The organism is Microbacterium sp. 22296, from assembly GCF_052045385.1.
Classification (GTDB): domain Bacteria; phylum Actinomycetota; class Actinomycetes; order Actinomycetales; family Microbacteriaceae; genus Microbacterium.
Genome location: NZ_JBQEOS010000007.1, coordinates 59,061 through 116,173 on the forward strand (window position 1 = coordinate 59,061; position 57,113 = coordinate 116,173).

Sequence of the window (57,113 nt, forward strand, 5' to 3'; positions counted from 1 at the left end):
CGCGCGACAGGACCGCGACTCAGCCGGCCAGACCCAACTCGTTGCCCGGGATCGACGCCAGGAGACGCCGCGTATACGGGTCGCGAGGGTTGGTGAAGACCTCTTCGCTGGATGCCGCCTCGACGAGGCGTCCGTCCTTCATGACGCACACGTAGTCGCTGATCAGGCGCACCACCGCGAGGTCGTGCGAGATGAAGAGGTAGCTCAGCCCGTACTCGCGCTGGAGGTCGCCCAGCAGGTCGAGGATCTGCGCCTGCACCAGCACGTCGAGCGCCGACACCGGCTCGTCGCACACGATGAGCTCGGGCGAGAGCGCCAGGGCTCGGGCGATCGCGACGCGCTGCCGTTGCCCGCCCGACAGCTCGGACGGGTAGCGGCGGAGCATGGATACCGGAAGGGCCACGTCATCCATCAACTGACGCACGCGCTTCGAGCGCTCGGCCTTGGATCCGCGCTTGTAGAACGACAGCGGTTCTTCGACGATGCGTTCGACGGTGAACATGGGGTTCAGGCTCGAGTACGGGTCCTGGAAGATCGGCTGGACCTTCTGCCGGAACTGTCGCAGCGCCTCGCCCGACAGGGCCGAGACGTCCTGACCGTCGAAGCGGATCGTGCCGCTGGTGGGCTCGACGACCTTCAGCAGCATGCGCGCCGTCGTCGTCTTGCCCGAACCGGACTCGCCCACGATCGCCACCGTCCGGCCCCGCGGGATCGACAGCGAGACGTCGTCGACGGCGCGGAAGTCGTCGCCGCGCCCGCGCACCGGGTAGACCTTGGTCAGGCCCTCGATCTGGACGATGTCGTCGCGGACCGTCGTCTCGGCGCGCTCGCTGCGGAAGTCCTCTGGACGCAGTCTCACGGCCGCCACCGACGGCGCCGCCGCGACGAGCGACTTGGTGTAGCTGTGCTGCGGGTCCTCGAGGATCTGTTTCGCCGGGCCCTGCTCGACCACGCGTCCCCGGTGCATCACGACCACCTTCGAGGCGCGTTCGGCGGCGAGGCCGAGGTCGTGCGTGATGAGCAGCACGGCGGCGCCCAGCTCGTCGGTCTGCTTGTCGATCTGGTCGAGGATCGTCTGCTGCACGGTGACGTCGAGGGCGCTGGTCGGCTCGTCGGCGATGAGCAGCCGCGGCCGGCACGCCAGTCCGATCGCGATGAGCGCACGCTGACGCATTCCGCCGGAGAACTCGTGGGGGTACTGCATCGCGCGCTTCTCGGCATCCGGGAGTCCAGCGGCCTCGAGCGCCTCGACGACCTTGCCCTTCACGCTCGAGCGATCGGCGAGTCCGTGTGCGAGCAGCGTCTCGGCGACCTGCGTGCCGATCTTGGCCACCGGGTTCAGGTTCGACATCGGGTCCTGGGGCACCAGGCCGATCTGGCGTCCGCGCACCTGCCGCATGCGGGCCTCGCCGAAGGTGGTCAGGTCTTCGCCGTCGAGCAGGATCTGCCCGCGCGCGACGCGTCCACCGGATGCCAACAGGCCGATGATCGCCATTGCGGTGGTCGATTTGCCGGAGCCGGACTCGCCGACGATGGCGATGGTCTCGCCCGCGTGAATGTCGAGATTCACCCCGTCGACGGCGCGCACGGGCCCGTCCATGGTGGCGAAGTCGACCGCGAGGTCGCGGACCGAGAGGAGGGGACGGGGGGATGCCGGAGCGGGGGGACCGGCGACATCGGAGGTCATCCCTCCATCCTCACCCGCCGCGGCGTTCCTGCCCAGCCCCTCGTGCACATCGTCACGTGGCCGTAACGCGCTCGGCCGCCCTGCCCCGTGCGCTCCCGCCACCGCACCCGGAGCGCACGTCCGCCGAGCGCTACCGTGGGCAGCATGCGCGTGGACCTCAACGCCGACCTCGGTGAGACCGTCGACGGGATGCCGACCGCCGACGACGAGGCCATGTTCGCCGTCATCTCCAGCGCCAACGTCGCCTGCGGGGGCCACGCCGGCGATGCGGTCTCGATGCGCGAGGCGGTCGACCGCGCCGAACGTTTCGGCGTCGCCGTGGGAGCCCACCCCTCGTACGACGACCGTGAGCATTTCGGACGCGTCCGCCGCGATCCCGCTCCCGCACAGCTGCGTGCGAGCGTGGCCTCGCAGCTGGACGCGCTCGCCGCCGCTGGGGCCGACATCCGATACGTCAAACCGCACGGTGCGCTCTATCACGCGGTGATCGACGACACCGGTCACGCCCGCGCCGTGGTCGCCGCCGTGGCCGACCTCTCGTCACGCCTCGGACGCGCCCTCCCCGTTCTCGGTCTTCCCGGCGCGATCGCCGAGGAGGCGGCATCCGCGGGGCTGCCGTTCGTGCATGAGGCGTTCCTCGATCGCGGTTACACGCCGCAGTGCGCGCTTGTACCGCGCGGCGAACCCGGCGCCCTCGTCGACGACCCCGTCGTGGTCGCCGCGCGCGCGCTGCGCTTCGTCCGCGACCGGGATGTCGAGGCCGTCGACGGCACGCGCATCGCGGTGGACGCGGCATCCCTGTGCCTCCACGGAGACAGTGCGTCCGCGGTCGCGATGGCCCGGGCCGTGCGCGCGGCGCTCGACACCGCCGGCGTCGAGGTGCGCCCGCCGTGGTGACGACGCCGCCCGAGTTTGCGGAACCCCGCGTGCGACTGCTCCCGATGGGGGAGCGGGCCGTGCTCGCCGGGGTCGCCGATCTCGCCGCCGTCCTGTCGCTGCACGCCGCGCTCGCCGCAGACGCCCCCGTCGGCGTCGACGACCTCGTCCCCGCCGCCCGGACGGTGCTCGTCGCCTTCGACCCGGCCCACGTGTCCCGCGCGGCCGTGCGTGCGTGGATCCTCGACGCCGCCCGACGGACTCCGGATGCCGTCGCCTCCGGCCCCCTCGTCGAGGTGCCGGTGCGTTACGACGGTGCCGACCTCGCCTCGACCGCCGCTCTGCTGGGCATCCCGGTCGCCGAGTTCGTGTCGCGCCACGCGGGGGTGGAGTGGACGGTCGCCTTCACGGGTTTCGCGCCGGGGTTCGCCTATCTGGTCAGCGCGGCGTGGCCCTTCGACGTGCCGCGCCTGGCCGAGCCGCGGACGCGTGTTCCGGCGGGGGCGGTGGGACTCGCGGGCGGCTTCAGCGGCGCGTATCCCCGCGAGACGCCCGGCGGGTGGCGGCTGATCGGCACGACCGATGCGGTGCTGTTCGATCCGGATGCCGCGGCGCCGGTGCTGCTGCCCCCGCGCGCCCGGGTGCGTTTCGTCCCCGAGCGTGCCCGCGTCGCGGCAGCAGCCGAGTCGGTCGACGGTGCTGAGCCCGTCGAGGGACTCGGCCCCGCGTCGCCGGGGCCCGGCGCCCTCTTCCCGGCGAGCGGAGGACATTCCGGCGGCGCAGGGCCGCGGGCCGAGGGGGCCTCCTCCCGTCCCGGAATTTCCTCCGCTCCGGTGACGGGCCCCAGCCCCGTGAACGGCGTGTCGGCGGCCGCGCGCCCCGCCGTCGCGGCTTCCACGGATCCACCCCGCCCCGTCCTCCGCGTCGTCTCACCCGGCGCCTTCACCACCGTGCAGGACCTCGGCCGCCCCGCTCGCGCGGCGCTCGGGGTCGCGCGGTCGGGGGCGCTCGACCGGGCGGCCCTGCGCGTCGCGAACCGCCTGGTCGGCAACGAGGAGGATGCCGCCGGGCTCGAGATCGCGATGGGCGGCTTCGTCGCCCGTGCGGAGGTCGACACCTGGGTCTGCGTGACCGGCGCCCTCGCCGACGTCGACATCGACGGTCGGCCCGCCTGCGCCTACGCCCCCCAGCTCATTCCGGCCGGAGCCGGGCTGCGCATCGGACCTGCGCGCGCGGGTCTGCGCGTCTACCTGGCCGTCCGCGGCGGGATCGTCGTACCGGCGGCGCTGGGGTCCCGCTCGCGTGACGTGCTGGCGGGTCTCGGACCCGCCCCCCTGGTCGTCGGGGATGCCCTCCACGTCGAAGTCCCGGCATCCGCGGTCCCCGTGGTCGACGCGTTCCCGTGGTCGATTCCGCCGTCGGACCTCGAGGTCCGCGTGGCCGTGGGTCCCCGTGCCGACTGGTTCGCCGCCGACGCGCCGTCGACGCTGCGAAGCGCGACCTGGACGGTGTCGTCGCACGCCGACCGTGTCGGCATCCGCTTCGACGGTCCCGCTCTGCGACGCACCCGCAGCGACGAGCTGCCGAGCGAGGGGATGCGCCCCGGGGCGATCCAGGTGCCCCCGCACGGGCGTCCCGTGGTGTTGCTGGCGGACGGCCCCGTGACCGGCGGATATCCCGTGATCGCCGTGGTGACGGATGCCGCCCTCGACGCGCTCGCCCAGGCGCGGCCCGGCGATCGCGTGCGGTTCCGGAGCGCCTGAACCGCCTCGACGCACGGAATGCCCGACGGGCGCACGCGGTTATACCGCAGGTCCGCAGACGCGTCAAGAATTGGACTGGACACGGCGAGTCCTCCCGCGTATGCTTGGACTTTGCGCTCCTCGATTCCCCCTGCCCTCATATGGTGGTCGGCTGAGCCTGCCCGTCCCCGCTTCACTGCGGCGTGCGACGTGCCGGTTTTCGGGGCAGGAACGCACTCCACCTGACGACAAGGAATCACGAGCCCCTCGCCCGGGCTTCTGGAGGTTATTCCCTTGGCTGCTGCGAGCAACGCATCCACCACCACCACCCCCAAGAGCGGACGCGGAGCATCCCGCCTCTCGTTCGCGAAGATCTCCGACAAGCTGACCGTTCCCGATCTGCTCGCGCTGCAGACCGAGTCGTTCGACTGGCTGGTCGGTAACGAAGCCTGGAAGGCGCGCGTCGCCGAGGCCCAGGAACAGGGTCGCACCGACGTCCCCGAGATCAGCGGTCTGGAAGAGATCTTCGAGGAGATCTCTCCGATCGAGGACCTCAGCGAGACGATGCAGCTCTCGTTCACGAACCCCTACCTCGAGCCCGAGAAGTACTCGATCGAAGAGTGCAAGGAGCGCGGCAAGACCTACGCCGCCCCGCTGTACGTCGAGGCCGAGTTCATGAACCACCAGACCGGTGAGATCAAGACGCAGACGGTCTTCATGGGCGACTTCCCGCTCCAGACCGACAAGGGCACGTTCATCATCAACGGCACCGAGCGTGTCGTGGTGTCCCAGCTCGTCCGCTCGCCCGGCGTCTACTTCGACAAGACGCCCGACAAGACCTCCGACAAGGACATCGTGTCGGCGCGCGTCATCCCCTCGCGCGGTGCGTGGCTCGAGTTCGAGATCGACAAGCGCGACCAGGTCGGCGTGCGCATCGACCGCAAGCGCAAGCAGTCGGTCACCGTGTTCCTCAAGGCCCTCGGCCTCACCAGCGAAGACATCCTCGCCGAGTTCGCCGGCTTCGACTCCATCGAAGAGACGCTGTCGAAGGACACGATCCTGACGAAGGAAGACGCGCTCCGCGACATCTACCGCAAGCTCCGTCCGGGCGAGCAGGTCGCCGCCGAGGCCGCGCGCGCGCTTCTGGACAACTTCTACTTCAACTCCAAGCGCTACGACCTGGCCAAGGTCGGTCGCTACAAGATCAACCAGAAGCTCGGCCTCGACAAGCCGCTGAGCGACTCGGTGCTCACCACCGACGACATCGTCGCCACGATCAAGTACCTGGTGCGCCTGCACCGCGGCGACGTCACGTTCGACGGTGTCCGCGGGGGCAGCAACGCCGAGATCCGTCTCGACACCGACGACATCGACAACTTCGGCAACCGTCGTATCCGCGCCGTCGGCGAGCTCATCCAGAACCAGGTCCGCACCGGTCTGTCGCGCATGGAGCGCGTCGTCCGCGAGCGCATGACCACGCAGGACATCGAGGCGATCACGCCGCAGACCCTGATCAACGTGCGCCCCGTCGTCGCCGCGATCAAGGAGTTCTTCGGAACGAGCCAGCTGTCGCAGTTCATGGACCAGAACAACCCCCTCGCGGGCCTGACCCACAAGCGCCGCCTGTCGGCGCTGGGCCCGGGTGGTCTCTCGCGTGAGCGTGCCGGCGTCGAGGTCCGTGACGTGCACCCCTCGCACTACGGCCGCATGTGCCCCATCGAGACCCCGGAAGGCCCGAACATCGGCCTGATCGGTTCGCTCGCCTCGTTCGCGCGCATCAACGCGTTCGGTTTCATCGAGACGCCGTACCGTCGTGTCGTCGACGGCCGGGTGACCGACCAGATCGATTACCTCACCGCCAGCGAAGAGAGCGACCACATCGTCGCGCAGGCCGGTGTGGCCCTCCAGGCCGACGGTCACTTCGTGGACGACCGCATTCTGGCCCGCCGCGGCCAGGGTGGCGAGGTCGACCTGTTCCCCGTCGACGAGATCGGCTACATGGACGTCTCCCCGCGCCAGATGGTGTCGGTGGCGACCTCGCTCATCCCGTTCCTCGAGCACGACGACGCCAACCGCGCCCTCATGGGTGCGAACATGCAGCGCCAGGCCGTGCCGCTCGTGCGCAGCGAGTCGCCCGTGGTCGGTACCGGTATGGAGGGCTTCGCCGCGATCGACGCTGGTGACGTCGTCACCGCCGAGAAGTCGGGTGTCGTCCTGGAGGTCTCGGCCGACGTCGTGACCATCCAGCTCGACGAGGGCGGAACGCAGGACTACTTCCTGCGCAAGTTCGACCGCTCCAACCAGGGCACGTCCTACAACCAGCGTGTGGTCGTCTCCGCCGGTGAGCGCATCGAGGCCGGCGAGGTCATCGCCGACGGTCCCGCGACCGAGAACGGCGAGCTCGCTCTCGGCAAGAACCTCCTCGTGGCGTTCATGACCTGGGAGGGTCACAACTTCGAGGACGCGATCATCCTCAGCCAGGACCTCGTGAAGGACGACACGCTGTCGTCGATCCACATCGAGGAGTACGAGGTCGACGCGCGCGACACCAAGCTCGGCAAGGAGGAGATCACCCGTGACCTCCCCAACGTCAGCCCCGACCTGCTGAAGGACCTCGACGACCGCGGCATCATCCGCATCGGTGCCGAGGTGCGTCCCGGCGACATCCTCGTCGGCAAGGTCACGCCCAAGGGCGAGACCGAGCTCAGCGCCGAGGAGCGCCTGCTCCGCGCGATCTTCAACGAGAAGAGCCGCGAAGTCCGTGACACCTCGCTGAAGGTGCCCCACGGCGAGCAGGGCACGATCATCGCGGTCAAGGAGTTCAACGCGGAGGACGGCGACGACGAGCTCGGCTCGGGCGTCAACCGCCGTGTCGTGGTCTACATCGCCCAGAAGCGCAAGATCACCGAGGGCGACAAGCTCGCCGGCCGCCACGGCAACAAGGGTGTCATCGCCAAGATCCTCCCGATCGAGGACATGCCCTTCCTGCCCGACGGTACGCCGGTCGACATCATCCTCAACCCGCTCGGCATCCCCGGTCGAATGAACTTCGGTCAGGTCCTGGAGCTCCACCTCGGCTGGATCGCTCAGCAGGGCTGGAAGGTCGAGGGCAACCCGGACTGGGCCGCCCAGCTGCCCGAGTCGGCTCGCGAGGCCGCCCCCGGCACGAAGGTCGCCACCCCGGTGTTCGACGGCGCGTTCGAGGCCGAGATCGCGGGTCTGCTCGACTCGACGATCCCGAACCGCGACGGCGACCGCATGGTCGACTCCTCCGGCAAGACGCTGCTGTTCGACGGTCGCTCCGGCGAGCCGTTCCCGGCGCCCATCTCGGTCGGCTACATGTACATCCTGAAGCTGCACCACCTGGTCGACGACAAGATCCACGCGCGTTCGACGGGCCCCTACTCGATGATCACCCAGCAGCCGCTCGGCGGTAAGGCCCAGTTCGGTGGCCAGCGCTTCGGTGAGATGGAGGTGTGGGCGCTCGAGGCCTACGGTGCCGCGTACGCGCTGCAGGAACTCCTCACGATCAAGTCCGACGACATCCTCGGCCGCGTCAAGGTGTACGAGGCGATCGTCAAGGGCGAGAACATCCAGGAGCCCGGCATCCCCGAGTCCTTCAAGGTGCTCATGAAGGAGATGCAGTCGCTCTGCCTGAACGTCGAGGTCCTCTCGGCCGACGGCACGGCTGTCAACCTGCGCGACACGGATGACGACGCCTTCCGCGCTGCGGAGGAGCTCGGCATCAACATCTCCAGCCGCTTCGAGTCCTCGTCGATCGACGAGATCTGAGCTTCCAGCTCAGCGACCCAGCTCAGATTTCAGAGAATTCCGACACAGGAGAACCAGTGCTCGAATCAACCACTTTCGATCAGATCCGTATCGGTCTGGCCACCGCCGACGACATCCGTCGTTGGTCCTTCGGTGAGGTCAAGAAGCCCGAGACGATCAACTACCGCACGCTGAAGCCCGAGAAGGACGGCCTCTTCGGCGAGCAGATCTTCGGACCCTCCCGCGACTGGGAGTGCGCCTGCGGCAAGTACAAGCGCGTGCGCTTCAAGGGCATCGTCTGCGAGCGCTGCGGCGTCGAGGTCACCAAGTCCTCGGTCCGCCGCGAGCGCATGGGCCACATCGAGCTCGCCGCGCCCGTCACGCACATCTGGTACTTCAAGGGCGTGCCTTCGCGCCTGGGCTACCTGCTGGACATGGCGCCGAAGGACCTCGAGAAGGTCATCTACTTCGCCGCCTACATGGTCATCTCGGTCGACGAGGATGCTCGTCACCGCGACCTGGCCACGCAGGAGAACAACATCCGTCTCGAGCTGAAGACGCTCGGCGACCGCCGCGATGCCCGCATCGCCGCCCGCCTGGCCAAGCTCGAGGAGGAACTCGCCGCCCTCGAGGCGGAGGGTGCCAAGGCCGACCAGAAGAAGAAGGTCAAGGACGCCGCCGAGAAGGACATGACGTCGGCTCGCAAGAACGCCGACGAGCAGATCGCCAAGCTCGAGCGCGTGTGGGAGGACTTCCGCACGCTCGAGGTGGGCGCCCTGAAGCCCGAGGACGACGTCTTCCACGAGCTGCAGGACCGCTTCGGTCAGTACTTCGAGGCCCACATGGGCGCGGAGTCGATCAAGCGTCGCCTCGAGGCGTTCGACCTGGCCGCCGAGAGCGAGAACCTGCACCTGCAGATCTCCGAGGGCAAGGGTCAGCGCAAGATCCGCGCGATCAAGCGCCTGAAGGTCGTCAACTCGTTCCTGCAGACCGGCATGTCGCCGGCCTCGATGGTGCTCGACGTCGTCCCGGTCATCCCGCCGGAGCTTCGTCCGATGGTCCAGCTCGACGGTGGCCGTTTCGCCACCAGCGACCTGAACGACCTCTACCGTCGCGTGATCAACCGCAACAACCGCCTCCGTCGCCTGATCGACCTCGGTGCCCCCGAGATCATCGTCAACAACGAGAAGCGCATGCTGCAGGAGGCCGTCGACGCGCTGTTCGACAACGGCCGCCGTGGTCGCCCCGTCACCGGTACCGGCAACCGCGCCCTGAAGTCCCTGAGCGACATGCTCAAGGGAAAGCAGGGTCGCTTCCGCCAGAACCTGCTCGGAAAGCGCGTGGACTACTCGGGCCGTTCCGTCATCATCGTCGGACCCCAGCTCAAGCTCCACCAGTGCGGTCTGCCCAAGCAGATGGCCCTCGAGCTGTTCAAGCCGTTCGTGATCAAGCGCCTGATCGACCTCGGTCACTCGCAGAACATCAAGGCCGCCAAGCGCGCCGTCGAGCGCTACCGTCCCGAGGTCTGGGACGTGCTGGAAGAGATCATCCGCGAGCGCCCCGTGCTGCTGAACCGTGCACCCACCCTGCACCGTCTCGGCATCCAGGCGTTCGAGCCCCAGCTCGTCGAGGGCAAGGCGATCCAGCTGCACCCGCTCGTGTGCGCGGCGTTCAACGCCGACTTCGACGGTGACCAGATGGCCGTGCACCTTCCGCTGTCGGTCGAGGCTCAGGCCGAGGCCCGCGTGCTGATGCTCGCCTCGAACAACATCCTGAAGCCGTCGGACGGCCGTCCGGTGACCCTGCCCTCGCAGGACATGATCATCGGTCTGCACCACCTGACCACCCTCAAGGAGGGTGCGAAGGGCGAAGGCCGTGCGTTCGGTTCGGTGGGCGAGGCGATCCTGGCCAAGGACGAGGGCACCCTCGACCTGCAGGCCAAGGCGCGCATCCGCATCCCCGGTCTCACGTTCCTCGAGGGCCAGGCGCCCGAGGGGTACGACAAGCACGGTCTCGTCGACGCGTCGCTCGGTCAGGCGATCTTCAACGACACGCTCCCCAAGGGCTACCCGTTCGTCCGCGAGCAGGCCGACAAGGGCAAGCTGTCGCAGATCGTCAACAAGCTGGCCGAGGAGTACCCGAAGGTGGAGGTCGCGGCATCCCTCGACCGCATCAAGGACGCCGGTTTCTACTGGGCCACCCGTTCGGGTGTCACGGTGGCGCTGAGCGACATCCTCACGCCGCCGAACAAGGCCGAGATCGTCGCGGGCTACGAGAAGCAGGCCGCGAAGGTCCAGGGACAGTACGAGAAGGGTCTCACCACCGACGCCGAGCGTCGTCAGGAGCTCATCAAGATCTGGACCGAGGCCACCGACGAGGTCCAGAAGGCGATGCGGGACAACTTCCCCGCCGACAACACCATCAACCGCATGGTCTCGTCGGGCGCCCGTGGTAACTGGCTGCAGATCCGCAACATCGCGGGTATGCGAGGCCTGGTGAACAACCCGAAGGGTGAGATCATCCCTCGCCCGATCATCTCGTCGTACCGTGAGGGTCTGTCGGTCGCCGAGTACTTCATCGCGACGCACGGTGCCCGTAAGGGTCTGGCCGACACGGCCCTCCGTACGGCCGACTCGGGGTACCTCACCCGTCGTCTCGTGGACGTCTCGCAGGATGTCATCATCCGCGAGGAGGACTGCGGAACGTCGAAGGGCCTGGAGCTCCCGATCGCCGCGGCCGACTCGACCGGTGCCCTGGTCAAGGACGCCAACGTCGAGAACTCGGTGTTCGCTCGCACGCTCGCCACGGCGGTCGTCGACGCGCAGGGCACCGTGCTGGCCGAGGCCGGCGACGACGTGGGCGACGTGCTCATCAACAAGCTGGTCGAGGGTGGCGTGGAGTCGATCAAGGTCCGCTCCGTGCTGACCTGCGACTCGGCCGTCGGTGTCTGCGCGAAGTGCTACGGCCGTTCGCTGGCCACCGGCAAGATCGTCGACATCGGCGAGGCCGTCGGCATCATCGCGGCCCAGTCGATCGGTGAGCCCGGTACCCAGCTGACGATGCGTACCTTCCACACCGGTGGTTCCGCTTCCGCAGACGACATCACGCAGGGTCTGCCCCGCGTGCAGGAGCTGTTCGAAGCGCGTACCCCCAAGGGTGCGTCGCCGATCGCCGAGGCCGATGGCCGCATCACGATCGACGAGACCGACAAGGCCAAGAAGGTCATCCTCACGCCCGACAACGGCGACGAGCCGGTGGTCTACCCCGTCCTGAAGCGTGCGACGCTCCTGGTCGAGGACGGTCAGCACGTCGTGGTCGGCCAGCCGATCCTCGTCGGAACGCTCGACCCCAAGGAGGTCATGCGCGTGCAGGGTGCCCGCGAGGTGCAGAAGTACCTCGTCAACGGCGTCCAGGGCGTGTACCGCTCGCAGGGTGTGCCGATCCACGACAAGCACATCGAGGTCATCGTCCGACAGATGCTCCGCAAGGTCACCGTCGTCGATCACGCCGACACCGACCTGCTGCCCGGTGAGCTGGTGGACTTCAAGCGCTACCAGGCGATCAACCGCGAGGCGGTCGGCGAGGGCAAGCGTCCCGCGTCGGGTCGTCCGGAGCTGATGGGTATCACGAAGGCGTCGCTCGCGACGGAGTCGTGGCTCTCGGCCGCGTCGTTCCAGGAGACCACCCGCGTCCTCACGCAGGCGGCCATGGAGGGCAAGAGCGACCCGCTCGTCGGCCTCAAGGAGAACGTCATCATCGGAAAGCTCATCCCCGCCGGAACCGGTCTTGCGAAGTACCGCAACGTCACGGTCGAGGCGACGGAGGAAGCGAAGAGCGAGCGGTACCCCAACCGCATCTTCGCCTCGGACGGCGCGTACAGCGACGCCGACCTGAGCTATGTCGATTTCGACAGCTTCTCCACGGACGACTTCACGCCCGGCACGTACAACTGATCGAAGGGATGCCACGCCCCGGCGAGGCATCCTGATCCCGAAGGCCCCCGGCTCACGCCGGGGGCCTTCGTCGTGTCCGGCGATCGGCGCCGTCCGTGCGTGCGGCGTGTCGGGAACCGGGTGCGGCGGGGGAGTGCGCCTACCGTTGACGAGGAGGAACGCATGGCCCGTATCGGTGGACGCAGTCTGTGGCTGGCATGGCCGGCCGGGCTCTTCTGCGCGGGGGCGGTCGTGGGGCTGGGCGTGCTCGCGGCTCCCGGGGTGCCGGGAACCGTCGCGTTCATCGGCGACACTCTTCGCGCCGCCACCGGAACGCCCAGCGCGGAGGCGGCCGAACCCGTCGCGCCCGCCACCGACTGTCGGCACCTGTACTCGCAGCCGATGTGGTCGTCGCTGGTGTGGTCGCCCGAGGCGCTGCTGTCGCAGCGACGCACGCCGGCGCTGTCGACCGTCGAAGCGGTCGCCGCAGCAGGGCCAACGACGGTCGTCACGTGCCACTGGAGGGGTGTCGACGGTCGCTTCCTCGAGACGACGGTGTCGACCGTCTCGGTGGAGGGTGCTGCGGCCGCGGCCGCGACGCTGGCCGCCCAAGGGTTCTCGTGCGCGACGGCGGCCGATGCGACCCGGACCGACGTGACGCACTGCGAGCGCACCTCGGGGGACGTGAACGAGGTGCACGACCTGCGGGGCGACCGGTGGGTGTCGTCGACCCTCAGCGGATGGGAGCCGGTCGGCTACGCCGAGACCGTGGCGTCCCACGCCTTCTTCGGCGGGTGACGCCGCGCCACATCACCCGAAGATCGAGGCGATGATGCTCGCGGTGTACCCGGTGGGTGCCAGGTTCGAGTACTGCGTGTCGATCAGCACGTCGTCGCGCCAGTAGAGGGTGCGCCCGTCGTTCACCGGATAGGCGGCGTTGATCCACGTCTTCTCGCAGCGGGTGCCGGCGTCGGGGGTATAGCAGCTGAAACCCTGCGTGGCGACCAGATCGTTGAGCATGTCGAGTGCGGGCCCGCGGTTCATGCGGGAGATCGTGGTGATAAGCCCCGTCGTGTCGGCAGCGGGGTCGCGCCAGATGCACGTGATCGAGCCGTCCGGCTGCACCCCCGAGGGGCCGAGCGATGGGTCGTTCAGCGGGATGGTGCCGAGCTGGGCGAGGACGTCGGCCGAGAGCATGGCCTTGCAGTCGGCCGGGAGCCGCACCTCGGTGGGTGCCCGCGAGAACGTCGGGATGTTCGACGGGGTGGGGGAGGACGAAACGGAGACCGAGGGAGCGGGAGCCGCCTCCTCGGCAGCGGGGGCGCAGGCGGTCAACGCGAGCAGGGCGGCACCCGCGAGCGCCGCGGGGACGGCCGGACGGAGCGGGCGACGGGGCATGGGAACACCCTAAGCCGAGGTTCCGACACGGTCGAGACGCATTCCCCCGGCACGCCTGCGCGGCGCGTCGCCCCCGGCGGGATAGCCTGACGCCGCAATCACCGCGTGAGGAGACCCCCATGAGCGACAACACGTCGGGCAGCGACCGCGTCGCTGCACGGACGGATTCGTACGGCGACCCCGTCATCGAACCCCAGGAGGACGCGCACGACGTCGTCGGACGGGCCCACGAGGGTCTCGCCGACGCCGAGGCCGCCCGTCGCGACGCCGTCGACCCGCAGACGGCCGACGCCGCCTGGCACGAGCGCGAACAGCACGAGCGCGAGGAAGCCGCCGCGGTCTCCGATCGCCGTGACCACACCGCTCCGGTCGTTCACGACGCCTCGCCCGTCGAACCGCAGACGACCCCGGCCGCCACTCCCGCGTCCTCGTCGGTCGATCTCGACGACGAAGACGCGCGCTGGGCCGCCTACGCCGCTTCGGCCGAGCCGGAGCATCAGACCGCGTCGCCCACCCGTGACGACGAGGACGCACGCACCACGGTCTCGCCGGTGGCCGCGACGGCCGCCGCAGCCGGAACGGGTGCCGCGGTCGCCGGTGCCGGCACCGCCGCATCGACTTCCGTGTCCGATGAGCCCACCCGTGCGTTCGGCACCCCGCAGCCCATCTTCGTGCAGGCGCCCGAGGCGCCTCGGCCGCGCGGCAACCGCGGCGCCGCCGGCGCCATCGGCCTGCTCGCGGCCCTCGCCTTCGCGGTGCTGTACCTCGCCGCCACTCTCGGCCTGCAGCTGCTCACCGACGGCCTGCAGATCGCAGAGATCGGCTCCGCGGCTCTGTCGGCGCTCACCACCTGGGGCCTGTGGGTGCCGACCGTCGCGTTCTTCTTCGGCTTCTGGTTCCTCGGTGCGCTGATCAACCGCGGTCGCTGGGGTCACTGGGTGGTGTGGGGTTTGGTCGTCGGGGTCGTCGCCTGGGTCGGGCACCTGCTCGGTGTGCTCATCGCCGCACCGTTCTGGATGATCACCGGGAGCGAATCGGTCGACCTGCTGCTGAACAACGTGCTCGCTCCGCTGGCGATCGTCGCTTTCGTGCTCGGCCGTGAGCTGACCATCTGGTTCGGAGCGTGGGTGGCCGCCCGCGGTCGACGCGTCACCGAGCTCAACGCCGAGGCGCAGCGCGAGTACGAGCGCACCCTCGAAGCCGGACCGCAGCTGTCGCAGCGCTGAGACGGATGCCATGACGAATGAGCCGCGACCNCGGTCGCGGTCGTTTTCGCCTCCGTCGTCTTCATCGCGCTCTCGATCGCTGCGCTCGGGGTGGTGAGTCTCGTCCTCGACGCCGACGTCATCCCGGTGCGAGGTCTCGGCGCGGTGCCGGGCGTGATCGGACAGGTGGTCGCCCTCGGCTCCTTCGCGGGCGTCCTCCTGTGGGGCCTGCGGGCCGTTCCGCCGAGCTTCCTCACCGCCGTTCCCTGCGCGATCGCGGCGTACGTCGGCGAGATCGTCGGGGTCGTGGTCGGTGCTCTCGTCAGCGGTGCCGATCCGGCACGCGGTGTCGCTGCGGCCGGCAGCGTGGCCGTCGGCTTCGCCGGTCCGGTCATCGCGGCGGTGGGCCTCCTGGCGGCGCTCTTCGGGGTCCTCCTGGTGCGCGCGCGTACGAGCGGACCGCGGTGGACGTGGGAGGACGACGACGACGCGGCCTGAGGCACGGCATCCGGGTGCCCGGGATGCTCCTGACGCGCGGGGCCGTGGCGTCCGCGAATTCCCGGGCGTGTCGGGCTAGCGTAGGAGCGTGGAGCGGTCGCTCGAGAGCCAGGTCGGTCAGGCGGTGGACGCCTGGCTGCGTTGGCTGCCCCGGTGGGAGCCGGCGAACCATCGCGGACGCGTCGCCCCGTGCCGCCGGTGCTTCGGTTCACCGGTGCTCTCGGCCGCCGGATTGGGATCGGACGTGCCGCACGGCGTGCAGCACGGGCTCTCCACCCGCGTGAAGGGCATCGTCGACCACGCCGTCGCCGACTACACCGCCCGCAACCTCCCCATGCTGCAGGCCGAACTCGACCAGCAGTCCGAGCGCAACCGGCGTCGTTCGTACCGCCCCTCAGAGGGCCTCGAGCCCGAGTTCGAGGGGGTGCCGCTCGATCCCGATCCCGAGCCCGGATCGCCGTTCCTGTTCACCCTGACCGGGCTGGCCGCCGAGGAGGATGCCGAACTCCCGGCCCTTCCCCCGCTTTCGGATGCCGCCAAGGCCGCGCTGCGTCAAGAGGTCGGGCTGGCCGACGATTACGCGAACATGATCGGTCGCGAGGTGTGCTCGATCCTGCTCCACCACCGCCTGCGCATCCAGACTGCGGTCGCGGAGTACGTCGAACCGCAGATCGCGGCTCTCCTCGACGATCTCACCCGTTCGCTGGACGCGCCCTTCGATCCCCGGGAGTCCGAGCCCCCCGCACCGTGAACCGCCTGTGTACAGACGGCGGGCGCGATCATGCTGTTTTGTTAGCATCGTCGGGTCGTTCGCCAGTGGTGTCGCGGACGCATCGTCCGGAGGGAGCTCGATGCCGCAGCGGCTCCCGTCGTCGCCGCCCATCCTGCCCGGGCTCGCGTACATCCGTCCCCTCGGTTCGGGTGGCTTCGCCGACGTCTTCCTCTACGGGCAGGACATGCCCCGCCGCGACGTCGCCGTGAAGGTCCTCCCCAGCGACGTGCGAGACGCCGACCTGCTGCGCATGTTCAACGCCGAGGCAGACGTGCTCGCTCACCTGTCGGCCCACCCGTCGATCGTCACCGTGTACCAGGCGGGGATCTCGGCCGACGGTCGGCCCTACATCGTCATGGAGTACTGTCCGGGCTCGCTCGCCCAGCGTTTCCGGGTGGAACGGATGCCGCTGGCGGAGGTGCTGTCCATCGGCGTGCGCATGGCGGGGGCGCTCGAATCAGCGCATCACGCGGGCCTCATCCATCGCGACGTCAAGCCCAGCAACATCCTCGTCACCACCTTCGGCGCCCCCGTGCTCGCCGACTTCGGCATCTCCTCGTCGCTGGTGCGGCAGGGGGCCGACGAGATGCTGGCCATGTCGGTGCCGTGGAGCGCGCCCGAGGTCGTCGCCGAGCAGACCGCGGGAACCGTGGCGAGCGAAGTGTGGAGCCTCGGGGCGACCGTGTACTCGTTGCTGGCCGGGCACAGCCCGTTCGAACGCCGCGAGAAGGGGCAGAACTCGCGAGAGCAGCTGCGCCGACGCATCGCGCGGGGGTCCTACACCGACGTCGCCCGTGCCGACGTCCCGGCAGCCCTGCAAGGCGTGCTCGCGCGGTCCATGTCGCGCAACCCCTCCGATCGATACGACAGCGCCCGCGCGTTCGGCGAGGCGTTGCAGACGGTGCAGGCCGAGATGGGCCTGCCCGCGACGCCCCTCGAGGTCCCCGCCGCGGAATGGGCCCCCGCCGCGCGCGCGGTCGACTTCGCCGACGGAATTCTGCGGGGACCGGCACGCTCGCACATCGAGCGCGAAGGCTCGCGCAAACACCGCGCCTCGTCGGGGGTCGCCGGCTACGCCCGCGACGAAGACACCGACATCGCCGCACCCGCGTCGAAGACGTTCCACCCGCTGCCCTGGGTGCTCGCGGCAGCCACGGCGGTGGCGGCCGCCGCCGTCGTCGTGGCTGCCCTCCACGCCGCGGGTGTGCTCCGATGAAGCGCAGTACCGTCGCCGGCCTGACCGCCGCCGTGGTGTCGGCCGCGCTGGTGGTGACGGCGAGCGTCGTCTGGCCCGGTCTCGACGCGCAGCAGACACCCGAGGTCGACACCTCCGTCTGGGCGCTGCAGACGGGAGAGGGTCAGCGTTACGCGCGCGTGAACACCGCCGTCGGCGAGCTCGACACCGTCCGCGCGGCCGGGAACCCGAGCCAAGTTGCCCAGTCCGGCGACGGCGCGTACCTCTTCACCGACAGCTACAGCAAGCTCACGCGCATCGACGAGGCGCTCCCGGTCGATCTGCAGGAGGAACAGCTGCATGCCGCCCCCGACACGCCGCCGGGAACCACCTCCGTCGTCACGGCGGGCGACTACGTGGTCTACCGCACCGATGCCGGGACGCTCTTCGCCGGGCGACTGAGCCGCGCCGGCCAGGCGGCCGTCGAGCTCGACCCTTTCGACGCCGAGGGTGACGACGACGCGACCGCCTACTCGGCCGATGCCGTCGCCCTCGATGAGCGGGGGATGCTGTTCGCCTACTCCTCGGCCGACTCGTCGGTGCTGCGCTACGACATCGAATCCGACGAGGTCAGGGGGCGCGACGACCTCGACGCCGACATCACGTCGCCCGTCATCTCGGCAGCCGGCGACACCTGGGTCCTCGTCGACACCGACGCCGGTCGCGCCTGGATCCGCGGCGGCGAACCCGTCGACATCGATACCGGCGAGCAGGTCGTCGTGGGCGATGCAGACCCCGCGGCCCGTGCCGTCTACGTGGCCGACGACCGATCGCTCTGGACGATTCCCACCGACGGCTCCGCTCCCCGTCGCGAGATGGGCGGCGGCGGCAACGTGCTGGGGCAGCCGGCACGGCCGGTCTGGCACCAGGGGGTCGCCTACGCGGCATGGCTGCTCCCGGGTGAGGCGCGCGGCACGCTGTGGAGATCGGACCAGGGCGAGACCGGTCTCGACTACGGCGGGGCGTCGATGCCCGACCAGCGCCGACCGGTCTTCGTCGCCACCGCGCACGCGGTCATCCTGAACGAGACGCGCACGGGCTGGGTGTGGACGGTGCCCGACGGCTCGCTCGTCGCGTCGAGCCAGAACTGGTCGCTGGACGACCGGACCGAGCAGACCGCGGTTCAGAGCGAGGAGCAGCTCAGCGTCGTACTCGATCCGAAGCCGCCGATCGCCGAACCGGATTCGTTCGGCGTGCGTCCGGGGCGGCTCGTCACGCTTCCGGTCCTGCTGAACGACCACGACCCCAACGAGGACGTGCTCAGCATCGTCGGAGAGAGCGTTACGGGCCTGGATCCCGGCTTCGGAACCCTTTCATTGACCGACTCCGCACAGCGGCTCGTCGTGCGGGTGTCGCCGACCGCCGCGGGCAGTGCGACCTTCACCTATGCGGTGACCGACGGCACCGCGGCAGACGGGTTGACGTCCACTCCCACCACGGTGACGCTCGCCGCGTCGCCGGCCGACGCGAACGCGGCGCCGGTGTGGTGCGGCGTCACGGCATGCCTGCAGCCCTGGCCCACCCCCGAGGTCGCCCGCGGGGGCACCGTCACCGTTCCGGCCCTCTCCGGGTGGGTGGATCCCGACGGCGACCCGCTCCTGCTGCTCTCGGTCGAGAACCCGGGCGGCATCGGCACCGTCGCTGCGACCCCCGGCGGCGACATCGTCTACCAGCACGCCGACGACGGTTCCGGCGGCGAGCAGAACGTCGAACTCGATGTCACCGTCGCCGACACCCGCGGGGCGACGACCACGAAACCCCTCGTCGTCCGCGTGGCGCCCGACCCGGCGCTCTCGGTTCAGTCCTTCGCCGTCGTCGACACCGTGGATTCGTCGATCTCGATCGACGTCGGCCCCCACGTCACCGGCACCGCGGGCGACATCTCGCTCGCCTCCGTCCGCGTCCTCGATGGCGCGGCGGCGACCGCCACGGTCATCGGCGGCAGCACCGCCTTCGAACTCACGGCGGCCCAACCGGGCGTCTACCGCGTCGATTTCACCGTCAACGGGGGAGGTCGCGACGCCAACGGGACGGCGCGTGTCACTCTGCTCCCCGCCGATGCCCCGGCGCAGTTGTCGACCGCTCCGGTGGTGGCCTTCGTCCGCCCGCAAGAAGACGCGACCCTCGACGTCTTCCGTGCCGTCTCGAACCCCACGGGCCGGGTGCTGCTTCTGAGCGAGGTCGATGCCGACGCCGAAGAGGGCGCGTCGCTCACCGTCGACACCGTGGGCCAGAACGACCTCCGCGTCTCAGGGAGCACGGCCGACGGCGCGGCTGGTCTCCTCGGCACGGTGGGGTACACCGTCAGCGACGGCACCGACGACGAGGGCTCGCGCATCACGGGCGAGGCGACGGTCTACCTGCTGCCGCCGGCTCCCGAGATCGCGCCCATCGCCGTCGATGACACCGTGACCGTCCGTGCGGGTGCGCAGATCGACATCCCCGTGCTCGACAACGACATCTCGCCCGCCGGCGGGCGTCCCACGCTCGATCCCTCGAGCGTCCGGGCCACCCCCGCCGTCGACGGTCTCGCTTTCGCGTCGGGCGGTCTGCTCCGCTACCTGGCTCCGACGACGCCGGGCGCCTACGAGGTGGCGTACCGCGTCTCGACGACCGGGACGCCGTCGCTGTGGGACGAGGCGACGGTGCGCATCACCGTCCTCGGCGACGCCGCGAATCGCGCGCCGCTTCCGGGCACGCTCGAGGGGCGCGTGCTCAGCGGCGGGACGACCACGATCGACTTCGACGCCTTCGCCGTCGACCCCGACGGCGACGCCGTGACGCTCGACCGCATCGTCACGCAGCCCGAGCGGGGGACGGCATCCGTATCGCCCGACGGGGCGTCGATCCTCTACTCCTCGCTCCCCGGGGACCGCGGTCAGGTGTCTCTTCGCTATCGCGTGTCCGATCCGACGGGCGCCACCGGAGAGGGCACCGTCCGCATCGGCGTGCTGGATGCCGAGGCGAACCCGAGTCCCATCACCTTCACCGACTACGTGCAGGTGCAGGCGGGCGCCGACCGCACGGTCCGTGTCAGCCCCCTGGCGAACGACATCGATCCCACGCAGGGCCGTCTCACCCTCAGCGGTGTGCGCCCGGATCTGCCTGAGACGCTCGTCGACGGCTCCGACAACCCGGAGTACGAGCGCCTCGACGGCTTCATCGGCGCCGTCGCCGACACCGCCGTCGTCATCCGAGCGGGTGAGCAGCCGGGCACCCTGTCCTTCCTGTACGACGTGGAGTCGGACTCCGGCAACACCGGCCGCGGCCTGATCGTGGTCAAGGTCGTGCGCGAGAACGTGCCCGACTATCCCGTCGTCACCGACACGGTCCTGACGGTGGAGAACCGTGACGACTTCGTCGCGGGCGTCGACGTGATCGCCGGCAGGGCGACGTGGTCGGGTGGCGAGGTCGGCGACCTCGAGGTGGCACTGTGGGGTGACCCGGTCGACGTGCGGGCGGACGGCCGGCGCATCTCCGGCGCACTCCCGGCGACGCGCCGAGTCGTTCCGTTCGCCGTCACCGGCCGCGTGGGCGACGCCGATGTCACCACGTACGCCTTCCTCCGGGTGCCCGGCGACGACGATCTGAGCCTCTCGCTCCGACCGAACGCGGCGCAGCGCGTCGACGAACTCGCATCCGTCTCGTTCGACATGGCATCCCTGGTCGCCCTCCCTCGCCGCGCGACGCTCGAGGTCGGTGCCGACGTCACCGCCACGGGCGTCCGCGCCGAGGGGCGATGCACGGTTGCGGGGTCCGTCGTCACGTACGACGCGGGCGGCGGTTCGCCGTGGACCGACGCCTGCCGTGTCCCGGTCCGGGTCGCGGGCAGCGCGGACTGGACGGTGCTGTCGGTGCCGATCGGCGTCGTCGCCCGCGATCCTCAGCCCGAACTGCGTCCGGGCGCGCTCACCGTGGGCCCGGGGGAGACGGCCACCTTCGACCTGCGCAACATGACGTCGTGGCAGCTCGGTCGCGAAGACGCGGGGGGCGCACGCTACGCGCTGGAGTCCTCCGGCTCGGCGTTCGCGGTGTCGCTCGAGGGATCCATCGTGACCGTGACGGGCGACGACCGTGCCCTGCCCGGGACCGAGAACGCCGCGCTCGTGTCGATCACGAGCCATGAGGCGGTGGCGCCTGCCCGGCTCGTGATGCGCGTCGGCGCCGCGCCGTCCACGCTGCCCCAGGGGGGCACCACCTCGTCGCAGTGCTCCCAGGCCGCCGGAACGAGTTGCACCATCGAGGTCATCGGCTCCCCGGGTGAGGTGAACCCGCTCCCGCGCACGCCGCTCGAGGTCGTGGCGGTCAGACCGACCGCCGGCTGCACGGGAGTGAGCTTCTCCGTCGCGTCGCCGACGAGCGTGGCAGCCTCGTGGAACGCCGACACGCCGGGTGCATCGTGCAGCGCCGGTGTGACCCTCCGCGATGCCCAGGGACGCACGACGGCATCCACCCGCGACGCTCGGGTCACCCTCGACCTGCTCGGCTACCCCCGTTCGCCGGCGAGCGTCCGGCAGACCGCCTTCGCCGATGGCTCGCTGACGCTGCGCGTCGATCCGGGCGAGGCGGGACGCGCGTACCCGGGCCTCACCGGCTTCACGGTGCGCACCGGCGGCCAGACCGTCGGTCGATGCGCGTCCGACGGATCGTGCCCGCCCATCTCCGCCCCGAACGGCGAGCAGCGGGAGTACGTCGTGACCGCGGTCAACGACGTCGGGGAGTCCCGGGGGGCGGTGACCACGACCGGTTGGGCCTATCGCCCTCCCGCCCAGCCGCGCGAGCTGGCGTTCACCCCCGTGAAGACCGGCGGTGAGGGCAATGTCGCCGACCTCGTGATCAGCGGTGTCGACGGGGCGGAGACGGGGGCGCTCGAGATCTCCAGCCCGGTGGGGGAGACCGTCCGCGTCGATGTCGGACGCACGCAGGACGAGGTGCAGGTTCGTCGCTTCGTCGTGGGGTCGAACACGGCCACCAGCATCACCGTCCGCCCGATCTCGCGATTCACCCTGCCGCCCGGTCTCGGCGGAGCCGCGAACGGGAGCGAGCTCGTCGGCACCGCTCACGGCGTCGGCGTCGCGCAGAACCTCATGCTCAACCTCACCTCTCGCTCGACGGGCAATCAGCAGTCGACCGTCGTCGCCGAGGGCTCGGCCCAGCCGAATGGCACCGACGTCGAGCTGAAGTACGACATCGCCGAGGGCCGGTCCCGGTGCCAGCCGACATCCGACTCGGCGCGCGAGGAGTTCCCGAACCGCAACGACGGCGAGACGTATGACTACACGTTCTGCGTCGAAACGTTCTTCCGCGGCGAATCGTACGGAGCGGTCGGCGTCAAGCAGAGTGTGAACGTCCAGCAGAACGCCGCAGCTCCGGAGGGCTACACCTTCCGCGTCGACCCCGACGCGAGAGTCGAGGGTACGACCGCACGGTGGTTCTTCGAGCGTCGGATCGAGGCGGGCACCCCGCCGCCGCGCAACAACAAGGTCGTCTACGACAACTGGGACGCCGGTTCCTCCGTGTTCGACCGCGATCCGAACATCCTCGTCTTCTTCCAGCACGAGGTCTGGGGCACGCGGTCGCAGCCCGGCCGGGTGAAGCCGGCTCAGGGCAGCGCTCCGTACCAGGTACAGGCGACCTGGAGCATCGTCAGCTGCGAGGGCGGTGGCACGCTGCGCGCGGAGGGCACCACGAGCAACGGCGCAGGAAGCGTGACCCCTGCCTACGGGAACGTCGTGTACCGGGACGCGAGCGGGACGACGCTGCCGACGAACCCGGACGATCCCACCCGCGTCCCGATCGGTGCGACGACCGTCGACCGCGTCGGCGTCACGGTGGCCTGGTCCGACCCGGCGTGGAATCTGAACCCGAAGACCGTCGAATTCGCCGGCTCCTGCCGACCCGGCACGCCGGCCCCCTGATCCCGAGCCGTCCCGGCATCCCTCCCCTCTCAGCCAAGGAAGACGACATGACGATCACCCAGGAGCAGGCCACCTGGTTCTCCCAGACCTTCTCGCAGATCGCCGACAACGTCGAGCGCGCCGTCCTCGGCAAGCGTCACGTCGTCGAGCTCGTGCTGACGGCCATGCTCAGCGATGGTCATGTGCTGCTCGAGGACGTCCCCGGCACGGGCAAGACGTCGCTCGCGCGCGCCGTGGCGCAGTCCGTGCAGGGCACGAACACGCGCATCCAGTTCACGCCGGATCTGCTGCCGGGTGACATCACCGGAATCACCGTCTACGACCAGAAGACCGGGTCGTTCGAGTTCCACACCGGTCCGATCTTCGCCAACATCGTGCTCGCCGACGAGATCAACCGCGCGAGCCCGAAGACCCAGTCGGCACTGCTGGAGGTCATGGAAGAGGGCAGCGTCACGATCGACGGCGTCTCGCGCCAGGTGGGCGTGCCGTTCCTCGTGCTGGCGACGCAGAACCCCGTCGAGCAGGCCGGGACCTACCGCCTCCCCGAGGCGCAGCTCGACCGGTTCCTCCTGCGTACCTCCCTCGGGTATCCCGACCACGCCGCGACCGTCCGCATCCTCGACGGGGCGGCGGTCGCCACCGCGGAGTTGCGCGCCATCATCACCCCGCAGGCGCTCGTCGGCATGGCCGACCTCGCGGCGTCCGTGTACGTCGACGCGCTCGTGCTCGACTACATCGCCCGTCTCGTGGATGCCACCCGCACGGCCGACGAGGTGCGGCTCGGCGTCAGCATCCGCGGCGCCCTCGCCCTGACGCGGGCGACGCGTGCGCGCGCTGCCGCGAAGGGCCGCACGTTCGTCACACCCGACGACGTCAAAGCCCTCGCCGTCGCGGTGCTCTCGCACCGCCTGATCCTGCATCCCGAGGCCGAATTCGACGGGGTGACGCAGGAGGCCGTCATCGGTCAGGTCCTGCTCGACACGCTCCCTCCCACCCAGCGCGAGAGCGCGTGACGATGTCACGCATCCCCGCGATCCGTCCGGCGCCGGGAGGTGACGCATGCCAGACACCGGTCTCACCGAATCGCGCCTGACGAGAACGTCCGCCGGCACGTTGCGGACCGGTTCGCGCACGTCGGTCACGTCGACGTCGGTCCGACGTCAGCGCCGCATCGTGCGCGCCGTTGTGCGGGCGACGGAGCTGTGGCGGGCCGTCACCACCGCCGTCGTGACGGCCGCGCGATGGGCCGGTCGCACGGTGCGCCCGGCCGGCGCCGTCGTTGTCGCCGCCGCCACGTTCGGTCTGATCCTCGGCGTCCTGTTCGGATGGGTCGAGTGGATGGTCGCGGGGGCCGCCGCGCTCCTGCTGCTGGCCATGAGCGTGCCGTTCCTCTTCGGTGCCCGCGCCTACGACGTCGACCTCGCACTGCAGCACGATCGCGTGGTCGCCGGTCACGGGGTGACGGGGCAGATCGTGGTGCGCAACGACGGCGCGCGCGCCGCCCTGCCCGGACGACTCGACATCCCGGTGGGGCGGGGGCTGGTCGAATTCGGTGTGCCCTTCCTGCGACCGGGTCACGCCGCGACCGAGCCGCTGCAAATACCGCCGCTGCCCCGGGGCGTGGTCCGCATCGGCCCGGTGACGACCGTGCGGAGCGACCCGGTCGGACTCCTCCGGCGCGAGCACGCCTTCGACGACGTGCACGACCTGTTCGTGCACCCGCGCACCGTCGTCCTCCCCTCGACCAGCGCCGGTCTGATCCGTGACCTCGAGGGGAGCGCGACGCGTCGCCTCGTCGATGCCGACATGTCGTTCCACGCCATCCGCGAGTACGTCCCCGGCGACGCGCGCCGCCAGGTGCACTGGAAATCCACCGCCAAGACCGGGCGCCTCATGGTGCGCCAGTACGAGGAGTCCCGTCGCTCCCGCATGGCCGTCGTGCTCGCCGCGGCGACGCCGGAGTACGCCGATGCCGACGAGTACGAGCTCGCCGTCTCCGCGGCTGCCTCCCTGGGGCTGCGCGCGGTTCGCGACGCCCGAGACGTCGATGTCGTCACCGGTTCCGAAATCCCCCGCGTGGTGAAGGGGCGCCTGCGCGCGATCCGTCGACTTCCGGTGGTGTCGCCGCGGGCGATGCTCGACGGCTTCAGCGGCCTCGACCGGCACGACAACACCCTGCCCGTGGAAGACGTCTGCCGCGTGGCATCCGAGGCGGGCGAACGCGTGTCGATCGCGTTCGTCGTCGTGGGTTCGGCTGTGCCCCTGGCACGCCTGCGGCACGCGGCCCTCGCGTTCCCCGTCGACACCGCCGTGGCGGCCGTGATCTGCGACGAACGCGCGCACCCGCGCATGCAGAGCGTGGCGGGTCTGTCGGTGCTGACCATTGGTACGCTCGACGACCTGTCGGGGCTGCTGGTGCGGGGAGCGGCCTCGTGAGCGTGCGCCGTGGTGCGCTCGCGGCGGCGCGCGGTCGTGAGCCGTCGGCGACGCCCCGGCTGGTCGCCGGTGCCATCTACACCGCGGTGTGCGTCGTCCTCGCCGCGATCGCCGCGTGGCCGGTGTACGCGACGGGGCCGTTCCTCCTGCTCGTCGTGGTCGCCGCCGTCGTCGCGGCCGGCGTCGTCGCCCTCGTCTCCCGGCGAGCCGGGGGAGGGTGGGCGCTCACGGCCGCGCTCGCCGTGGCCTTCGCCGTGCTCGCCCTTCCTCTGGCGGTACCGTCGCGGATGACCTCGGTCCCCGAGGTGGTGAGAGGCCTCGGCGAGGCCCTCGCCGGCGTCGTCGTCGCGTGGAAAGATCTCGTCACTGTCGACCTGCCGGTCGGGGCCTACCGCAACCTGCTGGTCCCGGCGCTCATCGTCTTCCTCGTGGGCACGGCGCTCACGCTCGCACTCTCGATCCGCTCCGACCGTCGAGCACTCGTCGCCGTGATCCCGGGCTCGGCCATGACCGGGTTCGGGCTGTTCTTCGGCCGCACCGCGACGAGCTCAGCGCTGTCGATCGGGCCGCTCGAGGTCGCGGCGCCGGTCGAGACGGCGGTCGGGCTCGGCGCGCTCCTCGCCGCGGTGCTGTGGCTGGCCTGGCGCGCCCATGACGAGCGTGTTCGTGCCCTCTCACGGGCGAGCGCCGGCTCCGCCGTGACCGTCGGGAGGGGGCCGTCGCTCGCCGAGCGGCGACGCGCAGCCCTCGGCGTCGTCATGCTCGCCGTCGCGGTGATCGTGACCGTGGCCGTCGTGCCCTCGGCGGCGCGTGATGCCGACCGTCGCGTCCTGCGCTCGGCGACCGGCCCCGAGCTGCAGATCGCCGAAGCGGTGAGCCCCCTCGCCGCCTACCGTGCCCTGTTCTCCGACGCCCGCTCCGACGACGTGCTGTTCCGGGTCACGAGCCCCGGAGACGCGGAAGCCGAGGGGCTCCCGGAGCGCATCCGCATCGCCACCCTCGACACGTACGACGGCGAGATCTTCCGTGCGTCCGGTGATGCGGGGGGAGGCTTCGTCCGGCTGCCGTCCTCCCGCGACGCCGGTGACGGCCGTGCGGTCGGCGCCGACGTCGAGATCGTGGACCTCGGGGGACTGTGGATGCCGACGGCAGGGCGTCTGTCGGGGGTGACGTTCGACGGCGATCGTCGCACGCTGCTCGCCGACCGGTTCTACTACAGCGCCGACGCGCAGGCCGGAGTGCAGATCGCCGACGGCGGCTTGCGCCCGGGCGACCGGTACCGCCTCGACGGCGTGGAGCCCGCGGCCGACGATCTCGCTTCGCTCTCGCCTCCCGGCGACACCGCCGGGACGGCGGGCGGCGACAACCTCCGCCGGTGGGTGGCGCAGAACGCCTCGGGATCGGGTGGGGCGGCGCTGCAGGGGCTCGTGCAGCTGCTCCGCGAGCGAGGCTATCTCAGCCACAGCCTCGCCCTCGAGGGATCCGCCCCGCCGAGCTGGACGGCGGACCTGCCCGGTTATCGACTTCAGCCGAGCGCATCCGGTCACTCGATCGCACGGATCGACCGCATGTTCGAGCGGCTGCTGAAGCGCGAAGACGATCCACGCGCCCTCGCCTCCGACAACTTCGTCGCCGCGATCGGCGACGACGAGCAGTTCTCGGTGGCGACGGCGCTCATCGCCCACGAACTGGGTTTCCCCGCCCGCGTCGTGGTGGGTGCCCGCGTGAGCTCCACCGACACCTCCCTCTCGACCTGCGATGCGGGGGAGTGCCGGGCGCGCGACGTGACGGCGTGGACCGAGGTGCAGGGCTCCGACGGTGGCTGGACGCCGATCGACGTGACACCGCAGTGGGAGAAGTCGCCGAGCCTGGAGGTCACCCAGCAGCAGGACCCGGAGAACGTCACCGAGGTCAGGCCCGACACCGTCGAAGAGGTCGTCCCGCCCGAGCCGGTGCAGGAAGACGATGCGCTCGATGACGACGAGCGTGCCGACGCCGGTGTCGATCTCGCTTGGCTGTGGGCCCTGGCGCGGGTCGTCGGCATCGTGCTGCTCCTGTTCCTCATCGTGTTCGGGCCGTTCCTGACGGTCGTCGTCGCGAAGCTGCTGCGTCGGCGCGGCCGTCGGCTCGACCCCGACCCGCGCTCGGCCATCGCCGGCGGCTGGGACGAGTACGTCGACACCGCCCTCGATTCCCGGCGTGCCCTGCCCCGCGCGCCGACGCGTCGTGAGGTCGCCGAGGTGCTGGCGACCGCGGGCGGAATCCGTCTGGCCGACGATGCGGATCGGGCCGTATTCTCGCCGGCTGCGGTGACCGCTTCCGAGGCCGCGGCCTTCTGGCGCATCGTCGACGAGGAACGGCGTGCCCTTCGGAGCCGCCAGAGCATGTGGCAGCGGGTCTGCTCGGCCCTATCGTTGAGATCGTTCCTGGGGTTCCTCGCCCCGGGCCGTCGGCGGCGAAGGCCACCGCACCGCGATGAGAGGGGGAGGCGTTCCACCGTCCAGGCGGAGCGCGACACGACATGACCGATTCGACGATGGTGACTCTCGGGATGACGTCGTTCGCGCTCGTCGTCGTGCTCTACGTGTGGTTCGCGTTGGCCCTGGCTGCGATGTTCCGCAAGATGGGTGAGCCGGCGTGGAAGGCCTGGGTTCCGGTCCTGAACCTCGCTACCGTGCTCCAGCGGGGCGACTTCTCGCCCTGGCTGGTGCTGTTGAACGTCGTGCCGCTGTTCGGCGGGATCGCCTTCTTCATCGTCTTCGTCGTCGCCGTCCACCGCATCACGGCGGTCTTCGGCGGCGGTACCGGCCTCACGGTGGTGGGTGCGCTGTTCCCGATCGTGTGGGCCAGCATCCTCGGGTGGGGCTCGGCGCGCTGGTCGGGTCGTGAGGGCGCCGGTCGTGTCGAGGAACGCTCCGGTCCGTTCCGGCGAGGCAACGACGACGCGCCGGCGTACGTCCCGCTCGTGGGCGGCTGGATTCCGGACGTCGAGGGAGCATCGGACGCGCCGGGTTCGGCGCGGAGCCGGTGGACTCCGGATGTCTCAGGCGCATCGAACGCGCCGAATTCGGCGCGGAGTCGATGGACCCCGGATGCCGCCGACGCGGAGGGTGCGCCGGGGTCGAAGCGCGACGGCGCACCCTCGGTACCCTTCTCCGAACCAGTCGTGATGCCCTTCGCGGCGCCCTCGGTGTCGCTGGCCGATGCGGTTCCCTCGCCCGCCGATTGGTCGCCCCCGGCGGATCCGGCGCCCGCGGTCTCGCCCGACCGCGACCGCCGCGACGACGATGCACGTGTCGGGCGAGCCGAGGCGGCGCCCGACTCATCGGTGTCCGAGGTTCTCGACGCGTTGCGTCACGACCCCCGTCGCGGCTCGGGCGGTCTCCGACGCGGTCTCGCCGTGGATGCGCTCCAGGGCATGTTGGACCCCCGCGTCGACAGGACACGTGCCACCCCCGAGGATGCGCGGGGCACCGCGGCCGACCCGATCCTCGGCGAAGCCGTCGAAGACCACGAATCCCTCGCGTCGCCGAGACGCGATCAGCCTGCGAGCGACGGAGGGACGGGCGCGGATGCCGAGCCGCCCGTCGCCCCGTGGGTCAGCCCCTCCCGGCGCTCGCAGCGATCGGGCGGCGAGCCCACGGTGCCGATCGCCGACGTTCCCCTCACGCGCCCCTCGCCCGAGTCCGTGGCCGTCTCGCACCCGTCGGCCGTCTCGCCCGGTGAGGAGTTCCCCGAGCTGTCCGAGGCGATCTCGGCGGTCTCCGAGCTTCCGGAGGCGGGGTCTCCGCGGTCCGCCCGCACGGCGGTGTCGACCCTGTTCACGCAGTCCGAGTTGCCCGCGATCGCCGACGACGAGGATGCGGACGCACTCGATCGCACTGTCGTGACGCGTCGCAAACGCATTCCGTGGACGCTGGTGCCGCCCGCGGGCGCGCCGATCGCGCTGACGTCGGGGGTCGTCATCCTCGGACGACGTCCGGGACCGGATGCCGACCACCCGGACGCGCAGCTCATCGCGATCTCGGATGAGACGCGGACGGTCTCCAAGACCCACGCACGCCTCCAATTGCGCGGAGAGGTCTGGTATGTCACCGACCTCGACTCCACCAACGGCGTCCTGTTCGCCACGCTCATGGGCACCGAGGTCGAGGCGCCCCGGGGGGAGGAGATCGAGGCCGGTGAACGGTTCTTCCTCGGCGACGCGGAGGTGCGGTTGACGCGGAGCGATACGTGAACGGTCCCGACGAGCACGACGACGGCCCCGACGACGTCACCCTGTGGTCCGGACGTCTGCGGGCCTGGCCGGTCGCACCCGGCGTCGATGAGAGCGCGGACGACGACACGGTCAGCACGCGCCGAACGACGTCCGTCGGCGGCGCCGCGTCGTCCCCTGCCGCTTCGCGCCATGACCTGCCGCTCGTGCCGGCCACTCTCCCCGACGATCGGGCCCCGCATGCGCCTCCCGACGTCGCCGCGCCGCTTGCGATCGAGGACGTCACGGCGCGGCAGGAGATCGACGACATCACGGCGCCGCGGGCACCCGACCAGGTCACGATGCGGGCCGCGCTCCTCGACGTCACGGCGCCGTCCGGGCCGGACGACGTCACGGCGCCGACGCGCTCGCGCGCGGCACAGGCCGGGGCGGGGCGGTCCCGGACGGGGGATCCGTCGGCGATCCCCGACGCGATCGACGATGATCCCCCCGCGTCCGTGGTCGACACCTCGACGGCCCCGCGCGCGGGTATCGAGCCCCGTCTGACCGCATCCGTCGCCGACACCGCGGCCGATGCCCGCCCCCGCGGCATCCGGCCGCCCGTCCCCGTCGTTCACGGCGAACCGCCGGTCGGGCGCGAGGCCCGATCGCCGGTCGCGCTGCAGCGGGAGGCTTACGCGCCGCGCGTCGACGAGCCCGCGAGGGTGGCGCGGGCTTCCACCGTCGGGACGGCCCGGTCGGGCGACGCGGCGCTCGTCCACCCGCGGCGTGGGCCGAGCCGGGCACGCCTCGCGGTTCTGACGGCCGCGGTCGTCGCCGTCGTCGTGCTCGCAGCGGTCGGCGTCGCGCTCCTGTTCGCCTAGGGTGCGGCATCCGGCGCCGTCGGGTGCCGCCGCTCTCGCGAATGTTTGCCGCACCCCCGCAGAGCGCGTATCATTGACCGGGTGTGCGTTCACGCGCGCCGTGCGTCATGCCCTCGGGCGTGCCACGCGGATCAACGCTCGCACCATCTCAGGGATCGACCTGCGAACAGGTCGCCCCCACGGCATATCCACCATGAATCGCGCCAGATCATTCTGTCGCGGGGTGGATCACACGTGAGCCCGACACGTCACGAATCGAAAGATGAGCGATATGCCGGGGGAGACACGACGCTGTCACCGTGCAGCACCTGGGCGAGACCGAGAGGGACCGCCCAGCCAATCAAGGAGAGAACGTGCCAACCATTCAGCAGTTGGTTCGCAAGGGCCGCTCGCCGAAGGTCTCGAAGACCAAGGCTCCCGCGCTGAAGTCGAACCCCCAGCAGGCCGGCGTGTGCACCCGCGTGTACACGACGACCCCCAAGAAGCCGAACTCGGCGATGCGCAAGGTCGCTCGTGTCAAGCTGCGCAACGGCACCGAGGTCACCGCCTACATCCCCGGCGAGGGCCACAACCTGCAGGAGCACTCGCTCGTGCTCGTCCGCGGTGGTCGCGTCAAGGACCTCCCCGGTGTCCGTTACAAGATCGTCCGCGGTGCGCTCGACACCCAGGCTGTCAAGAACCGTAAGCAGGCTCGTAGCCGCTACGGCGCGAAGAAGGGCTGACCCAGATGCCTCGTAAAGGTCCCGTCACCAAGCGCCCGGTCGTCAACGACCCGGTCTACGGTGCTCCGATCGTCAGCCAGCTCGTCAACAAGATCCTCGTCGACGGTAAGAAGTCGATCGCGGAGTCGATCGTCTACACCGCTCTCAAGGGTGTCGAGGCGAAGAACAGCCAGGATGCCGTCGCGACGCTGAAGAAGGCGCTCGACAACGTCCGCCCCACCCTCGAGGTCAAGAGCCGCCGCGTCGGTGGCTCGACCTACCAGGTGCCCGTCGAAGTCAAGCCGCACCGCGCGAACACCCTCGCGCTGCGCTGGCTCGTGAGCTACGCCAAGGGTCGTCGTGAGAAGACGATGACCGAGCGTCTGCAGAACGAGATCCTCGACGCCTCGAACGGCCTCGGTGCCGCGGTCAAGCGCCGCGAAGACACCCACAAGATGGCCGAGTCGAACCGCGCCTTCGCGCACTACCGCTGGTAACAGCTCCCTCTTCGACGGGCTCGGGCGGCCGACCCGGCCCGCGAGCCCGTCGAAGTTCCCACGACATCCGCCACCACACGTAAGGACATCCCGTGGCACAAGACGTGCTCACCGACCTCACCAAGGTCCGCAACATCGGCATCATGGCGCACATCGATGCCGGCAAGACGACGACGACCGAGCGCATCCTGTACTACACGGGAACCAACCACAAGATCGGCGAGACGCACGACGGCGCCTCGACGACCGACTGGATGGAGCAGGAGCAGGAGCGTGGCATCACGATCACCTCCGCTGCTGTCACGTGCTTCTGGGACAAGAACCAGATCAACATCATCGACACCCCCGGGCACGTCGACTTCACCGTCGAGGTGGAGCGCTCCCTCCGTGTGCTCGATGGCGCCGTGGCCGTCTTCGACGGCAAGGAGGGCGTCGAGCCCCAGTCCGAGACCGTCTGGCGTCAGGCCGACAAGTACAACGTCCCCCGCATCTGCTTCGTCAACAAGATGGACAAGCTCGGCGCGGACTTCTACTTCACCGTCGACACCATCATCAACAAGCTCAAGGCGAAGCCGCTCGTCATCCAGCTGCCCATCGGCGTCGAGAACGACTTCATCGGTGTCGTCGACCTCGTCGAGATGCGCGCGCTGGTCTGGGCCGGTGACGCCAAGGGTGATGTCACCATGGGTGCCAAGTACGACATCCAGGAGATCCCGGCCGACATGGCCGACGTCGTCGCGAAGTACCGCGAAGAGCTCCTCGAGACGGTCGCCGAGACCGACGAGGAGCTTCTCGAGAAGCACTTCGGTGGCGAAGAGCTGACCGTCGCCGAGATCAAGGCTGCCATCCGCAAGCTGACGGTCAACTCCGACATCTACCCCGTGCTCTGCGGCTCGGCGTTCAAGAACCGCGGTGTCCAGCCCATGCTCGACGCCGTCATCGACTACCTGCCGTCGCCCCTCGACGTGCCGGCCATCGAGGCGCACGACCCGAAGAACGAAGAGACGATCATCGAGCGGCACGCCGATCGTGAAGAGCCCTTCACCGCGCTGGCCTTCAAGATCGTCACGCACCCCTTCTTCGGTCGTCTGACCTACATCCGCGTGTACTCCGGTCACCTGGACTCGGGCGCGCAGATCGTCAACTCGACGAAGTCCAAGAAGGAGCGCATCGGGAAGATCTTCCAGATGTACGCCAACAAGGAGAACCCGGTTCCCTCGGTCACGGCCGGCCACATCTACGCGGTGATCGGCCTGAAGGACACCACGACCGGCGACACCCTCTGCGACGCGCAGAACCAGGTCGTCCTCGAGTCGATGACGTTCCCCGAGCCCGTCATCGAGGTCGCGATCGAGCCCAAGACCAAGGCCGACCAGGAGAAGCTGGGTCTGGCGATCCAGAAGCTCGCCGAAGAAGACCCGACGTTCCGTGTCGAGCAGAACAACGACACCGGTCAGACCGTCATCAAGGGCATGGGCGAGCTGCACCTCGACATCCTCGTGGACCGCATGAAGCGCGAGTTCAAGGTCGAGGCCAACGTCGGCAAGCCGCAGGTCGCGTACCGCGAGACGATCAAGAAGACCGTCGAGCGCCACGACTACACCCACAAGAAGCAGACCGGTGGGTCGGGTCAGTTCGCCAAGATCCAGTTCGCGCTCGAGCCCCTCGAGGTCACGGCCGACAAGATCTACGAGTTCGAGAACAAGGTCAGCGGTGGTCGCATCCCCCGCGAGTACATCGGACCCACCGACCAGGGCTTCCAGGACGCCATGAACGTCGGCGTGCTCGCCGGCTACCCCATGGTGGGCGTCAAGGCGATCCTCCTCGACGGCGCGTCGCACGACGTCGACTCCTCGGAGATGGCGTTCAAGATCGCCGGCTCCATGGGCTTCAAGGAAGCGATCCGCAAGGCGAACCCCGTCATCCTCGAGCCGCTCATGTCGGTCGAGGTGCGCACCCCCGAGGAGTACATGGGCGACGTCATCGGCGACCTGAACTCGCGTCGCGGGCAGATCCAGTCGATGGAAGACGCTCAGGGTGTCAAGGTCGTGCGGGCGCTCGTGCCGCTGTCCGAGATGTTCGGCTACATCGGCGACCTGCGGTCGAAGACGTCGGGCCGTGCCGTGTACTCGATGGAGTTCGACAGCTACGCCGAGGTTCCTCGCGCTGTGGCCGACGAGATCGTCCAGAAGAACAAGGGCGAATAACACCGCTCTCATGGATGCCGGGAACCTGGTTCCCCCGGGTTCCCGGCATCCACTCAAACTGAATACCGACTCTCTAGTAATCTGAGAACCATCCCCGCGAAGAACCGGTCGCAATCCAGTGCCCGAGACCTCGCAACCAACGTCCTGAGGAGGACCCAGTGGCTAAGGCCAAGTTCGAGCGGACCAAGCCGCACGTGAACATCGGAACGATCGGTCACGTCGACCACGGCAAGACCACGCTCACCGCTGCCATCTCGAAGGTGCTCGCCGACAAGTTCCCGTCGGCCACCAACGTTCAGCGTGACTTCGCGTCGATCGACTCGGCGCCCGAAGAGCGTCAGCGTGGTATCACGATCAACATCTCGCACGTCGAGTACGAGACCCCCAAGCGTCACTACGCTCACGTCGACGCGCCCGGCCACGCCGACTACATCAAGAACATGATCACCGGTGCCGCTCAGATGGACGGCGCGATCCTCGTGGTCGCCGCCACCGACGGCCCGATGGCTCAGACCCGTGAGCACGTTCTGCTCGCCAAGCAGGTCGGTGTGCCCTACCTGCTCGTCGCGCTGAACAAGAGCGACATGGTCGACGACGAGGAGATCCTGGAGCTCGTCGAGCTCGAGGTCCGCGAGCTCCTGTCGTCGCAGGACTTCGACGGCGACAACGCCCCCGTCGTCCGCGTCTCGGGCCTGAAGGCTCTCGAGGGTGACGAGCAGTGGGTCAACGCCATCGTCGAGCTCATGGAAGCCGTCGACGAGTCGATCCCCGACCCGGTGCGTGACAAGGACAAGCCGTTCCTCATGCCCATCGAGGACGTCTTCACCATCACCGGCCGTGGCACGGTCGTCACGGGCCGCGCCGAGCGCGGTACCCTCGGCATCAACTCCGAGGTCGAGATCGTCGGCATCCGCCCGACGCAGAAGACCACGGTCACCGGTATCGAGATGTTCCACAAGCAGCTCGACGAGGCCTGGGCCGGCGAGAACTGTGGTCTGCTCCTGCGCGGCACCAAGCGTGACGACGTCGAGCGCGGCCAGGTCGTCGTGAAGCCCGGTTCGGTCACCCCCCACACCAACTTCGAGGGCACGGCGTACATCCTGTCCAAGGAAGAGGGCGGCCGCCACAACCCGTTCTTCACGAACTACCGCCCGCAGTTCTACTTCCGTACCACCGACGTGACCGGCGTCATCACGCTGCCCGAGGGCACCGAGATGGTCATGCCCGGTGACACCACCGAAATGTCGGTCGAGCTGATCCAGCCGATCGCCATGGAAGAGGGCCTCGGCTACGCGATCCGTGAGGGTGGCCGCACCGTCGGCGCCGGCACGGTCACGAAGATCGTCAAGTAAGTCCTAGCGACTTCACTCGGCACAGGCCGGGCCTTCGGGCCCGGCCTTTGTCGTTCCCGGGTGACGCCGGAAGTCCGGGGCTACCGCTGGCGCTCCTCCGCGCTTCACAATGAACGGGAGGTCGACGCTCTGGTCGACCCGGTCACGAGGGAGACGTAATGAGCGGCGTGGACGACATCATCGCGAAGGGCAAGAAGCTCCTCGACGACAACCGGGACAAGATCGAAGAGGCGCTCAAGAGTGAGAAGGCCGAAGAGGTCAGCGACAAGGTGCTCGACGGAGCGGCGGATGCGATCAAGAAGATCGTGCCGGCCGATCAGCACGCCAAGGTCGACGAGGTGCGGGCCAACGTCGACAAGAACATCGGCAACGCCTGAGTCCGTTCCCCGACGGCGCTGTTCCCGGACGGGAGCGGCGCCGTCGGCGTTCCCGCCCCGGATTCTGGGGAAACGCCGCACGCGACACGCCCGGGTTTGCGACACGCCCGGCGCGTCCGTAGACTAGACCAGTTCCACATTCCGGCGTGCGCTCGGCGCGCGCCAGGATCACTGTCTCGGCAGTGCACAGGCGGCGCGAGAGCGCAGGGTCCTGGGCCGCGGGCAGCAGAACACACACCGAACCCCTTCATCCCCCACGGGATTCGCGCGCATGCGCGCGAGGGGCGGGCCGGATGCCGAGAGGCGTCCGGTTTGACAGCTGAACAGCGGTGCAGCATCTCTCGCGTGAGCGAGGGGAAGTGCCAGGGTGCGTCAGCACCACCGTGCGTCCAATGCCCCAGGTCGGGTAAGACGCGAGAAAGAGAGAGAGCAGACAATGGCGGGACAGAAGATCCGCATTCGCCTGAAGTCGTACGACCACGCCGGGCTGGACTCGTCGGCGCGCAAGATCGTCGACACCGTGACCCGTGCCGGCGCCACCGTGGTGGGCCCGGTTCCCCTTCCGACCGAGAAGAACGTCGTGTGCGTCATCCGGTCGCCCCACAAGTACAAGGACAGCCGCGAGCACTTCGAGATGCGCACCCACAAGCGCCTCATCGACATCATCGACCCGACGCCCAAGGCCGTCGACTCGCTGATGCGTCTCGACCTCCCGGCCGATGTCAACATCGAGATCAAGCTCTGAGGTTCGACATGGCTGACATCAACTCCAAGATCTCCAAGGGCCTCCTCGGCACCAAGCTCGGCATGACCCAGGTGTGGGACGAGAACGGCAAGCTCGTTCCCGTCACCGTCATCGAGGTCGCGCCGAACGTCGTGACCCAGCTGCGCTCGCTCGAGAAGGACGGCTACAACGCCGTTCAGATCGGCTACGGCCAGATCGACCCCCGCAAGGTGAACAAGCCCCTGACGGCTCACTTCGACGCCGCCGGTGTCACCCCGCGTCGCCACCTCACCGAGGTTCGCACCGCGGATGCCGCCGACTACTCGCTGGGCCAGGAGCTCACCGTCGACGGCCTGTTCGAAGCCGGCCAGCTGGTCGACGTCGTCGGCACCAGCAAGGGCAAGGGCACCGCCGGTGTCATGAAGCGTCACAACTTCAAGGGTGTCTCCGCCTCGCACGGTTCGCACCGCAACCACCGCAAGCCCGGTTCGATCGGCGCATCGTCGACCCCGAGCCGCGTCTTCAAGGGCATGCGCATGGCCGGCCGTATGGGTGGCGAGCGCGTGACCGTCCTCAACCTCACGGTGCACGCCGTCGACGCCGAGAAGGGACTCATGCTCGTCAAGGGCGCCGTCCCCGGCGCCCGTGGCCGCATCGTCTACGTCCGCAACGCAGTGAAGGGTGCCTGAACATGGCTGACTCGATTCTCGCGCTCGACGTCGTGAAGGCCGATGGCAAGAAGGCAGGCTCCGTCGAGCTGCCCGCCGCGCTCTTCGACGTCAAGACGAACATCCCCCTCATTCACCAGGTCGTCGTGGCGCAGCGCGCCGCGGCTCGCCAGGGCACGCACTCGACGAAGCGTCGCGGCGAGGTCTCGGGTGCGGGCCGCAAGCCCTTCAAGCAGAAGGGCACCGGTAACGCCCGTCAGGGTTCGATCCGCGCGCCGCACATGACCGGTGGTGGCATCGTCCACGGCCCCAAGCCCCGCGACTACAGCCAGCGCACCCCGAAGAAGATGATCGCCGCCGCGCTCCTGGGCGCGCTGAGCGATCGTGCTCGTGGGCAGCGTCTGCACATCGTCGACAGCTTCGCCATCGAGGGCGCGCCCTCGACCAAGGCCGCTGCCACCGCGCTGAAGGCCCTCGGTGCCGTCAAGAACGTCCTCGTGGTCATCGACCGCGACGACGAGCTGACGATCAAGAGCGTGCGCAACCTCGCGTACGTCCACGTGCTGACCGTCGGCCAGCTGAACACCTACGACGTCATCGTCTCCGACGACGTCGTCTTCACCAAGGCCGCCTACGACACGTTCGTCGCGTCGAAGGCTGCGCCCACCGAGGAGGTCTCGGCATGACCACCGTCAACAAGGACCCGCGCGACATCATCCTGAAGCCGGTCGTCTCCGAGAAGAGCTACTCGCTCATCGACGAGGGCAAGTACACCTTCCTGGTGGACCCCCGCGCGTCGAAGACCGAGATCAAGCTCGCGATCGAGAAGATCTTCAGCGTCAAGGTGGCCTCGGTCAACACGATCAACCGCGTGGGCAAGGCCCGTCGCACCCGCTTCGGCATCGGCAAGCGCAAGGACACCAAGCGCGCCATCGTCTCGCTGAAGTCGGGCACCATCGACATCTTCACGTCTGTCGGCTGACGGTCGGGATAGAGGACAAGAACAATGGCTATTCGCAAGTACAAGCCCACGACCCCCGGTCGCCGCGGCTCGTCGGTGGCCGACTTCGCCGAGATCACCCGATCGACGCCTGAGAAGTCGCTGCTGCGCCCGCTGTCGAAGACCGGTGGCCGCAACAACCAGGGCCGCATCACCACGCGCCACATCGGTGGCGGTCACAAGCGTCAGTACCGCCTGATCGACTTCCGTCGTAACGACAAAGACGGTATCGACGCCAAGGTCGCTCACATCGAGTACGACCCCAACCGCACCGCGCGCATCGCGCTCCTGCACTACGCGGACGGCGAGAAGCGCTACATCCTCGCTCCCGCGAAGCTGTCGCAGGGCGACGTCGTCGAGTCGGGTGCCGGCGCGGACATCAAGCCCGGCAACAACCTGCCGCTGCGCAACATCCCCACCGGTACCGTCATCCACGCGATCGAGCTGCGTCCCGGCGGCGGCGCGAAGATGGCCCGTTCGGCCGGCGCATCCGTGCGTCTGGTCGCCAAGGACGGCCCGTACGCGCAGCTGCGTCTGCCCTCCGGCGAGATCCGCAACGTCGACGTGCGCTGCCGCGCCACGATCGGCGAGGTCGGCAACGCCGAGCAGTCGAACATCAACTGGGGCAAGGCCGGCCGCATGCGCTGGAAGGGCGTCCGCCCGACCGTGCGTGGTGTCGCCATGAACCCGGTCGACCACCCGCACGGTGGTGGTGAGGGTAAGACCTCCGGTGGCCGTCACCCTGTTTCGCCGTGGGGCAAGGCCGAAGGCCGCACCCGCCACGCGAACAAGGAGAGCGACAAGCTCATCGTCCGCCGTCGCACCGCCGGCAAGAAGCGCAAGTAGGAGTAGAGGAAGATGCCTCGCAGCCTTAAGAAGGGCCCCTTCGTCGACGAGCACCTGCTTCGCAAGGTCGTCTCGCAGAACGAAGCCGGTTCGAAGAACGTCATCAAGACCTGGTCGCGCCGTTCGATGATCATCCCCGCCATGCTGGGACACACCATCGCCGTGCACGACGGTCGCAAGCACATCCCCGTGTTCGTGACCGAGACCATGGTCGGCCACAAGCTGGGCGAGTTCTCGCCCACCCGCACCTTCCGCGGCCACGTGAAGGACGACAAGAAGGGCCGTCGCCGTTAAGGCGACCGAGGAGGAGAGAGAAATGGTGGAGTCCATCGCACGTGTGCGACACATCCGCGTGACCCCTCAGAAGGCTCGTCGCGTCGTCGCGCTCATCAAGGGCAAGCAGGCCGAAGAGGCCCTCGCCATCCTGAAGTTCGCGCCGCAGGGCGCGAGCGAGCCGATCTACAAGCTCGTCGCCTCGGCGATCGCGAACGCTCGCGTCACCGCCGACAAGACGAACGAATACCTGGATGACGCCGACCTGTACGTGAAGAACGCGTACGTCGACGAGGGCACGACGCTCAAGCGTTTCCGCCCCCGCGCACAGGGTCGCGCCTTCCAGATCAAGAAGCGCACGAGCCACATCACGGTCGTGCTCGCGACGCCGGAGACCGCTGAGGCGACCCCGGCCCGCGCCAACAAGAAGGCGAGCAAGTAATGGGACAGAAGGTCAACCCGTACGGCTTCCGCCTCGGCATCACCACCGACCACGTGTCGCGGTGGTTCTCGGACTCGACGAAGCCCGGTCAGCGCTACGCCGACTACCTCGCCGAGGACATCAAGATCCGTCGCCTGCTGACCACCTCGCTCGACCGCGCCGGTGTCAGCAACATCGAGATCGAGCGCACGCGTGACCGCGTCCGTGTCGACATCCACACCGCCCGTCCGGGCATCGTGATCGGTCGCCGCGGCGCCGAGGCCGAGCGCATCCGCGCCGACCTCGAGAAGCTCAGCGGCAAGCAGATCCAGCTGAACATCCTCGAGGTCAAGAACCCCGAGGCCGACGCTCAGCTGGTCGCGCAGGGTGTCGCCGAACAGCTCTCCGCACGCGTGGCGTTCCGTCGCGCGATGCGCAAGGGGCTGCAGGGCGCGCAGCGCGCGGGCGCCAAGGGCGTCCGCATCCAGGTGTCGGGTCGCCTCGGCGGCGCCGAGATGAGCCGCTCGGAGTTCTACCGCGAAGGCCGTGTGCCGCTGCACACGCTCCGCGCGAACATCGACTACGGCTTCTACGAGGCCAAGACCACCTTCGGCCGCATCGGCGTGAAGGTGTGGATCTACAAGGGCGACCTCACCAACAAGGAGCTCGCCCGCGAGCAGGCCAACGCACCCAAGTCGCGCGGTCGTGACGACCGCGGTGGCGACCGTCGTCGTGGCCCGCGCAACGAGGCCCCCGTGGCAGAAGGAGCGTCGGCGTAATGCTCATCCCCCGCAAGGTCAAGTACCGTAAGCAGCACCACCCCGGCCGTTCCGGCCAGGCCACCGGTGGCACCCAGGTGTCGTTCGGGGAGTACGGCATCCAGGCGCTGACCCCCGCTTACGTGACCAACCGTCAGATCGAGTCCGCTCGTATCGCCATGACTCGTCACATCAAGCGCGGTGGAAAGGTGTGGATCAACATCTACCCCGACCGCCCGCTCACCAAGAAGCCGGCTGAAACCCGCATGGGTTCTGGTAAGGGTTCGCCCGAGTGGTGGGTCGCGAACGTCAAGCCGGGCCGCGTCCTGTTCGAGGTCGCGGGTGTCGACGAGCAGCTTGCTCGTGAGGCACTGACCCGAGCCATTCACAAGCTGCCCCTGAAGGCACGCATCATCAAGCGCGAGGAGGGCGACGCGTAATGGCGATCGGCACCAAGCAGCTCGCTCCGAGCGAGCTCGACACGTTCGAAGACCAGCGCCTCGTCGAGGAGCTGCGCAAGGCCAAGGAAGAGCTGTTCAACCTGCGCTTCCAGTCGGCCACCGGCCAGCTCGAGAGCCACGGTCGCATCCGTGCAGTCAAGCGCGACATCGCGCGTCTGTACACGGTGATCCGTGAGCGCGAGCTCGGCATCCGCGCCACCCCGGCCCCGGTCGAGGCTCCGGCGAAGGCGAAGAAGAGCAAGGCGAAGAAGGCGGATGCCGCCGACGACGCCACGAAAGAAGAGGCGGAGTAATGGCTACCGCGAAGAAGGCTGAGGCGCAGGTCGCCGGCCACGAGCACGCCGAGAACGATGTCCGTGACGAGGACGCCCGCGGTTACCGCAAGGCGCGTCGCGGCTACGTCGTCAGCGACAAGATGGACAAGACGATCGTCGTCGAGGTCGAAGACCGCGTGAAGCACCCGCTCTACGGCAAGGTCATCCGTCGCACCTCGAAGGTCAAGGCGCACGACGAGACCAACTCGGCGGGCATCGGCGACCTCGTCGTCATCAACGAGACCCGTCCGCTCAGCGCCACCAAGCGCTGGCGTCTGGTCGAGATCCTCGAGAAGGCCAAGTAAGCCTCGCGGCTTGCTTGGAACCCAAGGAGTAAAAAGTGATTCAGAACGAATCCCGGCTGAAGGTCGCCGACAACACCGGCGCCAAGGAGCTGCTCACCATCCGTGTGCTCGGCGGCTCCAACCGTCGGTATGCGGGCCTGGGCGACGTGATCGTCGCCACGGTCAAGGACGCGATCCCGGGTGGAAACGTCAAGAAGGGCGACGTGGTCAAGGCCGTCGTCGTCCGTGTCGTCAAGCAGACCCGTCGTTCCGACGGCTCGTACATCAAGTTCGACGAGAACGCCGCCGTGATCCTGAAGAGCGACGGGGAGCCCCGCGGCACCCGCATCTTCGGACCGGTCGGCCGTGAGCTTCGCGACAAGAAGTTCATGAAGATCGTCTCGCTCGCCCCGGAGGTCATCTGATCATGGCGAAAATCAAAAAGGGCGACCTGGTTCAGGTCATCTCGGGCGCGAAGCCCGAGCGTGGCGGCGACCGCGGCAAGCAGGGTAAGGTCCTCGAGGTCCTGACCGAGCAGAACCGCGTCATCGTCGAGGGTGTGAACTACGTCACCAAGCACAACCGCGTGGGCCAGTCCCAGCGCGGAACCAAGACCGGTGGCATCGAGACCTTCGAGGCCCCGATCCACATCTCCAACGTCGCGATCGTCGACCCCTCGACCAAGAAGCCGACCCGCGTCGGCCGCCGTGTCGAGGAGCAGGTCAAGGACGGCGTCAAGCGCACCGTCCGCGTGCGCTTCGCGAAGAAGTCAGGCAAGGACCTCTGAACATGAGCACCTCGACTGCCGCGGAGACTGGCACTTCGTCTGAAGGGCAGCCCTCGAAGGGCGCCGGCCAGCCCCGCCTGAAGCAGAAGTACAACAACGAGATCAAGAAGGCCCTGCAGGAGGAGTTCGGCTACGCGAACGTCATGCAGACGCCCGGGCTGGTCAAGGTCGTCGTCAACACCGGCGTCGGCGAGGCTGCTCGTGACAGCAAGGTGATCGATGGTGCGGTCGACGACCTCACCAAGATCACAGGTCAGAAGCCGATCGTCACGAAGGCCCGCAAGTCCATCGCGCAGTTCAAGCTGCGTGAGGGCCAGGCCATCGGTGCGCACGTCACCCTCCGCGGTGACCGCGCATGGGAGTTCGTGGACCGTCTCGTGAACCTCGCGCTGCCGCGCATCCGCGACTTCCGCGGTCTGTCGCCCAAGCAGTTCGACGGCAACGGCAACTACACCTTCGGTCTCCAGGAGCAGTCCGTGTTCCACGAGATCGACCAGGACCGCATCGACCGCGTGCGTGGTTTCGACATCACCATCGTCACCACCGCGAAGACCGACGACGAGGGCCGTTCGCTGCTTCGCCAGCTCGGCTTCCCGTTCCAGTCGGCCGACGCTCAGGCCTGACCCCATGGGCCCCCGGACACCCGGGGGCCCCTCATCGAAGGTCGACTGTCGCGTAACGGCAGCCGAAACCTCATGAAAGAAAGAAGCAACACATGACGATGACAGACCCGGTCGCAGACATGCTGACCCGTCTGCGCAACGCGAACTCGGCGCACCACGACTCCGTGTCGATGCCGAGCTCGAAGCTCAAGACCAACATCGCCGCCATCCTCAAGCAGGAGGGGTACATCGCCGACTGGAGCGTCGAGGACGCCCGCGTCGGCCACACCCTCAACATGACGCTGAAGTACGGCCCGAACCGCGAGCGGTCGATCGCCGGCATCAAGCGCGTGTCCAAGCCGGGCCTCCGCGTGTACGCGAAGTCGACCGAGGTCCCCACGGTCCTCGGCGGGCTGGGCGTGGCCATCCTGTCCACCTCCTCCGGTCTCCTCACCGACCGTCAGGCCGAGCAGAAGGGCGTCGGCGGGGAAGTCCTCGCCTACGTGTGGTGATCTGACATGTCGCGTATTGGACGTCTTCCCATCGACATCCCCGCCGGCGTCACCGTTTCGGTGAACGGCCGGGAGGTCTCCGTCAAGGGCCCGAAGGGCGAGCTCGAGCTCACCATCGCACAGCCCCTCGAGGTGTCGGTCGAGGAGAACCAGGTTCTCGTCACCCGCCCCGACGACGAGCGCGAGTCGCGGTCGCTCCACGGCCTGACCCGCACGCTCATCAACAACAACATCATCGGTGTCACCCAGGGCTACACCAAGGGCCTCGAGGTCGTCGGCACGGGTTACCGCGTCGCCCAGAAGGGCAGCGCGATCGAGTTCGCCCTCGGCTTCTCGCACCCCGTCCTCATCGACCCGCCCGCGGGCATCACCCTCACGGTCGAAGGCAACAACAAGGTCACCGTGAGCGGCATCGACAAGCAGGCCGTCGGCGAGGCCGCAGCCAACATCCGCAAGATCCGCAAGCCCGAGCCCTACAAGGGCAAGGGTGTGCGGTACGCGGGCGAGGTCGTCCGCCGCAAGGCCGGAAAGAGTGGTAAGTGACCATGGCTGTCAAGACAAAGTCCGTCGCTCGTGCTCGTCGCCACGCGCGCCTTCGCAAGAAGGTCGTCGGCACCGAGCTGCGTCCCCGTCTCGTCGTGACGCGTTCCGCGCGCCACGTGTTCGTCCAGGTCGTGGACGACAGCAAGGGCCACACCGTGGCCTCCGCTTCCACCCTCGAGACCGACCTGCGCGGCTTCGACGGTGACAAGACCGCCAAGGCCCGCAAGGTCGGCGAACTCGTCGCCGAGCGTGCCAAGGCCGTGGGCGTCTCCGACGTCGTGTTCGACCGTGGCGGAAACCGCTACGCCGGCCGCGTCGCCGCGATCGCCGACGGAGCCCGCGAAGGAGGGCTGAACCTGTGAGTGACAACAAGGAGACCGAAGTGACCGAGCAGACTGCCCCGGCTGAGGGTGCGGCTGCCGCTCAGGCCCCCGCCGAGCGTGAGCGCGAGCCGCGTCGCGGTGGTCGTGAGCGCAACACCAACCAGCGCGACCGTGGTTCGCGCGACCGCAACGAGAGCCAGTTCCTCGAGCGCGTCGTGACCATCAACCGCGTCTCCAAGGTCGTCAAGGGTGGTCGTCGCTTCAGCTTCACCGCACTCGTCGTCGTCGGTGACGGTAACGGCGTGGTCGGTGTCGGTTACGGCAAGGCGCGCGAAGTGCCCCTCGCCATCTCGAAGGGTGTCGAAGAGGCCAAGCGCAACTTCTTCCGCGTTCCCCGTTCGGGCTCGACCATCCCGCACCCCGTCCAGGGTGAGGCCGCTGCCGGTGTGGTGCTCCTGCGCCCCGCCGCCGCCGGTACCGGTGTCATCGCCGGTGGTCCCGTCCGCGCCGTGCTCGAGTGCGCGGGCATCCACGACGTCCTGTCGAAGTCCCTCGGCTCGTCGAACACGATCAACATCGTGCACGCGACCGTCGAGGCCCTCAAGGCGCTCGAGGAGCCCCGTGCCGTCGCTGCGCGCCGCGGCCTGGAGTTCGACCAGGTCGCCCCGGCCCGCCTCGTGCGCGCCGAGGCAGCCGCTCAGAAGGTAGGTGCCTGATGGCCGAGCGTCTGAAGGTCACGCAGATCAAGTCCAAGGTGAGCGAGAAGCAGAACCAGCGTGACACGCTGCGTTCGCTCGGTCTGAAGCGGATCGGCGACTCGGTCGTCCGTCCCGACGACGCGCAGACGCGCGGCTACGTCAAGACCGTCGCCCACCTCGTCAAGGTTGAGGAGATCGACTAATGGCTGCCAAGAAGGACGAGACCGCAACGGTCGACGCCCCGAAGAAGGCATCGGCCGCCAAGGCCGGTAAGAAGGAAGCCCCCGCGGCGCGCCCCGGCGTGCTCAAGGTCCACCACCTGCGTCCCGTCCCGGGAGCCCGTACCGCCAAGACCCGTGTGGGTCGCGGTGAGGGCTCGAAGGGTAAGACGTCCGGTCGCGGTACCAAGGGAACCAAGGCCCGTTACCAGGTCAAGGTCGGCTTCGAGGGTGGGCAGATGCCGCTGCACATGCGCACCCCGAAGCTCCGCGGCTTCAAGAACCCGTTCCGTGTCGAGTACCAGGTCGTGAACCTGGACAAGCTCGGCGAGCTCTACCCGCAGGGTGGCGACGTGACCGTCGCCAGCCTCGTGGCCAAGGGCGCTGTGCGCAAGAACGAGAAGGTCAAGGTGCTCGGCACCGGCGACATCTCGGTCGCACTCACCGTCTCCGTCGACAAGGTCTCCGGCTCCGCCGAGCAGAAGATCGTCGCCGCTGGCGGTACCGTCAACTGACGACCCGACCCGGAAGGGGCCGGCGGCCTTAGGGCCGTCGGCCCCTTCTGCATTAGTCTGATGGGGAGTGCGCATAGTCGCGCTCCGAGATCGTTCTGGAGGAATCTCCCTTGTTCAGCGCCATCGCGCGGGTTTTCCGCACGCCCGACCTGAGGCGGAAGATCGCCTTCACGCTGGGCATCATCGCCATCTACCGGCTGGGTGCCCACGTGCCGACGCCCTTCGTCGACTTCCCCAACGTTCAGCAATGTCTGAACCAGTCGGGTGGTACCGAGGGTCTGCTGTCTCTGGTGAACCTCTTCTCGGGCGGTGCTTTGCTGCAGCTGTCGATCTTCGCCCTCGGCGTGATGCCGTACATCACGGCGACGATCATCGTGCAGCTGCTGCGCGTGGTCATCCCGCACTTCGAGACCCTGTACAAGGAGGGCCAGGCCGGTCAGGCCAAGCTCACGCAGTACACGCGATACCTCACCATCGCGCTGGCGCTTCTGCAGTCGACCACGCTCGTCACGGTCGCGCGCTCGGGTCAGCTCTTCGGCTCGGCCGGTGTGCCCGAGTGCCAGCAGCTGCTGACCAATGACATCTGGTGGGCCCAGCTGCTCATGATCATCACGATGACCGCCGGTACCGGCCTGGTCATGTGGTTCGCCGAACTCGTCACCGAGCGCGGCGTGGGCAACGGCATGTCCATCCTCATCTTCACCTCGATCGCGGCGACCTTCCCCGGCGCCATGCTGTCGATCCTCAACGCCCGCGGCGTCGAGGTCTTCCTCCTCGTCCTGGCGGTCAGCATCGTCATCGTCGCCCTCGTCGTGTTCGTGGAACAGTCGCAGCGGCGCATCCCGGTCCAGTACGCCAAGCGCATGGTCGGGCGTCGTACGTACGGCGGGACGAACACCTACATCCCGATCAAGGTCAACATGGCCGGTGTCGTGCCCGTCATCTTCGCCTCGTCGCTGCTCTACATCCCTGCCCTCATCGCGCAGTTCAACCAGCCGCAGCCGGGCCAGGAGCCGTCGCCGTGGGTCACGTGGATCTCGCAGTACCTCACGCGCGGTGACCACCCGCTGTACATGCTGATCTACTTCCTCCTCATCATCGGATTCGCGTACTTCTACGTCGCGATCACGTTCAACCCGGTCGACGTCGCCGACAACATGAAGAAGTACGGCGGCTTCATCCCCGGCATCCGTGCCGGGCGTCCGACCGCCGAGTACCTCGACTATGTTCTGACGCGCATCACGCTGCCCGGCTCGATCTACCTCGGTCTGATTGCGCTGCTGCCGCTGGTGGCACTTGCGACCGTGGGTGCCAACCAGAACTTCCCGTTCGGCGGCGCCTCGATCCTGATCATCGTCGGGGTCGGTCTCGAGACCGTCAAACAGATCGACGCGCAGCTTCAGCAGCGTCACTACGAGGGGCTGCTTCGATGAGCGCGCGTCTTCTGATCGTGGGCCCGCAGGGGTCGGGCAAGGGAACGCAGGGCGTCCGCATCGCCGAGGCATTCGGGATCCCCGTGGTCTCCACCGGCGACGTGTTTCGCGCCAATGTCGCGCAGGGCACCGAACTGGGCCAGCAGGTCAAGGCCATCATCGACGGGGGCAGCCTCGTTCCCGACGAACTGACCAGCGCCGTCGTGCGCGACCGTCTGTCGCAGGCCGATGCGGCGGAGGGCTTCCTCCTCGACGGCTACCCGCGCAACCTCGCCCAGGTGATGCACCTCGATGAGTTCCTCGAGGGACGCGACGAGTCGCTCGACGCCGTCATCGCTCTCGTCGTGCCTCGCGAGGAGTCGCTGTCGCGTCTCACCGCACGTGCGTCCGAGCAGGGCCGCGCCGACGACACCGAGGAGGCGATCGCCACGCGTCTGGGCATCTACGAGCGCGAGACGGCGCCCATCCTCGACGTGTACGGCACGCGCGGGGTGGTCGACGAGGTCGACGGCGTCGGCAGTCTCGACGAGGTGACCGCCCGGATCTTCGCGGCGCTGGAGGCGCGTGGCCTCCACGGGTCGCCGGCTGCGTGACGTGGGACTTCGTTCGTCCGTATACAAGAGGCCGGCCCAGCTGCGGTCGATGATCGAGCCGGGCCTCATCACCGCCGATGCGCTGGACGCGGTTCGCGGGCTCATCGCCCCGGGAATCACCACGCTCGAGCTCGACGCCGCGGCATCCGCGCTCATCACCTCGCGCGGCGCCGTCTCGAACTTCCAGATGGTGCGCGGCTACCGGCACACGATCTGCGCCTCGGTCAACGAGCAGGTGGTCCACGGCATCCCCAACGACCGCCCGCTGCGGGCGGGGGATATCCTCTCGATCGACGCGGGGGCGGAGCTGCGCGGATGGAACGGCGACTCGGCGTTCACCGTGATCGTCCCGGGTGACGCTCCCGACGACATCGTGGCTCCACGTCGACGGCTGTCGGAGGTCACCGAGGGCTCGCTCTGGGCGGGCATCGCCGCGCTGAGCCGTGCGTCGCACCTCGGCGAAGTCGGAGCTGCGATCGAGCAGTACATCGAGGACAACGCTCCCGAGGGGGGCTACGGCATCCTGCGCGACTACGTCGGTCACGGCATCGGTCGCAAGATGCACGAGTCGCCCAGCATCTTCAACTACGCGGTGCCCGATCGCGGCGCAGAGGTGCGGCCGGGATTGGCCGTGGCCATCGAGCCCATGGTCGTCATCGGCGACCAGCAGACTTTCGTCGAAGACGACGGCTGGACGGTATCGACGCTCGACGGGACTGCCGGCTCCCATTGGGAACATAGCGTTGCCGTGCATGATGGCGGCATCTGGGTGCTGACTGCTCACGACGGGGGTGCCGAGAAACTGGCGCCGTTCGGCGTGGTGCCGAAGGAGATCGATTGATGATGATGGTTGCGGTGCGGAAGTCCACGAATTGGTTCGCGATCGCGGTGACGGCGGCTGTTCTCGTCGTCGTCCTGATCGTGGCGGGCGTCGTGTGGTTCGCCAACAGCCAGGCGACCTCTCCGGGGACGCTGCCGGAATCGTCGGCGATCAACACCGAGACGGGTGCCATCGCGGTCGGTTCCGGAGAGAAGACCGTCGACACGTACATCGATTTCATGTGCCCGGTCTGCAACCAGTTCGAGCAGGCGTACGGGCCGACGCTCGACCAGCTCGTCGCCTCCGACGAGATCACGCTGAACATCCACCCGATCTCGATCCTCGATCGCGCCTCCCAGGGCACCGAGTACTCCACACGCTCCGCTTCGGCGGCCTACTGCGTCGCCGTGGACGACCCCGCCAACGTGCCCGCGTTCGTGAAGGCTCTCTACGCGCAGCAGCCGTCGGAGAACACCGCCGGTCTGGATGACGCGACCCTCGCGTCCATCGCCACCTCGGTGGGCGCCTCGGATGCCGCCTCGTCGTGCATCTCCGAGGGGACGTACACGAGGTTCGTGACGGCGATGACCCAGAACACCCCGGTGCAACCCGGCAGCTCTGGGATCGCCACGCCGACCATCGCAGTGGACGGAACCGTCCTCGCCAACCAGAGCGACCTGACCGGCGACCCGCAGAAGGACATCGTCGACCGCCTCAACGGCTGACGACACCTCCGGCGAGTTGCCGGAGAGGGCAATACCACGTATGCTTGATCTTTGGTGCGTTGCGCCTTCACTGGCGTGTCGAAGCACCGAATCCCCATCCACCGCAGACCGGCCGGTCTGCAATTGAGCGTGAGCGAGTTTATGGCGAAGAAAGACGGTGTCATCGAGATCGAGGGCACGGTGTCCGAGGCACTGCCCAACGCGATGTTCCGTGTCGAACTGACCAACGGTCACAAGGTGCTCGCCACCATTTCGGGCAAGATGCGGCAGAACTACATCCGCATCATCCCCGAGGACCGTGTCGTCGTCGAACTGAGCCCGTACGACCTCACCCGCGGTCGTATCGTCTACCGCTACCGCTGAGTCCGGCCGAGAAGTAACGAGCCGCACCTCGCGCGTTCGAAGACAGCGAAACAGGAACATCATGAAGGTCAATCCCTCCGTCAAGCCCATCTGCGACCACTGCAAGGTGATCCGTCGCCACGGGCGCGTGATGGTGATCTGCAAGAGCAACCCGCGCCACAAGCAGCGCCAGGGCTGAGTTCTTCGCCGTTCGACCCCTTTCCAACTGAATACACACCGGCAGGATCAGATCCGTCATCATCCGAGCGCTTCCATAGGCTCGATGACCGCATGACGGGGACACCTCGGGGCGGAGGCCCGAGCACCGATCCTGCTCCACACCTCTACGACACTCTGAGGAGAGCCGCATGGCACGTCTCGCCGGCGTCGACATCCCGCGCGACAAGCGCGTGGTGATCGCACTTACTTACATCTACGGCGTGGGTCGCACCCGCTCCGTCGAGATCCTCGCTGCGACGGATATCGACCACGACATCCGCGTGAAGGACCTCACCGACGACCAGCTGGTCGCTCTGCGCGACCACATCGAAGGCACCTACAAGGTGGAGGGTGACCTCCGTCGCGAGGTCGCCGCCGACATCCGCCGCAAGGTCGAGATCGGCTCCTACGAGGGCATCCGCCACCGTCGCGGCCTCCCGGTGCGCGGTCAGCGCACGAAGACGAACGCGCGTACCCGCAAGGGTCCCAAGCGCACCGTCGCCGGCAAGAAGAAGGCGCGCTAAGCCGCGGGCTGAGCGTCAGGATTCAGGAGAACGCACATGGCACAGGCCAAGTCCGCCGCGCGCAAGCCGCGCCGCAAAGAGAAGAAGAACATCGCCGTGGGTCAGGCCCACATCAAGTCGACGTTCAACAACACCATCGTTTCGATCACCGACCCCTCGGGTGCCGTCATCAGCTGGGCTTCGTCCGGCGGTGTCGGGTTCAAGGGCTCGCGCAAGTCGACGCCGTACGCCGCCGGCATGGCCGCTGAGTCGGCCGCCCGCCAGGCGCAGGAGCACGGTGTGAAGAAGGTCGACGTCTTCGTGAAGGGACCGGGTTCGGGTCGTGAGACCGCGATCCGTTCGCTCACGGCAGCCGGCCTCGAGGTCGGCTCCATCCAGGACGTGACGCCGCAGGCCCACAACGGCTGCCGTCCGCCCAAGCGCCGCCGCGTCTGACGCGTTCGTTCCCGGGGAGTGCTCGTCGCTCCCCGGGAACGCCGCGCTCATGCGCGATTCGACTTCCGGATGCCACGGCCCGCCCTCGGCGCATCGCCCGCGTGTGGCGGCATCCCGCGAGTACAACTCAACACCTCACCCCATTACACGTGTCATATAGCGGGCACGTGATCGAAAGGAACACATAGTGCTCATCGCACAGCGTCCCACTCTGACCGAGGAGAAGATCGGGGAGTTCCGCAGCCGTTTCGTCATCGAGCCGCTGGAGCCCGGCTTCGGTTACACGATCGGCAACGCGCTGCGTCGCAGCCTCCTGTCGTCGATCCCCGGCGCGGCCGTCACGAGCATCCGCATCGACGGCGTGCTGCACGAGTTCAGCACGATCCCGGGCGTGAAAGAAGACGTCACCGAGATCATCCTGAACATCAAGCAGCTCGTCGTCTCGAGCGAGCGCGACGAGCCCATCACGGCGTATCTGCGCAAGACCGGCTCCGGTGAGGTCACCGCCGCCGACATCTCCGCTCCCGCGGGTGTAGAGGTGCACAACCCCGAGTTGGTCATCGCGACGCTCAACGACACCGCGAAGTTCGAGCTCGAGCTCACCATCGAGCGTGGCCGCGGCTACGTATCGGCGACGCAGAACCGCAACGAGTACGCCGAGGCCGGCCAGATCCCGATCGACTCGATCTACTCGCCCGTGCTCAAGGTCAGCTACCGCGTCGACGCCACCCGCGCCGGCGAGCGTACCGACTTCGACAAGCTCGTCCTCGACGTCGAGTCGAAGGCGTCCATCGCCCCGCGCGACGCCGTCGCCTCGGCCGGACGCACCCTCACCGAGCTGTTCGGTCTCGCTCGCGAGCTGAACGTCGAGGCCGAGGGCATCGAGATCGGCCCCGCGCCGGTCGAGACCGTCCTCTCGAACGAGCTGTCGATGCCGATCGAGGACCTCGATCTCTCGGTCCGCTCGTACAACTGCCTCAAGCGCGAGGGCATCAACACCGTTTCGGAGCTGGTGGCCCTTTCCGAGACGCAGCTGATGAACATCCGCAACTTCGGTCAGAAGTCGGTCGACGAGGTGCGCGACAAGCTCACCTCCCTCGGCCTGTCGCTGAAGGACTCGGTGCCCGGCTTCGACGGTGCCCAGTTCTACAGCGGCTACGACGAAGAGACCGTCTGACCCCGGTCGGACCCGACCGAACCTCTCACTGGAGTAACACGACATGCCTAAGCCCACGAAGGGTCCCCGCCTCGGAGGCGGCCCGGCCCACGAGCGTCTGCTTCTCGCCAACCTGGCGGCAGCACTGTACACGCACAAGTCCATCAAGACGACCGAGACCAAGGCGAAGCGCCTGCGTCCGCTCGCCGAGCGCCTGATCACCTTCGCCAAGCGGGGCGACCTGCACGCGCGTCGTCGCGTGCTCGGCGTGATCGGTGACAAGGACGTCGTGCACACGCTGTTCACCGAGATCGCGCCCCTGGTGGCCGAGCGTGACGGTGGATACACCCGCATCACCAAGGTCGGAAACCGCAAGGGCGACAACGCCCCCATGGCCGTGATCGAGCTCGTGCTCGAGCCCGTCGCGAAGAAGGCGTCGAACAAGGCCGCCGCGGCTCCCGCCGCCGCTGCCGCACCGGCCGCTGAGGAGCCCGTCGCCGACGAGGCTTCCGCCGACGAGAACACCACCGACGAGGCTGCCGACGCCGGCGCCGAGTCGCCCGAAGAGGGAGCCGCCGCAGAGGCCGCCGCCGCGGACGCCGTCGAAAACGACGCCAAGGCCTGAGCCCTCCTCACCGCGTACGATGCCCCCACCCGGATCCGGGTGGGGGCATCGTCGTCGGCGGGGCTCCACGGCCGGCGTCCGGTGCTCGTAGGCTGGTGAGGTGCGCATCCGCCTCGACATCGCCTATGACGGCACACATTTCCGCGGGTGGGCCCGGCAACCGGGGCTGCGCACCGTGCAGGGCGAACTCGAGTCGGCTCTCGGACGCATCGTCGGCGGTGCCCCCCGGCTGATCGTGGCGGGCCGCACCGATGCCGGCGTGCACGCCTCGGGGCAGGTCGCGCACCTGGACCTCGACGGCGAACAGATCGCGCGCCTGCCGCGACGGCGTCGCGACAGCGACGAAACCGATGCCATCGCCGCGCTCGCAGGGCGCGTACGCGGCGTCCTGGGGCAGTATCCCGACGTCTCCGTGTTGCGCTCGTCGCGAGCCCCCGACGGATTCGACGCGCGATTCTCCGCCGTATGGCGGCGGTACACGTATCGCCTGGCGGATGCGGCCACGGGCTACGACCCGCTCGACCGCCTGCGGACCACCACTCTGCGCAGTGCCCTGGACCTGGAGGCGATGGATGCCGCAGCCTCGCGCCTGATCGGCCTGCACGACTTCGCCGCGTACTGCAAGGCGAGAGAGGAGGCGACGACCATCCGTACCCTGCTCGAGTACGACTGGCGACGCGGTGACGACGGGGTCCTGGTGGCCAACGTCCGCGCGGACGCCTTCTGCCACAGCATGGTCCGCGCCCTCGTGGGGGCGTGTGTCGCCGTGGGGGAGGGGCGTATCGAGGTCGAGGACGTCGTGGCCATCCGTGATGCTCGCATGCGCATCCCCGAGACGAAGGTGCTGGCTGCGCGGGGTCTCGTGCTCTCCGAGGTCGGTTATCCGGCGGACGAGCTATTGGCGGCGCGCGCCGAACAGACGCGCAACAGACGGGATGCCGACGAACCGGCATCGTGATTCCCCCCGTGGCGTCGATGCAACCCCTCGGGAGGCGCCGTGCAGCCGGACGTATGCTGACATCGCCATGAAGGTCATTTCGTACAACCTCAACAAGCACCGTGCCGCCGGCGAGCTGACCGCGCTCCTCGAGACGCACGGGGCGGACGTCTTGTGCCTGCAGGAGTGCGACACCAACGACATCCCCGAGCAGGTCGGGGGATTGCGCCTCGCGGAGGCTACCCAGCGCAACCGTCTCGGCCTCGCTGTGTACTACCGGGAGAGCACGTTCCGCGCCGAGGAAGTACGGGCGATCTCGTTGAAGAAGTCCCTGCATGACTACGTGTTGAAGCCCGCGGAAGAGCGGATGCTGGGCGTGCGCCTGCGCGACATCGACGCGGGGCGCGATGTGATCGTCGCCTCCTTCCACGCGGCGCCCCTGACCGCCCTCAACTCACTGCGGCGGCACCAGATCCGGACGGCTCTCACCGAGCTTCAGAACCTCGGACCCGGTCTGCCCGCGCTCATGGTGGGGGACTACAACTACCCGGTCTTCAAAGAGAACCTGGGGCAGAAGGTCCGTGACCAGGGCTACGAGCTGACTCTGAGCGACGCGCGTACCTATACCCGCTACCGCTTCTTCCGTGGGCACTACGACTTCGCGACCTCGGTCGGATTCGACATCGCCCACATCAAGACCCTGCCGCAGGGCCTCAGCGACCACCTGCCGATCCTCATCACGGCGGAGGTCACTGCGTCTCGCGGCGGTGGCCTGGCATGAGCCTCGCCCTCACATGATCGACGAAGAGGGGGTCGTCCGAAGACGACCCCCTCTCGCAGTTCCGCGCGCGATCAGGATTGCGCGCTCCGGCGACGACGCACGACGGCCCCGACGGCCACAGCCCCGCCCGCGACGACGAGGGCCCCGCCTGCGACCCAGAGTCCCGCGGTGCTATCCGCGTCGAAGCCGGTCACGGCCAGGCCGCCCTTGGCGGGCGACGTGCTCGAGCCCGCCGGAGTGACGGTCACACTCGAGTGCAGCACGACGCCGCTCGTGGCGCCGGTGAAGGTGAAGTAGTAGGTGCCCTTCGCGGTGCTCGGGAAGCGCACCGGCGTCTTGAGGTAGCCGTTGACCGCGCGAGAACGCAGTGAGTCGTTCGTCTCTGTGGCTACCGAGGCGAGCGTGATGCTCTTGGCGGCGCCGCCGGTGACGGAGATGATGATCTCTTCGTCGCCCTGATAGGCCGCGCGGTCGGTGGTGAACGTCGCAACGCCGCCGGGAGCGGCCACCGACGGTGAGACACCGATGACGGCGGGGTCGGTGTAGGCGTTGGCGGCCGTGGGGGCCAGCAACGCGGCCGCAGCGAGCGAGAGCGCGGCGACGGCCCGGATGATCGTGGTCTTCATGGTGTGCCCCATCTGCTTGGCGAAGTCGAGCCGGCACGGGGATGCGGGGCGAGGTCCGCCTGCCGCAGTCCGAATGGCTTCTAGCCGAGAGTCTTGTGGAGGAGGCGTGGGCGACTCGCGGGGAACGAGGCGGTTTCACATGGCGGCGCCCCGTAGTTCACCCCTACGGGACCGTGGATCCGCCGGCGGTCACCCGGGGAAGTGGCACTCCCCGCTGCGCGGGAGCTCGGAGGAGTCGCGGGTCGGGGTCGCCACGGCGTCCAATTCGACGGTAGCTGTCAGTCGCACGAGCAGGTCGAGGTGCGCGGACTCTCCGGGGCCCACGCGCACGGACCACTTCACCACCTCTCGGCCGTCGTGCACCCCACCGGCGAAGCCCGTCGCGCCGTCGTCGCCGGTCGTCCGACGTTCGAGGAGTTCGGCACCGGGCGGCAGGTAGACGTAGATCCCGGTGAGGGCGTCGCCGACGGGCACGCCGTACTCCCCGCCCCCGGTCACGTACGTCGGGAGCGAGGTCGGATCGGGGGCGTCGCTGCGCAGCTCGACGTGCACCGAAGCCGTATCCGTGCCGCACCACGCCGTCTCGACAAGGGGATGCAGGTAGTAATCCATCTTGGAGCCCGTGCCGTCGTTGAAGTAGACGCCGACAGTGCTGCGTGCGCCGTCGGAGGCGGGGAGGACGCCTTGCAGGGTCGACCCCTCGAGCACGGCTTGCTCCCTGGCATCCGCGTTCCAGACGAGCAACCGGCGTTCGCGTCCGGCCCGGCCCACGGCCTCCACCAGGGCGGCGGGATCCACTCGGCCGTCGGCGAGGGCCTGGAACACCGCGGCCGCCGCACTCTGGAAGAAGGCGTCCTGTTCGCGCGGGTCGGCGTAGCGCCGATACGACTCGTCGAGGAGCAGCCCGACGGCGTTCTCGGCTGTCAGGTCGTCGCCGGACGCGAGATGCACCGGACCCGTCGCTCGCAGGAGGTACGACAGCGTCACCGGATCCAGAGCGACCACGGCGTCGACGGTGGTGCCGTGCACGCGCCGCCACATCTCGCGCGCGAGTGGAGCCCCGACGGAGAAGTCGGGCACCTGCGTGGTGTTCTGCAGATAGCGGGCGGGACGGGTGTCGTAGATGCTCTGCACATCGGGGGCGAGCTCGGCCACCGGCGCGACGCCCAGGTCGCCGAAGTCGGCGGAGGACGCCTGGGCCGCGAGCGTCATCCGGCCGTCGAGCGTGTCGAGCTGCGCGACCGCGCCCACGACACCGCCGAGCGAGCGCCATTCCGCGTTGTTCTGGAACAGCACGAGCGTCGATCGAGGACCGTCGGCGCCGAGCATCGACGGCACCAGTCGGGTCGCACGCCGGAGGGCGTCGGCCCCGTCGGCCGCTCGGTCGAGGAACCCGGCCGCGTCCGAGACCCCCTGCGCCACGCGCCCGAGCAACGGCGCCTGGTCGACGGCGGAGAGACGGTCGGCCGACTCTCGCAGCGTCGACGCGGCCGCCGCCGCCGAGGGGGTGACGGCGGCGATCTTCGCGACGTCCACGGCCCCGTCGACGGGGCGGATCACCTCGATCGACAACCCGGCGGAGGCCGCGGCCAGCGGCTCGAGGGCGCCCACGGCACCGTCGATCGCGCTCGCGGTGTCGGAGACCGCCGACAGCTGCGGTCCGATCCAGGGCAGCGCCTCCGCGACGCGCCAGACGGGGTCGCCGGTCAGCTCGCGCGCCGCGGAGGTGTCGTCGGCGACGGACGCGAGGACGGCCGTCGCCGTCGCCGGATCGTCCAGGGCGTCAGCGGCGGCCGACACCGCCGCCCGAGCCTGCTGCAGGTGGGTCAGCGCGAGCGCGGCTCTCACGCCGATCCACGCGGTGAGTACCAGGCCCGCGACGGCTATGAGACAGACCGCGCCGGCGAAAGCCCTGCGCAGGACGGGCGCCGATCCGGAACGAGGGGTGTCGATCACGCGAAAACCCTAAGCGTCTCGGAGAACGGGTCATCCGCGCTCTCCCCCTGCTCGCCGATCCTCGCCGCGGGCGGAGTCCTCCGCCGGGCCGCTTTGTCACCCTCCGGTTCACCTGCGCGACCACGCCTCTCGGGAGCGAGGGCCGGATGGCCGGCGCTCGTGCGCGGACCTCCCGATCAGGAGAGCTGGTCGTCGCCGGGTACGGGGAGTATCACCGTGACGGTGGTTCCCACGCCGAGTTCGCTCTCGAGGTACAGAGAACCTCCCTGTTCCTCCACGATGCTGCGGACGATCCCCATCCCCAGACCCGTG

General features: G+C 68.9%; 57 protein-coding genes (1 of these 57 only partly in view). 52 read left to right on the forward strand and 5 right to left on the reverse strand.

Translation table 11 applies throughout. The features are described 5' to 3' along the window. Positions 1–19 precede the first annotated feature (19 nt). Positions 20–1,687 (reverse strand): ABC transporter ATP-binding protein, encoded by a 1,668-nt coding sequence (locus ACTJJP_RS13430; protein ID WP_440775501.1) that lies wholly within the window; start codon positions 1,685–1,687, stop codon positions 20–22. Positions 1,688–1,831: 144 nt separating this feature from the next. Here ACTJJP_RS13430 and ACTJJP_RS13435 point away from each other — a divergent pair, with 144 nt between their 5' ends. The 5 genes from ACTJJP_RS13435 to ACTJJP_RS13455 all read left to right on the forward strand — a co-directional run bounded on the left by ACTJJP_RS13435 (position 1,832) and on the right by ACTJJP_RS13455 (position 12,806). Beyond that, entirely contained in the window at positions 1,832–2,584 is a 753-nt protein-coding gene (locus ACTJJP_RS13435) for a 5-oxoprolinase subunit PxpA (protein ID WP_440775502.1), read from the forward strand. Positions 2,585–2,628: 44 nt separating this feature from the next. Then, positions 2,629–4,326 carry a 5-oxoprolinase/urea amidolyase family protein gene (locus ACTJJP_RS13440; RefSeq protein WP_440775580.1) on the forward strand — a complete coding sequence of 566 codons (1,698 nt, stop codon included), beginning with the start codon at positions 2,629–2,631 and terminating at the stop codon, positions 4,324–4,326. Positions 4,327–4,599: 273 nt separating this feature from the next. After that, positions 4,600–8,097: a DNA-directed RNA polymerase subunit beta gene (gene rpoB / locus ACTJJP_RS13445; RefSeq protein WP_440775503.1), complete on the forward strand. Its 3,498-nt coding sequence runs from the start codon at positions 4,600–4,602 to the stop codon at positions 8,095–8,097. 56 nt (positions 8,098–8,153) lie between these two features. Continuing rightward, positions 8,154–12,029: a DNA-directed RNA polymerase subunit beta' gene (gene rpoC / locus ACTJJP_RS13450; protein ID WP_440775504.1), complete on the forward strand. Its 3,876-nt coding sequence runs from the start codon at positions 8,154–8,156 to the stop codon at positions 12,027–12,029. 162 nt (positions 12,030–12,191) lie between these two features. Beyond that, positions 12,192–12,806, forward strand: coding sequence for a hypothetical protein (locus ACTJJP_RS13455; RefSeq protein WP_440775505.1), 615 nt, complete (start codon positions 12,192–12,194; stop codon positions 12,804–12,806). Positions 12,807–12,818: 12 nt separating this feature from the next. Here ACTJJP_RS13455 and ACTJJP_RS13460 read toward each other — a convergent pair whose 3' ends face one another. Next, the gene (locus ACTJJP_RS13460; RefSeq protein ID WP_440775506.1) at positions 12,819–13,406 is read right to left on the reverse strand and encodes a hypothetical protein; all 588 of its coding nucleotides are present in this window, start codon (positions 13,404–13,406) and stop codon (positions 12,819–12,821) included. 119 nt (positions 13,407–13,525) lie between these two features. Here ACTJJP_RS13460 and ACTJJP_RS13465 point away from each other — a divergent pair, with 119 nt between their 5' ends. From ACTJJP_RS13465 to ACTJJP_RS13695, 47 genes are all read left to right on the forward strand, one after another. Next, positions 13,526–14,632, forward strand: a complete 1,107-nt coding sequence (locus ACTJJP_RS13465; RefSeq protein WP_440775507.1) for an ABC transporter — start codon at positions 13,526–13,528, stop codon at positions 14,630–14,632. 93 nt (positions 14,633–14,725) lie between these two features. Further along, positions 14,726–15,109 carry a hypothetical protein gene (locus ACTJJP_RS13470; RefSeq protein WP_440775508.1) on the forward strand — a complete coding sequence of 128 codons (384 nt, stop codon included), beginning with the start codon at positions 14,726–14,728 and terminating at the stop codon, positions 15,107–15,109. A gap of 88 nt (positions 15,110–15,197) precedes the next feature. Continuing rightward, positions 15,198–15,860 carry a spermidine/putrescine ABC transporter substrate-binding protein gene (locus ACTJJP_RS13475; protein ID WP_440775509.1) on the forward strand — a complete coding sequence of 221 codons (663 nt, stop codon included), beginning with the start codon at positions 15,198–15,200 and terminating at the stop codon, positions 15,858–15,860. Between the two features lie 100 nt (positions 15,861–15,960). After that, on the forward strand, positions 15,961–17,097 hold the full coding sequence (locus ACTJJP_RS13480) for a serine/threonine-protein kinase (RefSeq protein ID WP_440775510.1): 1,137 nt from the start codon (positions 15,961–15,963) through the stop codon (positions 17,095–17,097). Further along, positions 17,094–23,033, forward strand: coding sequence for an Ig-like domain-containing protein (locus ACTJJP_RS13485; protein WP_440775511.1), 5,940 nt, complete (start codon positions 17,094–17,096; stop codon positions 23,031–23,033). Before ACTJJP_RS13480 ends, ACTJJP_RS13485 begins: the two co-directional genes overlap by 4 nt. 47 nt (positions 23,034–23,080) lie before the next feature. After that, positions 23,081–24,046 (forward strand): AAA family ATPase, encoded by a 966-nt coding sequence (locus ACTJJP_RS13490; protein ID WP_440775512.1) that lies wholly within the window; start codon positions 23,081–23,083, stop codon positions 24,044–24,046. A gap of 46 nt (positions 24,047–24,092) precedes the next feature. Continuing rightward, on the forward strand, positions 24,093–25,469 hold the full coding sequence (locus ACTJJP_RS13495) for a DUF58 domain-containing protein (RefSeq protein ID WP_440775513.1): 1,377 nt from the start codon (positions 24,093–24,095) through the stop codon (positions 25,467–25,469). Next, the gene (locus ACTJJP_RS13500) at positions 25,466–27,994 is read left to right on the forward strand and encodes a transglutaminase domain-containing protein (RefSeq protein ID WP_440775514.1); all 2,529 of its coding nucleotides are present in this window, start codon (positions 25,466–25,468) and stop codon (positions 27,992–27,994) included. Before ACTJJP_RS13495 ends, ACTJJP_RS13500 begins: the two co-directional genes overlap by 4 nt. Next, the gene (locus ACTJJP_RS13505; RefSeq protein WP_440775515.1) at positions 27,991–29,706 is read left to right on the forward strand and encodes a DUF5684 domain-containing protein; all 1,716 of its coding nucleotides are present in this window, start codon (positions 27,991–27,993) and stop codon (positions 29,704–29,706) included. Before ACTJJP_RS13500 ends, ACTJJP_RS13505 begins: the two co-directional genes overlap by 4 nt. Continuing rightward, on the forward strand, positions 29,703–30,548 hold the full coding sequence (locus tag ACTJJP_RS13510; protein WP_440775516.1) for a hypothetical protein: 846 nt from the start codon (positions 29,703–29,705) through the stop codon (positions 30,546–30,548). The genes ACTJJP_RS13505 and ACTJJP_RS13510 overlap by 4 nt, the downstream gene beginning before the upstream one ends. Before the next feature lie 353 nt (positions 30,549–30,901). Continuing rightward, positions 30,902–31,270, forward strand: coding sequence for a 30S ribosomal protein S12 (gene rpsL, locus ACTJJP_RS13515; protein WP_013584051.1), 369 nt, complete (start codon positions 30,902–30,904; stop codon positions 31,268–31,270). A gap of 5 nt (positions 31,271–31,275) precedes the next feature. Beyond that, entirely contained in the window at positions 31,276–31,746 is a 471-nt protein-coding gene (gene rpsG, locus ACTJJP_RS13520; protein WP_055833595.1) for a 30S ribosomal protein S7, read from the forward strand. A 92-nt stretch (positions 31,747–31,838) separates the two neighbouring features. After that, positions 31,839–33,953, forward strand: a complete 2,115-nt coding sequence (fusA, locus tag ACTJJP_RS13525) for an elongation factor G (protein WP_285138051.1) — start codon at positions 31,839–31,841, stop codon at positions 33,951–33,953. A 158-nt stretch (positions 33,954–34,111) separates the two neighbouring features. Beyond that, positions 34,112–35,305: an elongation factor Tu gene (gene tuf / locus ACTJJP_RS13530; protein ID WP_055959340.1), complete on the forward strand. Its 1,194-nt coding sequence runs from the start codon at positions 34,112–34,114 to the stop codon at positions 35,303–35,305. Between the two features lie 158 nt (positions 35,306–35,463). Beyond that, a complete protein-coding gene (locus ACTJJP_RS13535) occupies positions 35,464–35,682 on the forward strand; it encodes a hypothetical protein (RefSeq protein ID WP_440775517.1) in 219 nt (72 codons plus the stop codon). Positions 35,683–36,118: 436 nt separating this feature from the next. Continuing rightward, a complete protein-coding gene (rpsJ, locus tag ACTJJP_RS13540) occupies positions 36,119–36,427 on the forward strand; it encodes a 30S ribosomal protein S10 (RefSeq protein ID WP_013584016.1) in 309 nt (102 codons plus the stop codon). A gap of 8 nt (positions 36,428–36,435) precedes the next feature. Beyond that, positions 36,436–37,095, forward strand: coding sequence for a 50S ribosomal protein L3 (gene rplC / locus ACTJJP_RS13545; RefSeq protein WP_440775518.1), 660 nt, complete (start codon positions 36,436–36,438; stop codon positions 37,093–37,095). Positions 37,096–37,097: 2 nt separating this feature from the next. Further along, positions 37,098–37,760 carry a 50S ribosomal protein L4 gene (rplD, locus tag ACTJJP_RS13550; RefSeq protein ID WP_440775519.1) on the forward strand — a complete coding sequence of 221 codons (663 nt, stop codon included), beginning with the start codon at positions 37,098–37,100 and terminating at the stop codon, positions 37,758–37,760. Continuing rightward, positions 37,757–38,056, forward strand: coding sequence for a 50S ribosomal protein L23 (rplW, locus tag ACTJJP_RS13555; protein WP_055959332.1), 300 nt, complete (start codon positions 37,757–37,759; stop codon positions 38,054–38,056). The genes rplD and rplW overlap by 4 nt, the downstream gene beginning before the upstream one ends. Positions 38,057–38,080: 24 nt before the next feature. Continuing rightward, a complete protein-coding gene (gene rplB / locus ACTJJP_RS13560; protein WP_013584012.1) occupies positions 38,081–38,920 on the forward strand; it encodes a 50S ribosomal protein L2 in 840 nt (279 codons plus the stop codon). A 12-nt stretch (positions 38,921–38,932) separates the two neighbouring features. Further along, entirely contained in the window at positions 38,933–39,214 is a 282-nt protein-coding gene (gene rpsS / locus ACTJJP_RS13565) for a 30S ribosomal protein S19 (RefSeq protein WP_013584011.1), read from the forward strand. Positions 39,215–39,236: 22 nt separating this feature from the next. Continuing rightward, positions 39,237–39,635: a 50S ribosomal protein L22 gene (gene rplV, locus ACTJJP_RS13570; protein ID WP_183418534.1), complete on the forward strand. Its 399-nt coding sequence runs from the start codon at positions 39,237–39,239 to the stop codon at positions 39,633–39,635. Then, positions 39,635–40,393: a 30S ribosomal protein S3 gene (rpsC, locus tag ACTJJP_RS13575; RefSeq protein ID WP_055959329.1), complete on the forward strand. Its 759-nt coding sequence runs from the start codon at positions 39,635–39,637 to the stop codon at positions 40,391–40,393. The genes rplV and rpsC overlap by 1 nt, the downstream gene beginning before the upstream one ends. Beyond that, complete coding sequence (gene rplP, locus ACTJJP_RS13580) at positions 40,393–40,812, forward strand: 50S ribosomal protein L16 (protein WP_055833705.1); 420 nt, start codon at positions 40,393–40,395, stop codon at positions 40,810–40,812. The genes rpsC and rplP overlap by 1 nt, the downstream gene beginning before the upstream one ends. After that, the gene (gene rpmC, locus ACTJJP_RS13585) at positions 40,812–41,126 is read left to right on the forward strand and encodes a 50S ribosomal protein L29 (protein ID WP_136585942.1); all 315 of its coding nucleotides are present in this window, start codon (positions 40,812–40,814) and stop codon (positions 41,124–41,126) included. Before rplP ends, rpmC begins: the two co-directional genes overlap by 1 nt. Next, the gene (gene rpsQ, locus ACTJJP_RS13590; RefSeq protein ID WP_055959326.1) at positions 41,126–41,452 is read left to right on the forward strand and encodes a 30S ribosomal protein S17; all 327 of its coding nucleotides are present in this window, start codon (positions 41,126–41,128) and stop codon (positions 41,450–41,452) included. The genes rpmC and rpsQ overlap by 1 nt, the downstream gene beginning before the upstream one ends. Before the next feature lie 35 nt (positions 41,453–41,487). Beyond that, a complete protein-coding gene (rplN, locus tag ACTJJP_RS13595) occupies positions 41,488–41,856 on the forward strand; it encodes a 50S ribosomal protein L14 (RefSeq protein ID WP_055959324.1) in 369 nt (122 codons plus the stop codon). A 2-nt stretch (positions 41,857–41,858) separates the two neighbouring features. Beyond that, the gene (rplX, locus tag ACTJJP_RS13600; protein ID WP_013584004.1) at positions 41,859–42,218 is read left to right on the forward strand and encodes a 50S ribosomal protein L24; all 360 of its coding nucleotides are present in this window, start codon (positions 41,859–41,861) and stop codon (positions 42,216–42,218) included. 2 nt (positions 42,219–42,220) lie between these two features. Then, a complete protein-coding gene (gene rplE, locus ACTJJP_RS13605; RefSeq protein ID WP_440775520.1) occupies positions 42,221–42,841 on the forward strand; it encodes a 50S ribosomal protein L5 in 621 nt (206 codons plus the stop codon). Between the two features lie 92 nt (positions 42,842–42,933). Further along, positions 42,934–43,332 (forward strand): 30S ribosomal protein S8, encoded by a 399-nt coding sequence (rpsH, locus tag ACTJJP_RS13610; RefSeq protein ID WP_440775521.1) that lies wholly within the window; start codon positions 42,934–42,936, stop codon positions 43,330–43,332. A gap of 6 nt (positions 43,333–43,338) precedes the next feature. Then, positions 43,339–43,875: a 50S ribosomal protein L6 gene (gene rplF / locus ACTJJP_RS13615; protein WP_285138056.1), complete on the forward strand. Its 537-nt coding sequence runs from the start codon at positions 43,339–43,341 to the stop codon at positions 43,873–43,875. Between the two features lie 2 nt (positions 43,876–43,877). Then, positions 43,878–44,237, forward strand: coding sequence for a 50S ribosomal protein L18 (gene rplR / locus ACTJJP_RS13620; RefSeq protein ID WP_043361012.1), 360 nt, complete (start codon positions 43,878–43,880; stop codon positions 44,235–44,237). Continuing rightward, positions 44,234–44,914, forward strand: coding sequence for a 30S ribosomal protein S5 (gene rpsE, locus ACTJJP_RS13625; protein WP_055959318.1), 681 nt, complete (start codon positions 44,234–44,236; stop codon positions 44,912–44,914). Before rplR ends, rpsE begins: the two co-directional genes overlap by 4 nt. Continuing rightward, positions 44,914–45,099 carry a 50S ribosomal protein L30 gene (rpmD, locus tag ACTJJP_RS13630; protein WP_013583998.1) on the forward strand — a complete coding sequence of 62 codons (186 nt, stop codon included), beginning with the start codon at positions 44,914–44,916 and terminating at the stop codon, positions 45,097–45,099. Before rpsE ends, rpmD begins: the two co-directional genes overlap by 1 nt. Further along, positions 45,099–45,629, forward strand: a complete 531-nt coding sequence (gene rplO, locus ACTJJP_RS13635; RefSeq protein WP_440775522.1) for a 50S ribosomal protein L15 — start codon at positions 45,099–45,101, stop codon at positions 45,627–45,629. The genes rpmD and rplO overlap by 1 nt, the downstream gene beginning before the upstream one ends. 110 nt (positions 45,630–45,739) lie before the next feature. Beyond that, entirely contained in the window at positions 45,740–47,062 is a 1,323-nt protein-coding gene (gene secY / locus ACTJJP_RS13640; RefSeq protein ID WP_055959315.1) for a preprotein translocase subunit SecY, read from the forward strand. Then, a complete protein-coding gene (locus tag ACTJJP_RS13645; RefSeq protein WP_440775523.1) occupies positions 47,059–47,655 on the forward strand; it encodes an adenylate kinase in 597 nt (198 codons plus the stop codon). Before secY ends, ACTJJP_RS13645 begins: the two co-directional genes overlap by 4 nt. Position 47,656: 1 nt before the next feature. Continuing rightward, positions 47,657–48,496, forward strand: a complete 840-nt coding sequence (gene map, locus ACTJJP_RS13650; protein WP_440775524.1) for a type I methionyl aminopeptidase — start codon at positions 47,657–47,659, stop codon at positions 48,494–48,496. Beyond that, on the forward strand, positions 48,496–49,200 hold the full coding sequence (locus ACTJJP_RS13655; RefSeq protein WP_440775525.1) for a DsbA family protein: 705 nt from the start codon (positions 48,496–48,498) through the stop codon (positions 49,198–49,200). Before map ends, ACTJJP_RS13655 begins: the two co-directional genes overlap by 1 nt. Positions 49,201–49,341: 141 nt before the next feature. Beyond that, complete coding sequence (gene infA, locus ACTJJP_RS13660) at positions 49,342–49,563, forward strand: translation initiation factor IF-1 (protein WP_013583992.1); 222 nt, start codon at positions 49,342–49,344, stop codon at positions 49,561–49,563. Between the two features lie 61 nt (positions 49,564–49,624). Beyond that, entirely contained in the window at positions 49,625–49,741 is a 117-nt protein-coding gene (gene rpmJ, locus ACTJJP_RS13665) for a 50S ribosomal protein L36 (protein WP_005050492.1), read from the forward strand. A 169-nt stretch (positions 49,742–49,910) separates the two neighbouring features. Beyond that, positions 49,911–50,285, forward strand: a complete 375-nt coding sequence (rpsM, locus tag ACTJJP_RS13670) for a 30S ribosomal protein S13 (RefSeq protein WP_055959307.1) — start codon at positions 49,911–49,913, stop codon at positions 50,283–50,285. A 36-nt stretch (positions 50,286–50,321) separates the two neighbouring features. Beyond that, entirely contained in the window at positions 50,322–50,720 is a 399-nt protein-coding gene (rpsK, locus tag ACTJJP_RS13675) for a 30S ribosomal protein S11 (protein ID WP_013583990.1), read from the forward strand. Between the two features lie 187 nt (positions 50,721–50,907). Further along, positions 50,908–51,897 (forward strand): DNA-directed RNA polymerase subunit alpha, encoded by a 990-nt coding sequence (locus ACTJJP_RS13680; RefSeq protein ID WP_055959305.1) that lies wholly within the window; start codon positions 50,908–50,910, stop codon positions 51,895–51,897. A 43-nt stretch (positions 51,898–51,940) separates the two neighbouring features. After that, positions 51,941–52,501, forward strand: coding sequence for a 50S ribosomal protein L17 (rplQ, locus tag ACTJJP_RS13685; protein ID WP_440775526.1), 561 nt, complete (start codon positions 51,941–51,943; stop codon positions 52,499–52,501). Positions 52,502–52,601: 100 nt separating this feature from the next. Next, complete coding sequence (gene truA, locus ACTJJP_RS13690; RefSeq protein ID WP_440775527.1) at positions 52,602–53,459, forward strand: tRNA pseudouridine(38-40) synthase TruA; 858 nt, start codon at positions 52,602–52,604, stop codon at positions 53,457–53,459. Between the two features lie 67 nt (positions 53,460–53,526). After that, entirely contained in the window at positions 53,527–54,219 is a 693-nt protein-coding gene (locus ACTJJP_RS13695) for an endonuclease/exonuclease/phosphatase family protein (RefSeq protein WP_440775528.1), read from the forward strand. A 71-nt stretch (positions 54,220–54,290) separates the two neighbouring features. Here ACTJJP_RS13695 and ACTJJP_RS13700 read toward each other — a convergent pair whose 3' ends face one another. The 3 genes from ACTJJP_RS13700 to ACTJJP_RS13710 all read right to left on the reverse strand — a co-directional run. Next, positions 54,291–54,845: a hypothetical protein gene (locus ACTJJP_RS13700; protein WP_440775529.1), complete on the reverse strand. Its 555-nt coding sequence runs from the start codon at positions 54,843–54,845 to the stop codon at positions 54,291–54,293. A gap of 189 nt (positions 54,846–55,034) precedes the next feature. Beyond that, entirely contained in the window at positions 55,035–56,801 is a 1,767-nt protein-coding gene (locus ACTJJP_RS13705) for a DUF4012 domain-containing protein (protein ID WP_440775530.1), read from the reverse strand. Positions 56,802–56,977: 176 nt separating this feature from the next. After that, positions 56,978–57,113, reverse strand: partial view of an ATP-binding protein gene (locus tag ACTJJP_RS13710; RefSeq protein WP_440775531.1) — the 3' end only. 1,535 nt of this gene lie beyond the right edge of the window; only the last 136 of its 1,671 coding nucleotides appear in the window; its start codon lies beyond the right edge, outside the window; the stop codon is at positions 56,978–56,980.

What these genes read in the sequence shown, in the direction of transcription:
- rplV (WP_183418534.1), top strand. Translation starts at nt 39,237, where the DNA reads ATGGTGGAGTCCATCGCACGTGTGCGACACATCCGCGTGACCCCTCAG.
- rplO (WP_440775522.1), top strand. Translation starts at nt 45,099, where the DNA reads ATGGCTGCCAAGAAGGACGAGACCGCAACGGTCGACGCCCCGAAGAAG.
- ACTJJP_RS13485 (WP_440775511.1), top strand. Translation starts at nt 17,094, where the DNA reads ATGAAGCGCAGTACCGTCGCCGGCCTGACCGCCGCCGTGGTGTCGGCC.
- rplX (WP_013584004.1), top strand. Translation starts at nt 41,859, where the DNA reads ATGGCGAAAATCAAAAAGGGCGACCTGGTTCAGGTCATCTCGGGCGCG.
- rplB (WP_013584012.1), top strand. Translation starts at nt 38,081, where the DNA reads ATGGCTATTCGCAAGTACAAGCCCACGACCCCCGGTCGCCGCGGCTCG.
- ACTJJP_RS13535 (WP_440775517.1), top strand. Translation starts at nt 35,464, where the DNA reads ATGAGCGGCGTGGACGACATCATCGCGAAGGGCAAGAAGCTCCTCGAC.
- rpsG (WP_055833595.1), top strand. Translation starts at nt 31,276, where the DNA reads ATGCCTCGTAAAGGTCCCGTCACCAAGCGCCCGGTCGTCAACGACCCG.
- rpsS (WP_013584011.1), top strand. Translation starts at nt 38,933, where the DNA reads ATGCCTCGCAGCCTTAAGAAGGGCCCCTTCGTCGACGAGCACCTGCTT.
- rplD (WP_440775519.1), top strand. Translation starts at nt 37,098, where the DNA reads ATGGCTGACTCGATTCTCGCGCTCGACGTCGTGAAGGCCGATGGCAAG.
- ACTJJP_RS13435 (WP_440775502.1), top strand. Translation starts at nt 1,832, where the DNA reads ATGCGCGTGGACCTCAACGCCGACCTCGGTGAGACCGTCGACGGGATG.
- rpsM (WP_055959307.1), top strand. Translation starts at nt 49,911, where the DNA reads ATGGCACGTCTCGCCGGCGTCGACATCCCGCGCGACAAGCGCGTGGTG.
- rplF (WP_285138056.1), top strand. Translation starts at nt 43,339, where the DNA reads ATGTCGCGTATTGGACGTCTTCCCATCGACATCCCCGCCGGCGTCACC.
- ACTJJP_RS13460 (WP_440775506.1), bottom strand. Translation starts at nt 13,406, where the DNA reads ATGCCCCGTCGCCCGCTCCGTCCGGCCGTCCCCGCGGCGCTCGCGGGT.
- ACTJJP_RS13480 (WP_440775510.1), top strand. Translation starts at nt 15,961, where the DNA reads ATGCCGCAGCGGCTCCCGTCGTCGCCGCCCATCCTGCCCGGGCTCGCG.
- rplC (WP_440775518.1), top strand. Translation starts at nt 36,436, where the DNA reads ATGGCTGACATCAACTCCAAGATCTCCAAGGGCCTCCTCGGCACCAAG.
- ACTJJP_RS13455 (WP_440775505.1), top strand. Translation starts at nt 12,192, where the DNA reads ATGGCCCGTATCGGTGGACGCAGTCTGTGGCTGGCATGGCCGGCCGGG.
- rpsC (WP_055959329.1), top strand. Translation starts at nt 39,635, where the DNA reads ATGGGACAGAAGGTCAACCCGTACGGCTTCCGCCTCGGCATCACCACC.
- rpsH (WP_440775521.1), top strand. Translation starts at nt 42,934, where the DNA reads ATGACGATGACAGACCCGGTCGCAGACATGCTGACCCGTCTGCGCAAC.
- rpsQ (WP_055959326.1), top strand. Translation starts at nt 41,126, where the DNA reads ATGGCTACCGCGAAGAAGGCTGAGGCGCAGGTCGCCGGCCACGAGCAC.
- ACTJJP_RS13430 (WP_440775501.1), bottom strand. Translation starts at nt 1,687, where the DNA reads ATGACCTCCGATGTCGCCGGTCCCCCCGCTCCGGCATCCCCCCGTCCC.
- rplW (WP_055959332.1), top strand. Translation starts at nt 37,757, where the DNA reads ATGACCACCGTCAACAAGGACCCGCGCGACATCATCCTGAAGCCGGTC.
- rpsK (WP_013583990.1), top strand. Translation starts at nt 50,322, where the DNA reads ATGGCACAGGCCAAGTCCGCCGCGCGCAAGCCGCGCCGCAAAGAGAAG.
- rpsJ (WP_013584016.1), top strand. Translation starts at nt 36,119, where the DNA reads ATGGCGGGACAGAAGATCCGCATTCGCCTGAAGTCGTACGACCACGCC.
- rplQ (WP_440775526.1), top strand. Translation starts at nt 51,941, where the DNA reads ATGCCTAAGCCCACGAAGGGTCCCCGCCTCGGAGGCGGCCCGGCCCAC.
- rpmC (WP_136585942.1), top strand. Translation starts at nt 40,812, where the DNA reads ATGGCGATCGGCACCAAGCAGCTCGCTCCGAGCGAGCTCGACACGTTC.
- rpmD (WP_013583998.1), top strand. Translation starts at nt 44,914, where the DNA reads ATGGCCGAGCGTCTGAAGGTCACGCAGATCAAGTCCAAGGTGAGCGAG.
- ACTJJP_RS13505 (WP_440775515.1), top strand. Translation starts at nt 27,991, where the DNA reads ATGACCGATTCGACGATGGTGACTCTCGGGATGACGTCGTTCGCGCTC.
- rplP (WP_055833705.1), top strand. Translation starts at nt 40,393, where the DNA reads ATGCTCATCCCCCGCAAGGTCAAGTACCGTAAGCAGCACCACCCCGGC.
- ACTJJP_RS13440 (WP_440775580.1), top strand. Translation starts at nt 2,629, where the DNA reads ATGGGGGAGCGGGCCGTGCTCGCCGGGGTCGCCGATCTCGCCGCCGTC.
- ACTJJP_RS13695 (WP_440775528.1), top strand. Translation starts at nt 53,527, where the DNA reads ATGAAGGTCATTTCGTACAACCTCAACAAGCACCGTGCCGCCGGCGAG.
- ACTJJP_RS13700 (WP_440775529.1), bottom strand. Translation starts at nt 54,845, where the DNA reads ATGAAGACCACGATCATCCGGGCCGTCGCCGCGCTCTCGCTCGCTGCG.
- rplR (WP_043361012.1), top strand. Translation starts at nt 43,878, where the DNA reads ATGGCTGTCAAGACAAAGTCCGTCGCTCGTGCTCGTCGCCACGCGCGC.
- ACTJJP_RS13645 (WP_440775523.1), top strand. Translation starts at nt 47,059, where the DNA reads ATGAGCGCGCGTCTTCTGATCGTGGGCCCGCAGGGGTCGGGCAAGGGA.
- infA (WP_013583992.1), top strand. Translation starts at nt 49,342, where the DNA reads ATGGCGAAGAAAGACGGTGTCATCGAGATCGAGGGCACGGTGTCCGAG.
- ACTJJP_RS13465 (WP_440775507.1), top strand. Translation starts at nt 13,526, where the DNA reads ATGAGCGACAACACGTCGGGCAGCGACCGCGTCGCTGCACGGACGGAT.
- ACTJJP_RS13655 (WP_440775525.1), top strand. Translation starts at nt 48,496, where the DNA reads ATGATGATGGTTGCGGTGCGGAAGTCCACGAATTGGTTCGCGATCGCG.
- rpmJ (WP_005050492.1), top strand. Translation starts at nt 49,625, where the DNA reads ATGAAGGTCAATCCCTCCGTCAAGCCCATCTGCGACCACTGCAAGGTG.
- ACTJJP_RS13490 (WP_440775512.1), top strand. Translation starts at nt 23,081, where the DNA reads ATGACGATCACCCAGGAGCAGGCCACCTGGTTCTCCCAGACCTTCTCG.
- rplE (WP_440775520.1), top strand. Translation starts at nt 42,221, where the DNA reads ATGAGCACCTCGACTGCCGCGGAGACTGGCACTTCGTCTGAAGGGCAG.
- ACTJJP_RS13495 (WP_440775513.1), top strand. Translation starts at nt 24,093, where the DNA reads ATGCCAGACACCGGTCTCACCGAATCGCGCCTGACGAGAACGTCCGCC.